A 57,671-nucleotide genomic window follows, 5' to 3' on the forward strand; every position below is an offset into this window, starting at 1 on the left:
GTGTGGCACGGTTTGACAAAGTTGCGTCAGTCAATATCCGTGTGGGCGGTTTGCCGCAGTCTCCGCGTCCGCCTCTGAACTACCAGATGCTTTTTTCGGCTGAGGGGCTTATCAACGAATATTGGGAGCCTTGCGTGATTCTTGAGGACGGCGTCAAGAAAACAGTCAATCCCATGACCGCTGTGGAACTACTCGAGTTTGACGGGTTGGGGAAATTCGAGGCGTTCTATACTTCTGGCGGAACATCGACTCTTCCGGATACTTACGGGGGCAAAATCGATTTCCTTGATTACAAGACGATCCGCTATCCGGGCCACTGTGCTTTGTTCAAACCGATGCTGGCGATTGGATTGGCTTCGCACAAGAAAGTGAACGTAGACGGTATTGAGGTCGAACCGCGTTCGGTTCTTAAAGCGGTACTTGACCGTAACCTCAATTTCGGCGAGCCGGATATGAGTCTTGTCCGTCTGGTGTTTGAAGGTGAGAAGGATGGTACTACCAGCACAATAGTCTATGAAGTCATTGATCGCCAGGACAACAAGACCGGACTGACATCAATGATGCGGATGACTTCGTTCCCGGCGGCGATCGTTGCCTGGATGGCGGCGGCGGGGGAGATTACTGCTCGCGGTTGCAAACCCCAGGAGATTGTGGTCAACCCGACGACCTTTATCCAGCAACTGAAGAAACGTGGCATTAAGCTGGATATCAGGGAGTAGGGGGTATCGCCCCCTGTTGACCAAGTCTACCAGTTCCTGTAGTCCCTGTAAAGGTCGGGTTCCCAGAGAGTTTCTGGCGACCGCGAAACCCGACAACAACCTGAGAAGACCTTACTTCACCTCTGGAAAAAAGCAGGTGATGCCTGTGTTCTCTCTGAATATCCTGCCCACCCACGGAGTATATTGAGTGAAGCAAGGAGGAATACTATGACTATGAGCAAATGTGTGAAATGTCAGAGTGAGGACATTGACAGGGGCTGGATTCTGAGTGCCGGTAAAGTGTACTACAAGTCAGATGTGCATAAGTCTCTGTTTATGTCCGCCAAATGCAGGACATTCGTGTGTGTCAATTGTGGGTATTCTGAGACCTATGTTGATCCCGAGTATTTCGCCAAAGTCAGGGCAAAGAAGAATCAGCAGTAGGTTGCTTGCCAACCTGACCATATACACAACTGTCCATACTCCTCATCCCCGGTTGACCCGAGCGACCGTTTTGGCTACCTTATCTCCAATTGGTGAAGAACACTCTGGATGGAGACATTTAGTATGTCATATCTCAAAGAAACCGATCCGCAGATATACGAAGCCATCGTCGGCGAAACCAATCGTCAGTTTGACAAGCTCGAACTGATTGCCTCGGAGAATTTCACTTCGCGGGCGGTGATGGAAGCCTGTGGTGGAGTTATGACAAACAAATACGCCGAAGGTTATCCAGGTAAACGCTACTATGGCGGTTGTGAGTTTGTCGATGTTGCCGAGGACCTGGCGCGTGATCGCCTTAAAGAACTCTTTGGAGCCGAACACGCCAATGTCCAGCCGCACTCCGGTTCGCAAGCCAACATGGCGGTCTATTTTACTATGCTCAATCCGGGTGACAAAGTAATGGGATTGGACCTCTCCTGTGGTGGGCATTTGACGCACGGACACCCGATCAATTTCTCAGGGAAACTCTATGAATTCCACGGCTACCAGGTTGATCGCGATACGGAAGTTATCGACTACGACGAACTTATCAAGACAGCCGAAAAAGTACAGCCAAAGATGATCGTGGCGGGTGCTTCTGCGTACCCCCGCGCTCTTGATTTTGAGAAGATCCGCGAAGCCTGTGATGCCTGTGGGGCAATCATGATGGTTGACATCGCCCACATTGCCGGTCTGATCGCCGCCGGGTATCATCCTTCGCCGATTGGTCTGGCCGATTTTGTTACCTCCACCACGCACAAGACCTTGCGTGGTCCGCGCGGTGGAGTAGTGATGTGCAAGGAACAATATGCCGCCGATCTTGATCGAACCGTCATGCCCGGTATTCAGGGTGGTCCATTGATGCACATCATTGCTGGTAAAGCAGTGGCATTCAAGGAAGCCATGACCAACGAGTTCAAGGCATATCAGAAACGTGTCATTGATAACGCATCGACCCTGGCATACGCGCTGGCCGAAAATGGACACAAACTTGTGGCTGGCGGGACCGATACGCATTTGATGTTGTTGTCGTTTGTCGATGTACCCAAGGTGACCGGCAAGAAAGTGGAGAAGGCACTCGACAAAGCCGGCATCACGGTCAATAAGAACACTGTCCCGTTTGACCCGGAGAAGCCGTTTGTGACTTCCGGTATCCGCATTGGCACCCCGGCTGTTACTACCCGCGGAATGGGTCCGGAAGAGATGAAAATTATTGCCGAGTATATTGATCGCGGAATCAGAAGACGGCTCAAAGATGAAATCTTGGCTGAGATTGCCTTGGATGTTGCAGCTTTATGTGCGAAGTTTCCGTTGAATTATGATGTCGATTGAAAGGAGGAGTTGTGCTCTTTCAAGTAACCATGTTTCCGACCAGTAAGGGGAAAGCGTCGGTTTCGGAGGACGTCTCCAAAGTGATAGACATCATCGACCGCAGTGGACTGTCATACAAACTGACAGCTATGTCTACGATTATCGAAGGGGAATGGACACGCGTGATGGAAGTGCTCAACAAGGCGCGGAAGGTGCTGCGCCGTCGCGGACACGAACGTATCTATATCAGCATTACTATCGACGACCGTAAAAATGCTCGTGGCCGACTAACGGGTAAAATAGCCGCAGTTGAAAAAAGGCTCGGACGGGAGGTGAGGAAATGATTGAGGATATTCGCGTTGTGTTTATCTCTTTACCTCGTGACGAGGTGAAGCGGATTGCGCGGGGGCTTGTCGAGAACCGCCTCGCCGCCTGTGTCAATATCATTCCCCGGATCGAATCTTATTACCGATGGGACGATAAGGTCGAGTATGACGAAGAGGCATTACTTTTTGTCAAGACGACTAGCGATAAATTTGAGGCACTTCGTGCCTGGGTGGTGGATAATCATCCTTATGATCTGCCGGAGATAATTGCGGTGCCACTATCCGAAGGCCACTCCGACTACCTCGCCTGGATCAAGATGGAGATGGCGCCATAGGCGCTTTTCCTTTAGTATGAATTTAACACCAGTCTAACAATATGAAATGCCCGCAGTGTGGACATGAGGAAGATAAGGTCGTCGATAGTCGGCCTTCACAAGACGGCAGCGCCGTTCGACGGCGGCGTGAATGTCTTGAATGCAAACATCGATTTACCACCTACGAATATGTCGAACACCGCCAGGTGACACTGCTAAAATCCGATGGTCGGCGTGAACCGTTCGATCGCAGTAAGATCGAACAGGGTATCAAACTGGCCTGCAACAAACTCCCTGTCTCGCGCGAAGAGATCAAGTCGATGGTGGACGAAATCGAGGCGGAGGTCAGCAAGCTTGGCCGCAACGAGGTCAGCAGCCAGGATGTCGGTGAGATGGTCATGGCTCGCCTGCGACAGGTGGATGACATTGCCTATGTACGGTTTGCATCGGTCTATCGCAAGTTCCAGGATACCGCTGAGTTTCTCGAAGAAGTCAAGAAGCTGTTGGATAAATAGCTTTCGCCGGGTGTCCCACCTGAAGTCACCGGCGAATGAATATTCCGAAGTATACGTCTAAACGACAACCGCCGATTGAGCCGGGTGGGGAATTTCCGAAGTCATGTGCCAGTACATACTCAGTTCTGTGAGCTTTATAAGAAAATCGTCCCGGTCGGCTGGTTTAACAACATAGCTGTTGGCGCCATAACGATAGGCGGCCGTGATTTCATGCTCATTGGCGGATTTGGTCAGGACGACAATCGGGATTCCCTTTGTTCTCTCATGGGCACGGACATGACGGAGAAAAGTCAGACCACTCATGCCTGGTAAATCAAGCTCCAACAGAATCAAGTTCGGATATGGATGCTGATCACGGTGGAAGGACTGAAGGTCCCCTTGCAGGTAGTCAAGTCCGGATTCGGCATCAACAAAACGTATCACCCGGCAGGGCATGGTTGCTTGGGTGGCCACATCCGATACTAATTGAGCGTGGCTGTCATTGTCTTCAATATGTACAATCAGCAACGGTTGCGTCAACATAGAGTCCTCCCAACAATCAAAATCTTGACTCTCTTATCGGCGTTGACGAGATGAATCTTCTGTTGACCTGAAATGCTCGGCGTCTGCCATAACATGATATTACAACGAGTTACAACATTTATATGCTTATGCGCAATAACAACACAGGTTTGAGATTGTAGATTTACTGTACACGATTAGAGGTTGTTCCCTTCTATCGAAAGAGAGGGAGGTTTGAACTGGGTCGTCAATGTTACGTTCCAACCAAACTGCTTGCTACGTAGATGTTTGTTTTATATCGTTCCAAACGAACAATAATCAGTGGTTGCATAAGGAGAGTATCTCAATGAGTAATCCCTCAAATCTTCCAATTGGCCGTTTGCTGACAGTCGTATCGATATTGTTGTTAGTGATGGCCCTAAGCGGCGTTGCCCAGGAACCGGAGCAGAAGTACATGATGCCTCCGCAGTCGATAGCGAACGTTATTGATGCACCGTTTACGCCTCGGTCTTCGTTTAGTCCTAATAGTGACTGGATGTTACTGCTAAAATACCCGGGGTTGCCAACGATCGAAACCGTCTCGCAACCGGAGCTGCGTCTGGCCGGGCTGCGGATCAACCCCCGCACTAATGGCCCGAGTCGCGGTTGGTACTACAATGAAATCATCATCAAGGACATGTCAGATGGTTCTGAGCGCAGCCTCTCCGGCCTGCCAGAGAATGCGCACCTGACCAACGTTGACTGGTCCCCCAATGGGCGACTCATTGCTTTTTCGCAAACCACTTCTGACGGAATTGAGCTTTGGGTGGCTGATATTGAAGTAGGCACGGCGTCGAGGCTTGGTGATTTTTATCTCAATGATGCCTATGGCAGTCCGTTTGAGTGGCTTTCGGACAACATGACGATAGTAGCCCGCACAATTCCTTCCGACCGAGGTGAAGCCCTTAACGAACCGATGGTTCCTGTCGGTCCGGTAATCCAGGAGAATCTGGGTCGCAAAGCCCCGGCTCGTACATATCAGGATTTGCTCACTAATGCCTATGACGAGGCAGTGTTTGATTACTATGCCACCAGTCAGGTGGTGAAGGTGACGCTCGAAGAAGAGATCACCTCTCTGGGAAATCCTGGTGTCATAGGCGATGTTGTGCCGTCGCCGGATGCTAAGTATCTGTTGGTAGAGACTCTTCATCGTCCATATTCATATACTGTGCCGTTCTATCGTTTTCCCGTCCGAACGGAAGTCTGGAATCTTAACGGTGAAGTTATTTACGAAGTTGCCGATCTGCCTCTGGCAGATAATATCCCCGTACCGTTTGGATCGACCCGTACCGGACGCCGGTCAATCGGATGGCGCGCCGATGTCGATGCCTCACTCTATTGGACGGAAGCTCTTGATGGCGGCGATGCCGGCGTTGAGGCCGAGGAACGTGATCGGGTGTCGATGCTGAAGGCTCCGTTTGATGGCGAGCCAATAGAGTTGATTACGCTTAGTATCAGATTTGAAGACGTGTCATGGTGCAATAAGAACCTGGCTATTGTCTCCGGGTGGTGGTGGAAGACACGACAGATTCAAGCCTGGCACGTATACCCCGGCTCCTCGAAAAAGGAACCGCGGCTATTGGTCGACAGGTCCTGGGAAGATCGCTATGGCGATCCAGGTACGCCGCTAATGCGTCGCACCGACAGAGGTACTTATGTCCTGCTTACGCCTGACAAAGGCAAAACACTGTTCATGAGAGGTGACGGGGCTTCTCCCGAAGGAGATCGTCCATTCCTCGATGAATTTGATCTGAAATCACTTGAGCACAAACGGCTGTTCCATTCCCAGGAACCCTACTATGAACGCCCCGTGCGGTTGATTGACCCCAAGAAGCGTCTCCTTCTGACTCGTCGGGAGTCGGTGACCGAGCCGCCGAACTACTTCATGCGTGACCTCAAAAAGGACGGTCTGCGACAGATTACGTCTTTCCCGCACCCCACGCCGCAGTTGAAAGATGTACAGAAGGAAATGATTCGCTACGAACGTACCGACGGAGTACAATTGACAGCGACGCTGTATTTGCCGGACGGGTACAAGGTCGAGGATGGTCCACTTCCGATGTTGATGTGGGCTTATCCGCAGGAATACAAGAGCGCTGATGCCGCCGGGCAAGTGACGGACTCGCCGTATCGGTTCATACGTATGGGCTGGTACTCGCCGCTTCTATTCCTGGCACACGGCTATGCTGTTCTTGATGATCCCACAATGCCCATCGTCGGTGAAGGGGACGAAGAACCCAACGATACTTATATCGATCAACTGGTGGCCAGCGCTCAAGCGGCTGTCGACGAAGTTGTTCGGCGCGGTGTAGGTGATCCCGAACGGTTGGCTATTGGTGGGCATTCATACGGAGCGTTTATGGCAGCCAATCTATTGGCGCATTCAGACCTGTTCAAACTTGGTATCGCCCGTAGCGGAGCTTACAACCGAAGCCTGACACCGTTTGGATTTCAGTCCGAAGAACGGACATTCTGGGAATCACCCGAAGTATACTTTGCCATGTCGCCATTCATGCATGCCGATAAAGTGAACGAACCAATTCTGCTCATACACGGTGAGGCCGACAATAACAGCGGAACGTACCCGCTTCAGAGCAAACGATTCTATGCCGCTCTCAAGGGTCAAGGTGCGACCGCACGGTTGGTGATGCTGCCGCACGAAAGTCACGGCTACCGGGCGCGGGAATCGGTCATGCATGTCCTGTATGAGATGGCTGACTGGCTTGACACATATGTGAAGAATGCATCCACTGGAGAATAAAACTCACTAGGTCTTATTATGAAAAAGGCGCGGTAGCAATGCCGCGCCTTTTTCTATTCGCAGAACTGTTGTTAAGAGCACGGAGGAGGAGAGGTTGCTGTGATTAGGGATAGCAGGTGCCTACTTGTCCTCTTCGCGATCCCGAACAAGCAGATACCCGTCAGCCCGGGTTACACCCACTCCATCGTCGCGTACATCGCCGGACAAAGCAGTGAAAACGATCCGAACAGCCCATTCGCCTTCCGAGAAATCAAAAGCCAACTCATCAATAGGGACACTTCCGTGACCAAGGGAATCGATCAGCTTTGTGATTGGCTCGTGCAGGTCCAGTTGGACGTATGAATAGTAGTCAGGCTGACTTCCAAAACGAACCTTGACAACCGATGTGCTATCCTCAATCAGCCAAAAACAAGAGTCACCGGCAACTACACCCAGCTCGGCCCAATCATCAAGTCCGCGTCGAAGAAGTTGAAGCAGGTGGTCGTAACCGGTAATATCTATCACGCTTCTGTTCTGGCTATAGAAACGGAATCTGCCCGAGTCCGGCACATGCCGGTATGGCGAAACGTACTCGAAACCGAGCTCAAGAGTGATAGCCTTGGTGCCGCCAGTGACGTTAGCGGAATCCAGATCGGCCACGACGCTATCTGAAAGCCAAGCGGAGAATGATCGCACGCCATGCCAGTCATTCAAGTACTTCACAATACTACTCATCTCTCGCGCATCTTCGGTGCTTATTTCATCCGGAGCCGCCTGTAACGTTCCGTTAATCAGCATTCCATTCTGTGTCAGGTAGGTTTCGAGCCGTCCTTGCTGGCTGGCCTTCGAGACCGAAAAAGCGCTCCATGGCCCGTACGTCGACAGCAACGACATGAGACAGAGAACGATCGGGACTATCCTGATATCCCCGGCTTTTCTGAACACGAAATAGAGCACCACTACAGTTAAGCCGATCGCCATGCCCAGGACAAAATACCGGTTTTCCGTGATGCCGTAGTCCTGTATTCTCACGGTAATGGCCAGGAAGAGCATCACCACCAGAGGAATCAAGCCCCGGAAGAACCACTTTGAGAAGGACCGCATCCACTTGTTGCCAACCTTTTCCTTTAGGGGGTGCAGCAGCAATAGCGAGAGCATTCCCACGACCGAGTACCATAGCACCAACTGCGACACCCAGCCCCGAGGCCAGTTCCAGGTGATGATGATTTTCGCTTCGTAGGATATCAAAATCAGAAAATATAGAGCCACCAGTGGTAGCAGAATAAACTGTGTGAAGACCTTGATGCCTTTCGGGTAGTCCTCTCTATGATTCAGAGCGTCCAGGTCCTCCGGAATTCCGGTCAGGAAGAACCAGGTGTTGAAGATGGCCGCAATGATTATCATGAGTTCCCCGTAGCGGTCCGGCTTGACGTCAGCACCAAACAGGTGATCGGCTGCGGCCAGGGCTATTGCAAGGCCCACGTACAAAACACCGGAGTACAGGGCTGAGGTGAGGACTCGCAAGAACAATGTCTTGTTGTATTGCCAGAATCCCTGAACCTGTTGCCTGCCCAAAAACGGCGCGAAGGCCACCAGGAAATGAAAGCCTATATTCAACAACACGGCGCGAATCAGATGCACCTCATCGTCGCGCATAAATTCGGGCATAGAGAAGTAGTAAACAGTGAGCAGCACAACTGCCAGCCCCTCGATCAGGAATCTGGATGCGAGGCGTAGGCGTTGTTTTTCCGCAAAGGTGGTCAGGGCGGTAAACAGGGGTAAGCCCATGCTGGCAACGATCATCAGCTTGACGAATGTATCGCCCGTCGCATTGTTGCCCTGTTCGATGAGGACGATGGTCGCCACACATCCAACAAAGGCACTAACCAATGTCATGGGGAAACGGGCAGCCGCTCGGATGGCACTTTTGGCAACAAGATCGTATGAAGGGAATCTTTCTAGAAAATCCATTGACTCACTCCCCTTGGCCGGCAAACAACGAATCAGTGGTGGATGTCACAGGACTACCGGACGATTATTTCCGTCTCAATTATCTACCCAAACGTTAGCCGCGTTTCACGCAGACGTCAAGTTTTAAGGTGCGGATGCCAAACTGGTCATAAACCCGGGCGGTCGGAATTGTGTATCCCCGGACGGGAGGTAGATCACACTAGTTCGGACACGGTGGCGGTGGTGGACCACTGGTGAATAAATAGGCAACCAGATAGGTCAGGTCCGCAATATTAATCGGTCCTCCAGAGCCAGCCACTGCATCAACGTTGCCCTCGTCCTGACAGGGTGGCGGCGATCCTCCATTGAATAAATAAGCTACGAGGTAGGTCAGATCGGCTATGTCGACCGGTCCGCCGTCACCGATGATACCATCAACATTACCTCGATTGAGACATACGTCGGATGATACGAAGAACACGACCGGGCAGCAGACGGTGTCGGTGTTATCAGTGGCACAACCCTCAACAACGAACATGCCGCGATCGTCAGGGGCTGAGCTGAATGTGATGAGGCCCGACGAATAATTCATGTCAAGGCTACCATTCGGAGTTGGGTTGATGTCGGCAATATAGAAGTTTGCCACCGCACAGGCGGTGAGCCGGTGTGTGACAAGTTCTCCGGCATCAATCTGTACCGTGTCATTACAGCCGGAAACCAGGTCTAAGGGTTCGGCGTAGAAGTTCACCGTAATCAACGTGCTCGTGCAAGAACCTTCACTGTAACCCTCGACCTTCACAGTCTGCGGATTGCCAATGTCGGCGGCAGTCGGCTGATAAGTCCAGATCGCACTTGTATCGTCAAGCTGGATCATTATGCCGGGGCCGTAGATGACGCTGAAGTGTACCGGGTATTCCGGTATGTCAATATTCCCGCCGCTGATGAAGAACTCGGCTGTAGAACAACTGCCGAAAGACATGCTCGAAGGAGTATAAGACAGGTTTACTCTACCGCATGGACAAAGGAATACATCATAGCAGTAAGGACCGGACCACTCGGGTATGACAAGGCCCCCAGGAGTCGTGGACCAACTCCAGGCACCACCGGGGGGATACCATGAAGAGTCGATGCATAGCACATCCCCATGATTGAGCGGGGTTGTCTCTATCCAGTACATCCAGTTATCAAAACCATCTGGAATGCCAGTCCCAAACAGCTTGAAGCCACCGAAGCCAATCGTATCCGCTCCGATGCCATTCACACTGAAATGGTTAATGAAGAATCCACCATCAAGCATAGTCTCTATGCCGACATTCAACAGGTCGCTTTTTACAGGCGTAAAGCCATTAGTGTAGGAACCATAATCATGAGTATATATCCGGAAACCGTTCGTGAGGGCGGTGATTGTATTGCCGCCAGTGTTTGTCAGCCGGGCCAGGAACTTGACAGAGCAGCCTGCCAGCACTGTTGAATCGTTATACATCCCAGTTACGGGTTCAATGACAATTCGGCTGGCCCCATACGAAGTCACTCCTATTAAGAGCATCAAGATAATTGTGTACAATCTGAGAGTTTGTGATTTCATGAATTCATCCTCCCTGTCCATCGAGTGCCGAACAAGTTAAACTAGCTAAGCTGAGTAGAGCGTAATCGATAGTACTCATAAAATATAGCCTGTAAGTTGTATTCTGTCAAGGAGTGGGCAGACGCGAACTGCTCGTAAGTGTGAATTTGCATGAATGAAACGGCCACCCGATCATAAGATCGAGTGGCCGAAATATAGTTTATTCTCAAAGGATATAAAACAGGATTAATAGGGACAGTCCGGAGGGGTTTGGCCACCAGTAAAGAGGAATGCAACAAGATATGTCAAGTCCGCAATATCAATCGGGCCTCCCGGAGGAATTTGTATTCCGTCGACATTGCCCTCCTCCAGGCAGGGTGGAAGCAATCCGCCACTGAATAGATAGGCCACAAGGTAGGTCAGATCGGCTATGTCGACCGGTTCGCCGTCACCGTTGATGCCATCAACATTGCCTCGATTAAGGCAGCAACATGCGTCGCCCACACCGTCACTGTTGGCATCTTCCTGGTCGGGATTCGATATGGTGGGACAATTGTCTAAGTTACCGCAGATGCCATCGGAATCGACATCATTGTCGGGATCGGTTGGGCAGACGTCGCAAACATCGCCAATGCCGTCCGTATCACCATCGGCCTGATCGGTATTAGGAGTGGTCGGGCAGTTGTCGCAAACATCGCCTATGCCGTCACTGTCGCCATCGGCTTGATCAGCATTAGGTGTGGTCGGGCAATTGTCGCAAACATTGCCTATGCCGTCACTGTCGCCATCGGCTTGATCAGCATTAGGTGTGGTCGGGCAATTGTCGCAAACATCACCTATGCTGTCACTGTCACTATCGGCTTGATCGGCATTAGGTGTGGTTAGGCAGTTGTCGCAAACATCGCCTACGCCGTCACTGTCACCATCGGCTTGATCGGCAATTGGAGTAGTCGGGCAGTTGTCGCAGACGTCGCCAATGCCGTCACTGTCACCATCGGCTTGATCGGCATTAGGTGTGGTCGGGCAGTTATCACATGCATCACCTACGCCGTCACTGTCGCCATCGGCTTGATCCGGATTATAAGTATAGGGACAATTGTCTAAGCCATTTTCGATACCATCACTGTCAGCATCCGACCCTTCGTCACATTGGAAGCTATAGATAATCAGATCGTCGATGTTCCATCCGCAATAACGCCAGCCACCGTCGGTAGTGCCCATCGTGAAACGGATATATACTGTGGATTCACCATCGGCAATGGCAGAGATGTCAAAACTTTGTTCCGACCAGGAAGCGTCTGATACATCGCCGGTGTTCTCCCATAGAGTAGTCCAATTTGAGCCATTGGTGCTGATACGGACATAGGCGTGGTCATAGATCGGTTGCTCGACGCCAAGCCAGCGCCAGAACTCAAGAATCGTACCGTTCATACCGGAGCAGTCGATGGCTGGACTGGTAAGATGTCTTTCCGACATATTGTTCTCGTAATCACCGCTGAGGTTGTAGCCGAAGACATTGGCGCTACCGTCATGACCGCTAGACGGATCCGGACCACCGTATTCGCCGCCGCCACCGGTCGGTGTGCCTCGTGCCCACGAGCCGCCTGAAATTGTCCAACCCTGGTCACTCTCAAAGTCATCGATGAAGGCCGTGTCTACGCTGGTGACGATCAACACGTCATAAGAAAAGCCGGGTGCACCACCAGGATCGGTGAAAGTACCAAATCCATCGGCCATAGCACTGACATACCAATCTAAAGACTGGTCGCAGTTAACTGCCGGCAAGGTGCAGTCGTATTCGTTGGGAGCAGTCTCGGTCATTGCCCCGGTAGTGAATCCGCTACCATCAATCGAGTAGAAGAACTGACCACTTCCTGGGACAGGGTCGTTGCTGCTGGCATTAACGATAACCGTGAAGTCGGTCGGCATGCCCGGTACTACTGATTCGGGCTTCCCGTCCGGGTATTCGAACCAGATCGGAGACAACTCCGGGCAGCCCATATTATGAGCACTGAATCCAGCGCAGATTTCCCAGAAGTGGGGAGTACCATTGTCAAGGTTGGCATCGTCATCATCGAGAGTCAGGAAATCAATCGTGATCTGCGGCGTAATCTGATCTCCTGTATGCAGTAAAATACTGTTAACGACCAAGTAGGATAGAATATCAATGTATGTATCCGGATTTGTGATTGCCAGCTCATTGCGGGTGTCCCAAACACAGCCTGAGAGTAGCTGCCCACAGTCATGGCCTGACCCCGTGCATGGATACTGGTAGTCGTTGTCGGCGTTGCGCAACGACTGGGAGCAATTACCAAAGAATCCTAAGCCGAGCAAAGGTGAGTCCAACAGAATCACCGACATACAGTCACTCATGCCCTCTCCATACTGATCCTGGCCGCTACCGGCCGCGTTGACCAGACGATGACCGTACTCGTGGTGAATTACCGATGACCACGCCGTATTGGGGTATCCATCTCCAGAGGAGCAGAAATTGATCGACTGCTCGCTGGGGGAATACCAGGCGTTGCCGGGGCAGTAGCCGTCGGTACGGTTGGTACGAACCGGGAACTCAGTTGCATCCATGTATGGATAAGAGGGGTTGTGCTGAATAACACGATCGCGCACCTTATTGGCTTCGACATAAGCGTTGACTTGGGCGCGAACGGATTCGCTGGTATTGGCTGAATTATGTACAAAATGAGCACCCGCTTGGGTAGCCACAATTGTATCAGCCAGGTCGGTGCCGGTGTAGTTGGTCACGTGGAACCACTGTCCCTGCATCGTCGAGATTAATAACTCGGCGCTGTGAGTCGAGGCCGAAATAGTGAAGTCACCGTTTTCATCAGTGTAGGCGACCGATGCATTCGCAGTCACCCGTGCCCAGGGTAGTACTTGAAGCACCTCATCTTCGCAGTGCTCCGCACCAATACCTTCGGTAGCCATGCCATTGACGCTTCCATCTATGTCTTCGAAGATAATCAAATTCTCGGTATACAAAATCTCCCCATTAACCGGATCCACGACGAAGAGATAATCTTCGGGGAATGACGAATATCCGCGGAATGTGACAGCCGTACGCGGGGCTTCAACCTTGTCGTTGATTCCGGCCCAGATCACCAGCTCCTGCTCGGTGAATTCGTCGAGTCCCGGTTGGGCAACGCGAGCGGCCTGCTCGGCCACATTCGAATATCCACCAAGGAAACTCTTGTCAGGAGAAAAATCGCTGAGATCGCGTAGAGCCGACACAGCCAGAACAAGCGGATAGCTCTCTTCGTTGCGAACCAACAATCTTAACTCAGATCGGAATACTGGGATTCCATCCTGATACTGTGAGTAGTACTGCAATGAAAAACGGTACGATCCGGTCTCGGGATCGTATCCGACAGGTTGGGATGTCATTTTGTTGTCGAAAGGACTTCCAGCCAGAAGGTTCTCAGGAGCTACACCGAAAACACCAGCCCGCTCAAGACGGAACTGTTCGGCTGTAGCAAATGGAGAAGAACCAAACATCATGGGGCTGCCATACAGGCGAGTAACCAGAGACCCCTGGCGATAGGTTTGTACACCGGGGAAATCGACTTTGAGATTATTCAGAGCTGCCGAAGATAGCTTGACCCGTTCTTTTCCGGGGCCAGCATAGTTGTCCGAATCGGCCATAACCAGACCGCATAAGCATAATCCAAGGATGATAGTGAGCAGAATCTGCCTCATGAGTCCTCCTGCGGGTGAAGTAGAAGCAAGTGAGTTCGTGTTTTCAACATCAATCGTATGATATGTATCGTATTAAAGACATTAACTGAGTAGTATAAACCATCTAATTACATAGTATACTGCCTTTTTAGAGCAAGTCAACACAGATTTCGGCGTATCTTGGATTTGCTCAATCTCATCGACCGTAATACGGTCATCAAAGTGTCAGGGCGAGTGCGGGCGCCTCTTTCCTGTCCAGTTTCAATACAAATAGTTGCTTTGGATGTTGGACTTGCACGGCAGATCTTTGCCGGACAGACCTGCTTGCCGATAATTCGATACAGGATCAGGATTGTTGTTATCGGGAGTATACATGGCTGTCAGCAAAGAACTAAAAGATGCTGTGCTTGGTGAGCTTCAAAAAGGCCAGCCCCTGATGAACCTGGAGCTTGTGCGTCAGGAGCTTTTGAAATGGCTGGAGCATTTGCCTATTCCGGACAACTCGGAGAATGAGACATGGGAGCAACGTCTTCGTGAGTTCCCTGCCGAACCGGAAGATGTAGGGTTGGAGTCAGGTTTGCGGATCCGTTTGAGTCTGTCCCTTCGAACGAAAGAGAATCGATATCAACTGTCGATTCTGGAATCATTGATGCCTACAAGCCGAGAAGTCCACATTGTTTGTGTACATGTGAATTGGAAAGATACCGAGTGGCAACTACAGAAGAATGTTGAGCAGTGCTACGCAGGTAACTTCGATGATGCGCCCAAGGCCAGTCATACGGTGTGGGCTCAGAATTTCGTTTTGGGACAACTGGGAGACGCTCTGGCCGCTTGTGCCCTGGCTATTTTTGGGAATGAACTAATAAACGATCAGTCGCAGGATGAAGACAAAAACCTTTGTAATCCTCTACCGGTCAGTGTAAATTTCCCCAAGCCCTCCGACGATTAAGTCTCTAGCAACGAAAACCAAACAAGAAACCCGAAACAATACTATCATATTGAGTGAGTAGTGTTGATGCCAATCTGTGAGGTTTTGTGAATATCCCCTCACATCGTTATGGTCAATGAACCGGCCACGACAAGGCCGGGGCGACCGATTGTCGCCCGAGCCCATAGCGGCTGTTAGCCGATGAGGCTTCTACACATCGCCGGACTGATCGCGTTTGTGAAGCCCTTCCATGTACATTTTCAGATAACGGTTTTCCCGTTCGTGGCGGCTTGACCTGGTCTTGATGATGTCGCGCTGGGAGACCAGTCCAATCATATCATCGCCTTCAACAATCGGTATATGCCGTATCCAGTTCTTGTCCATCATACTGGCAATATAGGCCAGATCATCGTCCGGTACACCAACTATCAAGTCAGTTGACATGATATCGCCAATCTTGACATTATGATAGTCACCCTTTGAACTGTGTACCATTCTGAAGATGTCCTTGTCACTAATCATGCCCGCCAGTTTGCCGTTATGACCCATGACCGGTAGACATCCGATGTTGTTGCTGATGAGCATATCCATTGCTTCATCAACCGTTGTCGAAGGTAACGCTGTGACGATATCCCTCTGGTTTCTTTTCAGTAACGTTTTTACACGCATTGCATATCCCTCCTGATTGGAAACTGGAGCTTCTTGCTCAGTAGTAGCTTGTAAACCATAATATACGGAATTAAAACCATGTACGCAAGTAGTCGTGGTCGTTTACCGGAAATTGAAACCCGAAAACTAATCAACCGCCGTTAGTGGATATCGATCTCCGACGCCGTTGTGCAGGAACACAGCTGACTTGACAGCGATTCTATAACATCAAATTGAATGGTTAGTAAGCGTGCGTACCCAGTACAACCCGGATACCGAATTTATTCTCCAGGATTACCTTGAGATTGTCAAAGTCAATCGGGCAATCAGCAGTTTCCATGGCCAGTTTCATGCAAGTGCCAAAGTGTATTGTTTTGATTGACCGATCGAGACTATTTGCGAGTTCGCTCAGAAGCTTGACTTTTGGAACAGTGAGTCCCGGACAATCGCCACAGTCGGTCATGGCCACCAGATCGATCTCGTCATATTCGGCGAAGGCGCCGTTCCTTTCTGCCATTCCCTTGTAGCATTTGGCACAGGCAATGCACGATTGGTCTTTGATCCGTTTGCAATAGAGGATTGCTATCTTTGACATCTGACACTCCTTCAAACAATGCGATGCGATCGCTTAATATGGATACATGTATCTTGTAGGCTACGATACAGTGGGGGAAATAGCAAGCGCTTAGACCGTTGTTTGTCTTCGGTCACAAACAAGACAGCACACGGTCGCTTTCTGTGTGATGGGTTTTCAACAACGGGCTAAGTGTTTGGGGGCGAATCCCAGAGTTCTACCCGGCGTATATCTTCGCGCGAAAAATAGTAAGGAATCCCCTTACCCGCTCCGCGACTATCCGTACAGACAAAGAAAACAGTTGATTCGAAAATGCCTACTACCTTCTCAATAGGAGCATCAGCCTCGAGGTTTCCATAAGAATGGCCCACCTCAATGAACATCTTTGGCTGCCAGTGGCTGGCAGGGTTGACCAGAATAGCCCGTATTCTCCTGTCCCGGATCGGTGGCTTCGTGATTGATCGTAAATAGGCCAGGATCTCCTGCCATTTCTGTTCATCGAAAGTCGAAGTGTTCATCTCTTCACACTGTCTGGTCTTTAGTCTCAAGTATGCTTGCGGTGCCTGATCATATTTTCGGGGGCCAGGTGCCGATCAAGTTCTTCTTTCGATAGAAGACCTTTCTCCAGCACTAACTCGTATGGACCGCGATTCGTTTCCAGAGCCTCGCGCGCCAATTGTGAACAGACCTCGTAACCCAGGACCGGGTTGAGAGCTGTCACCAGGCCGATGCTTCGCGCTACCTGTTCGCGACATACTTCCTCGTTGGCCGTAATGCTGTCGATGCAGCGATGTCGGAGTGTTTTCATGGCGTTCTTGAGCATCTCCACCGATTCAAAGATCGATTGAGCGATGACTGGTTCAAAGACGTTAAGTTCCAACTGGCCAGCCTCGGCTGCCAGAGTGACCGTAAGATCGTTGCCGATTACCTTGAAACAAACCTGGTTGACCACCTCGGGAATAACCGGGTTTACTTTGCCAGGCATAATCGACGATCCGGGCTGCATCTCAGGCAAGTTGATCTCATTGAGTCCGGTCCGTGGGCCGCTGGATAGCAGTCGCAGATCGTTGCAGATCTTCGACAGTTTGACGGCCAGCCGTTTGACGGCCGAGGAATACATGACAAACGCGCCTGTATCGGAGGTGGCTTCCACCAGGTCCGGAGCCAGTTTCAATTCCAGTGAGGATATTTCACTCAGATGTCTCACAACCTTCGGACCATACTCAGGGTGGGCGTTGATGCCGGTGCCAATAGCTGTGCCGCCCATATTGACCTCCAGGAACAGCGCGGCGTTTTCCTCCAAACGCCGGGTCTCTTCGGCCAAGGTGGAAGCATAGGCTTCGAATGTTTGACCAAGGGTCATGGGTACCGCGTCCTGAAGCTGCGTGCGGCCCATCTTCAGGATGTGAGTGAACTCTTTCGCCTTGCCTTGAAAAGCCTTGATAAGGTCGTCGAGAACGCCCGCCAATTTGTCGTTGCTCCGGATGAGGGCGATATGCAAAGCAGTCGGGTAGGCATCGTTAGTAGATTGCGAGAGGTTAACATGGTTGTTGGGATGGCAGTGTTCGTACTGCCCCTTCTCGTGACCCAGAATGCCAAGGGCACGGTTGGCGATAACCTCGTTGGCATTCATGTTGGTCGAAGTCCCTGCGCCTCCCTGGACCATATCGACTACGAAGTGGGTATGCAATCGTCCCCCCAGAATATCCTGACAGGCCTGGACAATAGCGTTGGCAACGTCCTTCTTCAGCAAGCCCAGATCATGGTTAGCTCGGGCAGCTGCCATCTTGACCATAGCCAGGGCCTCGATCAGGGCAGAGAAGTGGTTGAGCGCGACATGACTGATCGGGAAGTTTTCAAGAGCGCGTAAGGTTTGGACGCCGTAATAGAACTCATCCGGTACATCACGCTCCCCCAGCAGGTCATGTTCACGACGAGTACGACCGGAAACATACTGCGCAGCAGCACTGACTACCTGAGAACTCGTCTGCCGGAGTCGCCGGGAGATTACGCGGGCCACTCGCGAAAGGATCTTCATGGCGATCTGAGGATGATCTTCAGACAGATGGCCGAAGGCGTCACGGCTGATCACCAGCAGGGTTGACCGGATAAGAGCGCGGGCAGACGTTGAATGGGGATAGTCATCCATAAGGGCGCCTTCGCCAAGGAAACTACCCTGATCGAAACAGAGCAGCCGTTTTTCTTCGCCGAGAGGGGAGGTCTTGAAAAGCTCAATGCAACCGGTTTTAACAATATAGACCTGTTGGCGGGCACTGTTCTCCTCAAATAGAAGAGCGTTGGGTTCAAATTCGTTGGTTACAACCGCCTCTGTGAGCAGGCTTAGCTCTTCTCCGGTGAGGTCCGCAAACAGCTCAATCCGGCCAATGAAATCCTGATTATTGATCGAGTTCATACATATTCTCCCAATGGTTTTTCAGGGGAGAACATAGCAGATATGAGTGTGCTTGGCAATAGGAGGAAGCAACTGGTTACTGCTTCCAAATTGTTGTGTAGTTTGCCACCGTATTTGTTGGAGTGACAAACCTGTCAGGACTGCAAGGGCCTAACACACTGACACCGGGCCACCGGTGAACAGGTACGCCACCAGATAAGTCAGATCAGCAATATTGACCGGGCTGCCGGACTCTATAATTCCATCGATATTAGCTGTCTCCATTACTGGTGGAGGTGGACCTCCTGTGAAGAGAAAGGCTACAAGGTAGGTTAGGTCCGCAATATTGGGTCCCTCCCAGTTGTAGTCGACATCACCGCATATATACACAGTCGGTCCCACATATAGATTAAGCTCGACTTCGTCCTCGGGGCCGGATTCCTCTACATATACGGTGAAAGTAAACCAACCTGTATCACTGGTTGTACCGCTGATAATCCCGTCTTCATCGAGAGTGTAGCCCTCAGGCAAGGTTCCTCCGGTAACAGTGAAATTAGCCAGGCCATACCCACCCTTGGCTTCAACGGTGTCGATGTAAGGCAGGAACTGCTGTCCGTTATGCAACTCTTCGTCGAACGTGACAATGCGAATTCCCCAAACCATCCCGGAGTGCGTATCCAGCACCCAGTTATCCGGGTCGAACATCACAATCATAATATCATCGAGCGGCACGTTGAATTTGAGGATCTGGTGCCGGCGATCAACCCAGCCTGTCTCAATTACGTACTCAGTTGCCGTTTCTTTGATCTGGAAATCAAGCGGGGTTATGAACAACTGCGGATCGGAGGTCTGAACCTGGTCCACAGCAATGTAAACGTCATATCCTCCGGAATCGGACGGTTCGTCCCAGTATGCCCACTCGAAAATAGGGTACTTCCATCCGTAGACCCATTGGTCGAAGAACCACTCAAGGTTTTGTCCCGATGCCGACTCCATTATGCCACGGAAATCCTCTGTTGTCGCTGTGCCGTGTTGAAAGGGAGAGTTATAGTAGTCCCTGACGCCTTCATCGAAAGCAGAATCGCCTATCACTCGGCGAAGTTGGTGCAGGACCCAGGCGCCTTTATCGTATTGAGCCAGCGAGAATAGGTTGGAGGTTGTGTCATATGAGTAGACGGAATTGCTGCCGTAGTATTCCATACCGGTCATATAGTCAATATACGCCTCGGTGCCCCATTGTTCCTCAACGTAGATTGCCTCTGCGTATGAGGCCCAGCCTTCGTTGAGCCACAGATGTCCCCATGACCGGCAAGTGATCATATCACCCCACCACTGATGGGCCAGCTCGTGGATCACTACCCGAAACTCAAATACCCAGTCACTGTTGCCCATGGTGCTCATGGTTTGATGCTCCATCGCTCCGCCGCCGATCCAGTTGGTGTGGCCGTATTTTTCGTCGGCGAACGGGTACGGACCCCAAAGTTCAGAGAAGAACGTAATGGCATCAGGGACAATTTCCCAGCTTGTTAATGACAGCAAATACTGTTCCGGCCATGGAGCGTTAACAATCGGCATGGTGTCGGCGCCATTATTATATACCCATTCATCATACCAAACGGTGTAGTCAGCGATAGCCAGCGAAAAGAGGTAAGTAACCATGGGATAGTGCTCGGTATAGTACCAGGTTTGCCACCGATCAGACCCGGCGACCACAGAGTCGAGGGTTCCATTGCTGCCTACGTAATAGGATGTGTCGACAGTGATTGCGATATGGAAGGAGTCGGCTTTGTCATCGGGGCGATCCTTACAGGGCCACCAGTCACGAGAGGACCAGGGTTCCGAGGCCGTCGCCAGGATCAGTTCGCCGTCCACTTCCCGCCAGTATTTGTAGCTGCGGGTGAACAACTCCACATCTATGGTGTCATCGACATTGTAAGTCTGGTCGAGTGTAATCGTTATTACGTCTCCATCCCTGCCGTAGACCACCGGACCGGACGGCATTGTTATTGAGTCAACGATATTACTACTGCGGTAATCAATCTGAATTTCAGTCACATTATCTTCGGTCGCCCGAGCCAGGATACGTACAGCGCTGAACAGACTATCAAGCAGGTCGTCAGGATTCATGTCAATGTCATAGACCAGTACATCGTAATTGGTTTGAGTACACTCAGACCTTTCTTCGAGTGTTTCCTGCTGATATTGCCACCACCTCTCAACCGCCTGCCTTTTCTGTTCTCCGAGATCAAGGTGGGCTTGGCTGATTTCAGCAGGATCCCACGGACGTTCCTGGTCTTCCGCTCCAACCGTAAGGGCTATCAGATGGATGAGTAGGCTGATCAATACCAGCAAAGGCAGATGAGCGATTTTTCTAAATTTCAAAGCGACCTCCTCCGGGTTTCAATCCAGCTGGCCGGGCACTCAAAGCCGCAACGAATGTAGGCAAAACCGAATGGCATATACATGGCGGTACAAACACAATATAGCCACGAACTGGCCTACTGCAAGCGAAAAGGGGTCATCGCCGGTTGTTACCTACAAGTCGGTTCTTAGAATTTCGCCCATCTGGGAACACGTGGAAAGGCCTGTACGTCGCGGATGTTGGCCATGCCGGTGATGTACATTACTGCCCGATCAAATCCGAGTCCAAATCCGGCGTGTGGCATCGTGCCGTACTTGCGAATATCGAAGTACCAGTCAAACGGCTTAAAATCGGTGATGCCCTTGCGCTTCAAATGCTCCTGCAAAACGTCGAGCCGCTCCTCACGCTGTGAACCGCCGATGATCTCGCCCACGCGCGGTACCAGGACATCCATAGCCGCCACCGTTTTCCAATCGTCGTTGACCCGCATATAGAAGGCCTTGATTTCAAGAGGGTAATCGTAAACAATGACCGGTTTTTTGAAAACTTTTTCGGTCAGAAAGCGTTCATGCTCGGTTTGTAAATCGATTCCCCACTTGACGGGAAACTCGAACTTCTCGGTTGATTTTTCCAGTAGCTTGATGGCATCGGTATAAGACAAACGTTCGAACTCGTTTTTAATGCAACCTTCTAGCGTTGATATGAGTTCCTTGTCCACCCACTTGTTGAAGAAGTCGAGGTCGTCGGCACAGTCTTCAAGCGCGAATCGGAACAAGTATTTCAGGAAATCTTCAGCCAGATCCATGTTGTCGTCAAGTTCGGCCCAAGCCATCTCCGGTTCGATCATCCAGAATTCGGAGGCGTGACGCGCAGTGTTGGAGTTCTCGGCGCGAAATGTCGGACCAAAAGTGTAAATGTCACCCAATGCCGTAGCCATGAGTTCGCCTTCGAGCTGGCCTGACACAGTCAGGTAAGCCTCAGTGGCGAAAAAGTCGGATTCCCAGTCGATCTTGCCTTCTTTCTTAGGGACGGCATCCATATCCAAGGTAGTTACGCGGAAAAGATCACCAGCCCCTTCGCAGTCAGAGGCGGTGATGATTGGTGTCTGAATATAATAAAAACCGCGATCCTGGTAATACTTATGAATGGCATAGGCCAACCGCGAGCGTACCCGCTGGACTGCTCCAAAAGTATTGGTACGCGGTCGCAGATGGGCAATCTCTCGCAGGAATTCAAAGCTATGGCGCTTTTTCTGCAACGGGTAGTCAGAGTCCGCTTCACCGATCAGGTCCAGAGATTCGACCACGATTTCGAATTTTTGACCCTTGCCCTGAGATGCCACCAATTTGCCTTTTACCCGCACAGCGGCCCCGGTCAGAATCCGATCCAGAACAGGGAATTTGTCCGGTTCTCCAATCACAGTCTGAATGCTGGACATGCAAGATCCATCGTTGATCTCTACAAAGGCGACATTCTTGCTCTTGCGGACCGTGCGGGCCAGTCCAAGAACTATGATCTCTGAGTCAATTGCGATTTTGTCCTCGACAATAATCTGCCGAACCCTGGTCCGTGTCTTGTAATCCATTCGTAAACGCTCCGGACATAGTGTGTTATCTTCTTGCCACGCTTATCGACGGCAACGGTCTCCAATTAACGGTGTGGGGTCGACTTTGGCAAGAAGAAGAGAAAAAATGAAAGCCTACTCCATAAAACGAAACTTGAGTGAGAAATCGGAGTATAAAGAATTGAGAGTTTGACAACAGTATTTTCTTGGGTTTGAGTTCCCATCTAGTGAAGTTGACCCCGATTGTGACAGGACAGTCGGGGTTTTCTTCTGTTTATCTTTATGGTTGAAGACAAGTTCAAAAACACGTCCATCTATTATGCGAAACAATCACAGGTACTGACCGTACTGTTGGTTAGAAACGAACAAAACAGCCTACTGCCAGGAATAAGGATACTATGGTGAAAAAAATAGTTCTCTTCACGTTTATCGCAGCTGTCATCGGGGGGGTGTTATTCTTTGCTATCGACGGCTCTGCCAGCAAGGACGAAGGAGTCAGAACATTTGTGGTAGAGCGTGGTTCAATTATCGACAAAGCGCTCGCGGTTGGTCGTATTGAACCCAAAAGGGAAATCTCAATCAAGTCGAAGGTCTCCGGGCTGGTCCGGACGAGATATGTTGAGATTGGTGACGAGGTGAAAGTGGGCGATCCGCTTCTTGATATCGCCCCTGATCCTACACCGCTCGAGTTTGCCGAGGCCAAACGGCAGGTGGAACTTAACCAGGTGGTCAGCGACAACGCCAAGCGAGAGTTCGACCGTACCAAAGGTCTCAAAGACAAGCAACTAATCTCCAACCAGGAATATGATCGAGCGCTGGCTATCTATGATGAAGCCAAACTGCGACTTGAGCTGGCACGGGAAAAGCTCTCCCTGATCGAATCGGGCCATACCAAAATCGCCGATCGAATAGTGGATAATATTATCAGGTCCCCTATTGCTGGGATGGTGCTTTCGGTTCTGGTCGAGGAGGGCGATCCGGTAGTTCCGCTGACCTCCTACCAGGCCGGCACCGATCTGATGTCCCTGGCCCAGATGGATGACCTGATCTTCAAGGGGAATGTGGACGAGATCGATGTTGGCAAGCTCTACAATGGAATGGAGGCCGAGATTGAAATCGGTGCCGTCCCTAACGAGAAACTGGCAGGAACGCTGAGAAAGATTTCTCCCAAGGCTCACCGTGAAGAAGGATCGACGTTGTTTGAGGTCGAGATCCTGATTGCTGATATCGGCTCCAGCATACTGCGGGCCGGGTACAGTGCCAATGCCGATGTCATCATTACTCAGAAAAAAGACATCCTGTTGGTACCCGAGCGGTTGGTTTATATTGAAGATTCAGCCGCCTCGGTTGAGGTGCAGGATACTCTGGGTGTTATCACAACGCGTGATGTTATGACGGGACTTTCAGACGGTATCAATATTGAGATCACCGAGGGACTGGATGAGGGTGAGCTGCTTGTTGAGCGCCCACCGCGCGAGATAACGGCTGACTGATAGCACTTTGAGGAATTACCGACGATGATGCCCTTTCAGGTAGTTAAGCAGTTCTTTAATGATATGCGTCGCCAGAAGCTACGCAGTATGCTGACTATGTTCGGTATTTTCTGGGGGACATGTTCTATTGTGTTGCTCTTCGCCTTCGGGGTCGGGATAACCGAAGCCCAGCTGAAATCACAAAAAGGCATGGGTGAGAATATTGCCATCGTCTGGCCGGGCATTACGTCGGAAGAGTTCGAAGGCCTGCCGAAAGGTCGTCGCGTTCGCCCTACGGTTGATGATGTTCGCATGATAAAAATGAAAGCCCAGACACTAATGCACATCTCTCCCGAATATTCGAAGTGGAATGTTATGATGAAGGCTGGGCGTAATGAGACCATTCGTAATGTCATCGGTGTCTGGCCAGAATTTGGTATTATGCGGAATCTCATACCAGACTACGGTTCCCGTTTTCTCAACGATCGTGACCTGGCGGAGAAACGACGCGTCGTCTTCCTGGGTAATCTGCTAAAAGAAGATCTGTTCGGTGAGGAGGAAGCGGTCGGAAAAACTGTTCTTCTGAACAACACTCCTTTCACTATCATTGGAATAATGAAAGAGAAGGACCAGGATAGCTCCTACAATGGGCGTGACTCACGGAAGGCATTTATTCCTGCCTCGACATTCCGGACGATGTATTCCCGCCGATATGTCAACAATTTCGTGGTGCAATGTCCACCGACAGCTTCAATGGAAGCCACCAAGAGAGAAATCTATGAAATTATGGGTGCCAAGTATCGGTTTGACCCGGATGATACTGAGGCGCTTTCAATCTGGGATACGACCGAAGGGTTTGCTTTCCTGAAGAATTTCTTCATGGCTTTCAGCACGTTTCTGGTTGGTATCGGCGTCGCTACGCTGATCACTGGCGGCATCGGCGTTACTAACATTATGAATGTGGTTCTTGAAGAACGGACCAAAGAGATCGGTATCAAGATGGCGCTCGGTGCCCGAAAGAGTGCTATCCTCAGTCAGTTTCTATTCGAGACAATGCTTATCACCGGCGTTGGTGGTATTCTGGGGTTTCTCTTTGCCTGGGGGGTCGTCTACGGTGTCGGATTGATGGGGCTTGAGGAGTATATAGGTGTACCCCGGGTCAGTCTTTTCAGCGGTGCTCTGGCCACGGTTCTACTTGGGCTGGTGGGGACGCTGGCTGGACTATTCCCGGCTCGCCGTGCAGCAAACCTGCAACCGGTCCAGGCTTTGAAACTGTTTTAAAACGATGATTAACTTTGCCACTGTATACAACGTATTCATCCGTGATTTCCGGAAGCAGAAGAAACGGATCGCCCTAACCCTGTTGGCCCTGGGCTGGGGAACGATCTCTATTATGCTGCTGCTCGGATTCGGAGAAGGATTGCACTCTCAACTTACTATCAACCGTCGCGGTATGGGCGACGAGATATCAATCCTGTGGGGTGGTCAAACGACGATCCCGTACAAAGGTTACGGCAAGGGGCGAAGGATTCATCTGTTCAAAGAAGACCCGGCATATCTGAAAGATCGCATTCCCGAAATACGCTACATTGCCGGAGAGTACCATCGCTGGGGAGTAGCGGTCAAGTATGGCGATAAAGTTCTCTCCGAACATATCAACGGGATTGGTCCTGAGTTCGAAATGATGCGTGCCCATATACCCATGATGGGGGGGCGTATGATTAACGAGCTGGACATTGAGTTGAAGCGACGCGTAGCCTTCCTCGGCGATGCTTTCAAGGAACGCCTGTTTGGAGATGAAGACCCGATAGGTAAACAGATGCTCATCAATGGTATGCCGTTTACGGTTATCGGGGTAATGCAGGAGAAAATGCAGATGAACTCGTACTCCGGTTCGGACGAAGACAAAGTGTCTATTCCGGCGACGACGTTCAAAACTGTGTTTGGGGATCCCTGGCTGGATAACATTGTCTACCAACCGTGGGATGTGGATAACATGAAGGCGGTTGAACGGCAAGTCTATGAGGCAATGGGTGCGCGCTACAAATTTGATCCAAACGATGAACGCGCTTTGTCGATCTGGGACACGGCCGAGAGTGCCCGCGAGTTCAACAATATTCTGATGGGAATAAACATTTTTCTCGGTATTATCGGTGGCTTAACCCTGCTCATCGCTGGTGTGGGCGTGGCCAACATCATGTACGTATCTATCAAGGAGCGCACGCGAGAGATCGGCGTCAAAATGGCCGTTGGTGCGCGACGATCATATATCCTGGCCCAGTTCCTGATCGAAGCATTGCTGATTACATTTTTCGGTGGTTTCGGAGGAATGGCTATCAGCTATATTCTCACTGAGGGTTTTAAAAGAATTCCGATAGAATCCGATGTGCTTGATTTTATGGGACGACCGACTATTTCGATGGAGACGGGTTTGATTGTAGTCTCGATTTTGGGAATTATGGGTATTATCAGCGGTTTGTTCCCGGCCATGAGAGCTGCCTCGGTCAATCCGGTAGAGTCGTTGCGACACGAGTAACCCGAAGCCATGCGGAGCTAATGACAATGATTGAGTTGAGCAAAGTAACCAAGACATACATGACCGGTACGGTTGAGTTTCAGGCCCTCAAAGATATTGATATGGTTATCAACCAGGGGGAGTTTGTGGCGGTAGTGGGGCCTTCGGGTTCGGGCAAATCGACGCTTATGAATCTGGTCGGGTGTCTCGATGTTCCGACTTCAGGCGAATATTTACTTGAAGGTCGGCAGGTCGGCAGCCTTACGTCCAATCAACTTGCCGATATCCGCAACACCAAGATTGGTTTCGTTTTTCAAGCCTTCAATCTCCTGCCATACGCTACAACCTACGAAAATGTTGAAGTACCACTACTGTTCGCCAAAGTATCGGCACGGAAACGTAAGGATCGCATCCTTGAACTTTTATCTCGTGTTGGTTTGGCGGACAAACTCAACAATAAGCCAACCGAGTTGTCCGGTGGAGAGATGCAACGCGTGGCTATTGCCCGTGCCCTGGCCAACGATCCGGATGTGATCCTGGCCGATGAGCCGACCGGCAATCTGGATAGTAAATCAGGCGAAGCGATCATCGAGATGTTTCACCAGATGTGGAAAGCGGGCAAGACAATTGTTATGATCACTCACGATATGAGCCTGGCCAATCAAGCTCAACGTATCATTCGCCTCAGGGATGGTCGCATAGAGGGCAACGGAAACCTGGCCTGAGGGCGACGGCCGACCCCTACGGGCTATAGTCCATGAACGGCAACAACTTCAGTCCGTGCAATAGAACGATAAGCATTGCGACGGGCGTTATGTATCGGAGTACAAATCTCAGACCCTGATACAACGACCCCGACGAGCCAAATTCCTCGGATCGATCCTTGTCTTTCATCGCCCATGCGATAAACAGGCAGGTTAATAGGCCACCCAGAGGTAGCATGTAGTTGGTTGTCAAGAGATCGAAGAAGTCAAAGAAACCCTGGTCTTCACCGAGGATATTCACCGGTACTTTCCAGACGGCTACTGCCGACAGCATCCCGAAGACCCAGATAGTACCACCCAGCATAAGAGTCGCCGTGCTTCGTTTCCACCCTCGCTGGTCAATAAAGTATGACACGACGACTTCCAGTAGACTGATGCCTGAAGTGAGAGCGGCGAACGATAGCAGAACAAAAAACGGCACCGAAATCCATGGCCCGGTCTCTGCAAACAACACCGGCAAAGTGGCGAATATCAACCCCGGTCCGACATCAGGTTGCGTGCCGTATTCGAACACGAGGGAAAAAATTACGATCCCCGCCATCAGGGCGATCAGAGTATCGAGGAATGATACCGTGATGGCGTCCTTGAGGATACTGCGATCCTTACGCATGTAGCTGCCATACGTGAGCATGGCGCCCATACCAAGCGAGAGTGTAAAAAAGGCGTGCCCAAGAGCCGACAAAACCCCCTCTGCGCTCAGTTTGCTGAAATCTGGTTCAAACAGGAACTTCAGAGCGGCGGTTCCTCCGTCCGTACCAAAAAGACCGTAGAACATCAAAGCCAACAAAAGGAAAAACAGTGTCGGCATCAGAATCCGTGACCACCGTTCAATGCCCTTTTGTATGCCGCCGATGACAATCCCGATACAGAGGACCATAAATATACTGTGCCACATGAACGATGTTCCGGCACTGTTTGCCAGTATTTCATACTGACCTACGATCTGATCGGCCGAGCCGGTGAATCCTTCGATAGCTTTGAAGATGTATGCCAGCGCCCACCCGGCTACCACGCTATAATAGGAGAGAATCAAAAACCCGGAGGCTACACCCAGCCATCCGACCAGTTGCCACGTGCTGCCTTTTCGATGTAGCTTCTGAAAAGCACCCACCGGGTTGCATTGTGCACGGCGACCAATCATTAACTCGGCCAGCATCAATGGCAGTCCAACTATTACAACACACGCAAGATAGACCAGTACAAACGCCCCCCCGCCGTAGACGCCGGTGATATATGGAAATTTCCAGATATTCCCCAGGCCTATCGCCGATCCGGTGGCGGCCATAATGAATCCCAGATGTCCGGCCCATTGTCCTCGGAACTTACCTGTCTTGCCGCAATCGTCTGCCATATTTTCGTGCTCCTGTAGTGCCGGAGTGTGAACAGTTATATTACGCTATGCGCTTCATGAATCAAGTCGTCGCCTGTCTTCCCGGCGATGGTCGTTGACAGTCGTGTTCGCACTTGAAAAAGAAAACAATTACCAGTCCGCTACGTAGTCAACAAATAAAGCCAGTCGGGTCGTTTTTGGTTGACCCAATCCAAGGACGGTCATTAGGTGTATAAGTGATTTGAACTCTGTATTTTGAAACAATAGAGGATTGTATTATGAAGAAAACCATCTGTGCCGTACTGATACTTCTGACCTCAACGTCGTCGGCTATGGCATTCGATGCTGCCGGCTCGACCTTCGGCAATCTCACCACTGCACAGGCGGCGGGAGGAGGACAGGCCAGGTTTGCAGGAGGAGTTGGGGTTGCTGATGCTACTAGTTTCTTTGGGGCGTTTACGTATGGCATGTCGCAATATGTTGATGGCCGGTTCAAGCTGGGATTGATTTCCGACAACGACGAAACCGAACTGGCCCTCGGGGCTGACCTGAAGTATCAACTCTGGTCGATGGGTGACCTCGCCCGTCATCCGTTTGACCTGGCCGTAGGCGGACTGTTTGAATTCGTCGGCTCTGACGGATCCAGCATGCTGCAGGTTGGTATGTTTAGTCTCGGCTCATACCCCATGAGATTGTCAAACGGTCGTACACTGTCCCCGTATGGGCGGATTAACCTGCGTCTTGAACGTTGGGACTCGGACCATTGGGGCACCGACTCTGAGTTGAAGTTTGGCTTTCACGGTGGCGTTTGCTATGAGGCCAGTGAGTTCATTAGTCTCTATGGCGAGTTCCAGATCGACGGCAATGACGGCATTTTCCTGGGGCTTGATTATCGTATCTTGTAAAACCGGCCTGATCCCAATGTATGGAACTGTTCCGGCAAGGCAGTTGGAATGTCATTCTTAGACGCCCTGCTTCTGGGAATTCTGCAGGGACTGACCGAGTTCCTGCCGGTGTCATCATCCGGACATCTGGTCCTGGCGCAGGCGCTTCTTGGTGTCAAGGAACCCGGTGTCTCCTTTGAACTTCTCGTGCATCTTGGTACGTTGCTGGCTGTGTTTGTTTATTTCCGAGAACGTATTGGGCAGTTGATCCTGTCTGTATTTAGAAGCGAGATGAAAGCTGAGCGGAGAATATTTGGCTTTCTTGTTATTGGAACAATTCCGGCTGGATTAGCTGGAGTGTTTCTGAAGGATTTTTTCGAGGATTCCTTTTCAAGTCCGATCCTGACCTCGGTCATGCTGATTGTGACCGGGTTGATTTTGTTATCCACGAAGTTGGTCAAGCCCTCGGACAAACCGATGACACTTCTGTCAACGGTGATTATGGGGATTGGACAGGCGGCTGCAATAATGCCCGGTATATCGCGCTCGGGGAGCACAATCTCGGTCGGATTGTTGTTAGGTGTCAAACCGGAGAAGGCGGCGGAGTTTTCCTTTCTTCTCGCTATCCCGGCTATTTTGGGTGCAGTCGTGCTCAAAGCTGACGAGTTGATGGCGCTCGATTCGTCACTCGCACTGCAGTATCTGGTCGGTGCAGTGGCAGCGTTTGTCTTCGGTTGGCTGGCGGTGGCTATCCTGCTGAGAATCATCCGTCGCGGAAAGTTTGCAGGTTTTGCCTATTATTGTTTTGCCGCCGGTGCGTTTGGACTGTATCTTTTCCAATAGTGATGCGAAAAATCCTTGTCATTCGCTTGGGATCATTGGGTGATGTGTTGCTGACCAGCCCGACCGTGCTCAATCTCAAGATCAGTTTTCCCGAGAGCAAGCTCACTTATCTCACCAAAGAGCGGTTCCGCTCAGTAGTTGAACGCTTCGATGGCGTCGGTAACGTTGTTACATGGCCAGAAAATATGGGTAAACGCAGTGAATTCTTGTTTCTCGCTCTGCTCCGCAAGATGGATTTCGATATTGTCGTCGATTTGCACGGCAACCCACGGTCGTGGCTGACGAGAAAGATACTGCCGGCCACACACACAGTAGTTTATCCGAAACGACGATGGGAGCGACGGCAGGCGGTTGACTCCGACCAGCTTCCCCAATCATGGCCGCATACGATTGATCTTTACAATGACTGCCTGCGACAGCTTGGGGGAAGGATACCAGCGGCAACCCCAATAATAATCCCTGACGATTCTATGTCTTTGAATCCTGATGTGATGATATCGTTAAATAAAAAAGGACCAACAGCCCTGATTGCCCCCGGAGCGGCTCACTCTACCAAAGCATGGCCGGTGAAAAGATTTGCCCAGGTTGCCGAGCAATTGCACCGTGACCAAGGGATTCATATTATCTGGGCGAGATCATCGTTTGATAATGTTGATACAGAGTACTTCGGTTCACTATGTGCCGAGGCACTCACAACTTTGACTGACTGGCCGATTGAGAAGCTTGCCTCAGTTATTGCTCGATGTCGATTGACCATAGCCAATGATTCCGGGCTAGCGCATCTATCATCGTCGGTCGGTACGCCAGTAATTGCCCTTTTTGGTCCGACCCATCCGGTTCTGGGATTTGCCCCGGCTGGGTTGTTTGACCGGGTTCTTGATGTCGATGAATCCTGCCGTCCTTGCTCGCTACATGGAAGCAAGTCTTGTCATCGAGAGAAGAGAGTTTGCTTTGACCGGCTGGCAGTCGAGCGGGTTGTCGAGGCCGCTTGCGGGATTCTCACGAGTGACATAAGAAAACAGGCTGGCCTGTTTGTTGATCGTGACGGTACGTTGATTGTTGATAAGAACTATTTGAAAGACCCCGATGGAGTAGAGTTTGAAGAGGGTGCGATTGAGGCATTGAAAAGAGCGCATGCGTCTGGTCTGAAGATAGTCGTCGTGTCAAATCAATCAGGGGTGGCTCGCGGATATTTCAGCATTGATGACGTTGAAAGAGTCAATCGCAGGTTGTTGGAGATGCTTGCACAGGAGGGTATTGAGCTGGGTGGGTTGTATTACTGTCCCCATCATCCGGACGGAAGTAACCCTAAATATACTCGGGAATGCCGTTGCCGCAAACCGGCCCCCGGAATGCTTCATCAGGCCGCGATCGAGTTGGGTATTGACCTGAGAAAATCCTGGGTGGTGGGAGACAAGATTGATGATGTCAATCTTAGCCGGGTTGTGGGTGCCCGTTCAGTTCTTGTCAGGACTGGATATGGACGAGAGGAAGAACGACGTTTCGTCCCGAGTCGATTCGAAGGCAGAACAATTGTTGCGGATAATTTATTGGCCGCAGTCAGAGAGATTGAGCGAGTTGGTAGTTGTGATTAAGAAAGCGGCATATTTAAAGGATCTCGGCGATGGCAAGGTTCAGTGTCTGTTGTGCCCGGCTATGTGCCGTCTGACTCCCGGCAAGAAGGGCATTTGCGTCAGTCGATACAACTACGAGGGACAGCTTGTGACCGACAACTATGGCGAACTGGTCACACTGGCGGTTGATCCCATCGAAAAGAAACCGTTGTATCATTTCCATCCCGGTTCGTCGATTCTTTCCACTGGTCCTAACGGCTGCAATATGGGTTGTGTTCATTGTCAGAACTGGTCTATCTCCCAGGAAAGAACCCCCACTCGATATTTATCTCCCGAAGAGTTGGTTGCGGCGGCTGTGGACAGCAAGTCAATCGGGGTTGCTTTCACCTATACCGAGCCAATCATCTGGTATGAATACATTATGGATACCGCCCCGCTGTTGCATCAAGCCGGACTGAAGAGTGTGATGGTTTCCAATGGTTACATTAGTGCTGATCCGATGGATGAACTACTGAAGCATATTGACGCTTTCAACATTGACCTGAAAAGTATTCGTTCGCGTCATTATCGTAGAATATGCAAAGCAAAACTGAAGCCGGTACAACAGAGCATCGAGAAAATAGTTGCCGCTGGCGTTCACCTTGAGATCACGAACCTGATAATCCCCACGCTCAACGATTCGGATAGTGACCTCATCGCATTATGTGACTACATCGTTTCGGTCTCGCCAATGATACCGTTGCATCTGTCTGCCTATCATCCCAGTTATCGGCTGGACATTCCCGCGACACCGACGGCGACGATGCAACGAGCCTGGGAGATCGCACGGCAACGTTTGAAGTATGTGTTTGTTGGGAATCTGATACTGGAGGGGACGAGTGATTCTCATTGTCCTCATTGCGGTAGTTTGCTTATCCGACGCGAAGGTTACCAGACAGGGCTTGTGGGGGTTGTTGACGGGCTATGTTCAGAATGCGATTTTACGACAAGTATTGTGCAATAACAAGTTGAACCTGGTTTGAGTCGATACTATCATAGGATGTGGTGAGGATTGATAGATAATCCCACACTGTAATAAACTGAAACGACCCTGGTTTCGTCTGTTGGTAATGATACTAATGAAGAACAGACATATTTTGATCCGCCTGGCACTATTATTCCTGGTTCTCGGTCTCATTGGTGCAACGTCGGTGAGAGCGCAGTTCTATTTTGGAAAAAACAAAGTCCAGTATACGCGTTTTAATTGGCAGCTGATGACTACCGAGCATTTCCGGCTGTATTTCTACGAGACAGAGATGGAGGTAGCCCGGATGGCGGCCCGTTCGGCTGAGGATTCCTACCGTCTTCTCGCAGCCCGGTTCAACCACGAGATCGAGGACAAGATTCCCCTTATAATCTATTCCTCACCCAATTACTTTACGCAGACCAACATTGTCCCAGGGCTTCTGCCGGAGTCGGTGGCGGGATTCACGGAGTTCATGAAGGGAAGAGTTGTCCTGCCGTTTCACGGTTCGTACCACGAATTGGACCATGTTATCCGTCACGAACTAGTCCATGTATTCACCTTCGACAAAATCGACCAGACCGTCCAGCGTCGCAGTCGGATCAAGGTTGCCTACCCACCTTTGTGGTTCACTGAGGGAATAGCCGAGTTCTGGTCGGAAGAGTGGGACAGCGATGCCGACATGTTTGTCAAGGACATGGTCATCAACGAAAGATTGTTCGGAATCCCGGAATTGTATCGCATTCGCGGTACCTATTTCATGTACAAGCTAGGCCAGTCAATCTGCGCCTTCATTGATTCCGCCTATGGTCCCGACAAGCTAATGCTGATATTCGATGAATGGTACAAGGGACGCACGTTCAATGAGATTGTAAAGAATGTGCTTGGTGACGACTTGAAGGAACTCTCCCGTAAATGGGAATACAGCCTGCGAAAGAAATACTACCCCCAACTTGCCGATCTCGGCTTGCCGGATATGGAATCGGATCGTATCACCAGCGACGGCTATTCGGTCAAGGGAGTGCCACTCATGTGGGACGATGGTGACGGCCTGAAGGAATGGGTTGTATTCAAGGCCAATCGCCGGGGGTACTCAGGCATATACATGTCCCCAGCTGAAGGTCCGCGCAAACGCACGGTGCGAACGTTGGTCAAGGGGGAACGCTCATCCGACTTGGAATCACTTTATCTTCTGCGTTCGGGGATAGACGCCCATGCCTCAGGTCAGATCGTATTCTCTTCAAAATCAAAAGAAAAAGATGTCATATATATCTACGACCTGGGCGAAAGCAGCATAGTAGCCCGCTACGAATTTGATTCGCTGGCGGCGACTCGTTCACCACAGTTTTCACCGGATGGTTCGAAAATAGTTTTCTCCGGCGTTCGTCTTAGCGGATTCACCGATATTTACGTTCTGGACCTTTCCTCTGGCAACTACGAGTCGCTCACGGACGACATCTATTATGATATTGATCCTGTATTTGCGGCCGACGGTTCCAGTATTATCTTCGTCTCGGATCGTTGTGTCGAAGGACAGCAAGGGGCTACCAATCTGTATGAGTACGAACTGTCAAGCGGGGCTCTGTCGCAATTGACAAATGGCCCCTATAGCGACCAATCGCCCGACGGAACTGAAGATGGAATCTATTTTTCATCCGACCGCGAAGGCTGTTTCAATTTGTTCTTGCTCGACCACGATGGGTCATTGTCACGCCAGTCCACGTTTGTGACCGGGGCTTTTGATCCGAGGTTGACACCAGATGGAGAGCATCTGGTGTACACTGGATATCAGGACATGTCTTTCCAGATTTACCGGATGGCACTACCGACCGAGCCGGAGACAATCGCTCAAACTTCGCCCGCTTCGCAGCGACTCTGGAAACCTCTGGAGATATCTTCGGAATACTCTCGCGCCTCGATCAAGTACGATACCGATTACTCGCTTGATATTGCTCAGTCGAGCATCGGCTACGATCCGGTCTATGGATCGCTTGGTGGTTTCCAATTGGCAATTTCGGATGTTCTGGGCAATCATGCCTATTATTTACTTCTGGCGAATACGGCCAGCACCAAGGATGAATTCCTGGAGTCATTCAATATCGGAATCACCCACGTCAACCGCGAAAAACGGATTAACTACGGGCTGGGCGCATATCATATCTACGACGAGTATTTCAATGACTATGATGGCTTCTTTGAGGAACGCGAGGCTGGCATCTTCACCCTTCTGAGTTATCCTTTTTCCAAATTCCACCGTATCGATCTGACGAACCTGGCCGCCTACAACAAACGATATCGAAGATACGGCCTGCGCGATCGCGAGGCTTTCCTTGGTACACACTATCTGAGCTGGGTGTATGACAACTCTCTCTGGGATATTTCAGGGCCGATTGAAGGCCGTCGCTACAACTTTACGGTCGGGGCAACCAATCGTCTGGAGACAGGCGAACATTTCAACCGCATGGCGTTAATTGACGTGAGACACTACTTCCGTCTGGGCCGCTACTCCGCTGTAGCCTCCCGGTTATTTGGTTATTCATCCACCGGGATCGATCCGCAACGAATCCATTTCGGCGGCAGCTGGTCGTTTCGAGGGTACGACCGTCGTCGATTCTATGTTCGTAATGTTCTATTCTCCTCGACCGAGCTGAGATTTCCCTTGATCGATCATTTACAGATAGGCTTTCCGTTCGGTGGGTTGGGTTTCAGAGCAATTCGTGGAGCGCTTTTCTTTGATGTCGCTTACGCTTCGGATACGGGTTTCCGTACCTGGAGGTACGATGACTTCCTGGGTTCCTTTGGGGCTGGAGTACGTCTTGCACTCGGTCGCGTGATATTATTGCGATTCGACTACATTCATACGACCGACTTCAACACTATCACGCCAAAGGCTGATTTTGACTTTTTCTTTGGATGGAATTTCTGATGGTCTTATCAAGGATGACAATAGGGGCAGTGTGCACTTTCCTGATACTGGGGCTGCAAGCTTGCTCCCACAACTACCGATTGGCTCAAGACGACCTGGAGCGACATTCTTCCTGGCCGTTCCATCGAGGTGATCTGGCGGCGACAGGGGTAGCTGTTTCCGGCGATTTTGCAGACAAACCTTTTGCGGGCAAACTTGATGTTATCTGGGAACGCCGCGAATCGGGCAAGCCTGCCGGTCCGCTGGCTCTTTCCCACGGTATTCTTGTGTACCCCTCGGCCAAACGACGGATCAAGTTCTTTGAGACTCTCACCGGGAGAAATTTAGGTAAGATCAGGTGTAAGGGTATACCTCAGACGGGGATGGTGATTCAGGACAGTCTGGCCTTCTTCTCTCTCTCACCAAGAAAAAACCAACTCAATTGTATAAATCTCCGCAATGGCAAGACCATCTGGCGTGACCGCGTAAAGGATGCTGCCAGTGGGTCGATAATAGTAAACAACCGGCTTCTGGTCGGTTCGAGAACCGGTCTGCTGATCGCTTATGACCTGAATACCGGTGAGGAGGAGTGGACCTTCCAGACTGAAGGAAGGCTGATTGCTCCTGCCGCCGGTGACCAAGGTGTGGTGTATCAGGGTGATGACCAGGGAGTCTTGTATGCCCTGACGCCTGACAGTGGAAACCTTCGGTTTCAGGTGACGCTCGATGGACCATTAGTCAGCGCCCCGGTGCTGTCGGATCTGTTGATCGTCACTGATGTGATCGGAGGCGTCTATGCCCTCGATTCCGAGACCGGCCAGAAGGTTTGGACGACCAACCTCGATGGTTCCATCTGGGCCGCCCCGGCTGTGTCGGAGGCGAAGGTCTTCATCGGCCTGACGAGCGGCTACCTGGTAGCGCTGAATCTCCAGACCGGCACCGAGTTGTGGCGCTACCGGACCGAAGAGGTTGTTCGGGCCGCGCCGGTTGTGATCGGGAAGAACGTGCTGGTAGGGACTCTGGGCGGGAAGCTGTTCTGTCTCGATGTGATCGACGGTAAGCTACTTGATCAACGTCAGTTGATCGGTGCCATCAGGCAGTGCCCGGTAAGCGACGGCGACCGGGTCTATGTGGCTACCGAATCGGGAATGATTGTTTGCTGCGGAGAAATCAATGAAACACTCGAACAAGCTCTTCACTGAATCCACTCTTGATACTAATCTTAACGAACTAGCCCAGGCTCTGGTGCGGGATTTGTCTATGGCCTGTCGTAAAGTGGCGATCTACGGCCCCAGTCATCCGATGTCATCGAAGGCGGTTGAGAAGCCATTTTTCTCTCTGGACAAGCTCTTCGCATTTGAGAAATCCGTGCTTTTTGGCATTGAGCGAGGGCATCTCTTCGTTTCGAATATCCGCCTCAAGGAATCTGTGTTCACGGAAGAGATTGTTCGTTATATGCAGGTCCTTGGTGTGGACGTTATGTTTTTCAGACAACAGATAACAATGACTGAACTGGCGCGGTTTCTGGATCGATTCGTAAAACGCGTTTCCCGAACTGACCAGAGCCAGGTTTTGAGCACCTACCTGAAACGATCTGGTATCGACACGATTGAAATCAACTCCGAACTGGCTTTCAATTTATTCGAGAATGGCGTCCGGCTTCGGGGCGATGTTGAAGGTGATTTTTCTGTTCGCAATATTGCTCTGCGTCAGTTAGGAGATTCTCCACTGCGTCTGGCACAAATTATGGACGGCGGTGAAGACGGGCTGGAGACACAGTCAATTGATTTTTCCTATGATATTGTGCAGTATCTGATGCCTGAGAAAGTGACTACGCTGGACCCGGACAAAATCAAGAAAGAGATCGTAGCTACCCTTGAGAAACTCAGATCAACTACATCCGACAGCGAGCAGGCAGCTGAAGTCAGGAAACGCTACAGGTCATTGAAGAAGCTATTGGATTTCCATCCGCAACGTGATCAGATCACTACTCAAATCGAGGATTCGATAGGCGACAATCGTTTCATGGCGGATGTGTCGCAGGAAGGTGGCGACCCGGTCTCGGCCATCAAGTTCGAATCTCGGGATCAGATTGACAGAGTGTTGAGAGAATGTCTCAGCAACGATTCGGTCCCTCTCACCACGCAGGAATTAGTGGATGCGTTTGCTCGTTTGATGCGTACCGGCCAGAAGGGAAAAGCGGCCGAGACAATCGAGTTCCTCATGGATTTGCTGGGGTCAACTGATATGCGGGAGCGAGGGCGATCTCTTGATCTTCTGATTGCCCTGGTAGATTCTATACCGGTTCAAAGTGACTCGACTGTATTTGAAAATATGATTTTGCGTATGGGAACGGTGCTAAATTCAGGAGCCGAATCATTTGAATACTCAGAGCTGATCTGGCGCGCAATGGACAAGTGTATCATCTCTCGACGATACGATCTTCTGGCCCGGTTGGCGACTATGGTCGGTGCTCGGCGTCGAGTAGAGGGTGGCGTAATCGTTTATGATTCCATCGTGGTCAAGATAATCATCCAGAACATGAATCGCCCGGAAGTAATATCGGCTCTGATTGATGACCTGATAGCCGGCAATTCCGAGACGACTGGTCACATTCGAGATACGCTGATTGCGATTGGGGACGAACAAGCGGCGGTCGGATTATCTCGAATAATTTCGCACCCGGCGCGGCATATAAGGCAACTAACACTGAGAATCCTTGCCGAATTGGGCAGGGCTACGTTGAATGTGTTTTCGGGTATACTGGCCGATGACTCGTTGTTTGAACGTGACAGCAATCGACATGAACTTCCCGATGTCAAGTGGTATGTCATTCGCAACTCCATTTTCATCCTGGGTCTGTTGGAGGACCAGGAAGGAGTGACTCCATTGCGGTTGCGCATAGGTGACCCTGATGTCCGGGTCCGACGGGAGATTGTCTCCACGCTTGAGAAGATAGGTGGCGAGGATGCCTGCGATATGCTGACTCTTATGGCCGAGGATGCTGACAAGCAAATCCGGGAAAGCGCAGTTGTGGCAGTTGGCTTGATCGGCACCGAGGATTTCGCGCCTATGTTGATTGACGCCATGCGGCGACAACCAGCAATTGCCGTTCGAGGTGTTACTTCTCTGGGACGGATAGGTGGTGAAGGCTCGCGGGAGTTCCTATCACGACTGCTCAAAGACGAAGAGTTACTGGCCGAAATGGCCGAAGGTGGAGCTTCCCGGGATGAACTCCGATTGGCTATTGTAGCTGCTCTTGGACGTATCGGCGACTCTGCTTCGATAGATCGACTCCGGGAGTTCGAAAGTTCAATGTCGGTAGCACAGCGGATGCTAAGACAATCGTCTCTCCATAAGGCAGTCACGGAGATCCTGTCCCGCCACTAACAGGACTCGTTTGCCGGGAGCATAACGCCGTACGGCGGACGAGGTCTCTCAACACCCGTGACCTATCCTTTCTTGCATAATCTCCATAGAATCAAACGGTTTGTCCGCAAGCCGCCACAATGGCAGGCATCTGCCATATGTGCATATTGTTGCTGTCTATATGGCGGTGATGGTGGGCCATTATGGCAGTATTGGTTGTGTCGCTCTTGTGTCCGGATAGCTAAGGCATTGCTAATAAACAGGCTACGCCTGTTGGCACGCTTGTTGATTACATTTAAACCAGATGACAACAGATAACCAAATGGTAAGGAGACCTACGATGAGACACTTAGTAGTAACACCAAACAGAATAGCTCGTGACTTTGACCGCATGTTCAACGGCTTCTTCAATGTTTCGAATCAGGAAGGTGATGCCGACGATGCCTTTGTGCCGCGAGTCAACATTGAAGAGACAAAAGACGATGTTTCTCTGACTTTCGAACTGCCGGGAGTGGAGAAAGACAGCATCAAGGTCATGGTCAAAGACGATGTCCTGACTGTTGAAGGCGAGCGGAAATCCAATCGTGAAGTGAATGACGACGATATCGTTGTTCGACGCGAGATTCGCCTGGGTAAGTTCAGTCGTTCTTTCACTCTGCCGGAAACTGTCGAACCGGATTCGGTCGGAGCTGACTACAACAGCGGCCTTCTGGTAGTCAAGCTGGACAAGAAGGAAGAAGTCAAGCCGCGCAAGATTGAGGTCAAGATCAGCTAAACGTTCAGACTATTGTAGGGCCGGTGTCGACCAGCCCAGCCCTTGTCCGCGAGAAGCCGGTCGCAACCGACCGGCTTTCTTTCTGACACGGATCACAAGAGAGGAGATTTTGGATATGAGTAAGATAATTGGAATTGACCTGGGTACTACCAACAGCGTCGTCGCCGTGATTGAGGCGGGAGAACCGGCTGTGATCAATAATTCCGAAGGCGGTCGCACGACTCCCTCGGTGGTGGCTATCGACAAGAATGGTGAACGTCTGGTAGGCACGGTAGCTAAGCGCCAGGCGGTGAGCAACCCGATGAACACGACTTTTTCGGCTAAACGCCTGCTCGGGCGAACGTTTGATGAAGTGCGGGAGGAGATCAAGAACTACCCCTACAAAGTCACTGCCAATGACAAAGGGGAGCCGGTCATCGAGATGAACGGCAAGCAGTACGCACCAACCGAGATTTCCGGTATGGTGTTGACAAAAATGAAAAAGACAGCCGAGGATTATCTGGGTCATTCGATCAAAGAGGCCGTCATTACTGTCCCGGCATATTTCAATGACCGTCAACGTCAGGCTACTAAAGACGCTGGTCGGATTGCCGGTTTGGAAGTTAAACGAATCATCAACGAGCCGACCGCAGCTGCACTGGCTTACGGTTTGGACAAAAAGAAGACCGGGAAGATAGGAGTCTATGACCTTGGCGGCGGAACGTTTGACATCTCGATTCTGGAACTGGATGACGGTGTTTTCGAGGTCCTCTCCACTAACGGCGACACGCACCTTGGCGGCGACGATTTTGACAAGCGCGTCATCGACTGGCTGGTCGACGAGTTCAAGAAATCGGACGGCATTGATTTGTCGAAAGACCCGATGGCTCTGCAACGTCTAAAGGAAGCGGCCGAAAAGGCCAAAATCGAACTCAGTTCGACTGTACAGACACAGATCAATCTGCCGTTTGTGACGGCTGATCAGTCCGGACCGAAACATCTCAACCTGACTCTCTCACGAGCGAAGTTCGAGCAGTTGGTTGACGACCTGCTTCAGCGTTCGATGACTCCGGTCCAGAAGGCACTCGACGATGCCGGACTCAAGATCAACCAGATTGATGACGTCCTGATGGTTGGTGGGATGACCCGTATGCCGCGCGTGCAGGAACTCGTGAAGAAGTTCTTCGGTCGCGAGCCTAACAAGTCGGTCAATCCGGATGAAGTGGTCGCGGTGGGTGCGGCCATTCAGGGTGGAGTGCTTACCGGCGATGTCGAAGACCTCGTTCTCCTGGACATCACCCCCTTGTCGTTGGGCATCGAAACTCTTGGCGGTGTGACAACCCGCCTGATCGACCGCAACACGACCATCCCGACGAAGAAGTCACAGATATTCTCAACGGCTGGCGACAATCAGCCACAGGTTGATATTCATGTCCTGCAGGGCGAGCGGGAGATGGCGATTGACAACAAAACGATTGGTCGTTTCGCGCTCGATGGTATTTCGCCTGCGCCACGAGGCTTACCGCAAATCGAAGTGTCTTTTGATATTGACGCCAACGGCATCCTCAGTGTGTCGGCCAAAGATATGGCTACCGGTAAAGAGCAGAATATCAAGATTGAGGCTTCTTCGGGACTCAGTGAGCAGGAGATCGAGAAGATGGTCAACGACGCTAAAGCGCACGAAACCGAAGACAAAGAAAAGAAACGTACAATTGATGCTCGCAACCAGGCTGATGCGGCTGTGTTCCAGTCGGAACAACAACTCAAAGAGCATGGCGACAAACTGGGTGCTGACACGAAGACAACAATCGAGACGGCTATGGGCAGAGTCAGAGAAGCTCTCAAAGGCGACAACATCGATGAGATAACATCATCAGCCGAAGCCTTGCAGCAGACCTGGCATGCAGCCTCGCAGGAGATGTATCAGTCGGCTTCAGCCCAGACCGCTGCCCCGGGTGGTAATGGCTGTGGCGAGAACGGCGGAACCTGCGACAATGCCGAGACGACAGTCGACGCCGAGTTTGAGGAAGTGAAGTAGGAAACATGTTTGGATGGTGGGCAGACTTTCCAGTATACCCACCTTCGCTATTCTGTGCCCGGCAGACGCCCTCGTCTGCCGGGAGCAAACCGGCCCAAACAAGTTTGAGCCGGCCACCCGGTCGTCATACTGAGCAAAGTCGAAGCATGACGTGATTCATAACTTGAGGATAAAATGGGACAATGTTCCTGCGTTCAACTAAGACGATGATGGACAGGCCCCCATAAAGTGGGTATAATAGGTGAATTGATATGGGACAAACATACTACGATACCCTGGGTGTGAACGAGAGTGCTTCGGAAGATGAAGTCAAAAGCGCATTCCGCAAGCTGGCCAAAGAACACCACCCCGACCGCAACAAAGGGAACAAAGCGTCTGAGGAGAAATTCAAATCAATCTCCGAAGCGTACGACACCCTCTCTGACAAAAGAAAACGCGAAGAATACGACACCATGCGCAAGTACGGCGCCTTCTCCGGACGCGGTGCTGGTGGTGGCGGATTTCCTGGCGGTGGTCCGGGAGGTTTTGATTTCTCTGATATGTTTCGTCAGGGCAATAGCAGACGTGGCGGTTTTCAGACCTTCCGATCTGGCGGCGGTATGGGAGGTATGAATGGTTTCGAAGACATCCTCTCGCAGTTCTTTGGCGGTGGCGCTGGACAGCAGGGAGATCCGTTTGCGCGACAACGACAGCGCAGGCCACGTCGTGGCCAGAGCTTGACAGCAACGCTCAATATTTCTTTTCTGGAGATGGTCAACGGAACGACCAGAACGCTGCAAATCAATCAGACTAATAAGAAACTAGCGGTGAAGATTCCCCCCGGGATCGTAAGTGGCGGGAAGATTCGTCTGGCCGGACAGGGATTGGTGGGACCGACAGGACAAAACAATGGTGACCTCATAATAACGGTGCATGTAATGCCGGATCAAAATTTCGAGCGCAAAGGGAACGACGTTCACACGAGTGTGTCTATTTCATTCAAAGACGCGATCCTTGGGTCGCAGATTGAGGTGGCGACTCTCACCAAGAAAGTCAACCTTCGCATCCCAGCCGGAACCCAACCGGGCACGAAGATGCGCCTGAAGGGTCAGGGATTGGCAGTCGGGTCAACGGGTGACTTGTATGTGACGATCAATATCGACATCCCCACGACGATTACAGATGAGCAGAGGAAGATTTTGGAGGAGTGGGGGTAGTGGGGGGGATGCGGATAAACCAATGCATATATTGCTTGAGACCGGAAGAGGAGAGCTTCGGAAAGGCTCATATCTTTCCGCGCTCAATGGGAGGGAAGCTATGGCTGGACAATGTCTGCAAGTCTTGCAACAACGCAATAGGCCGTACTATTGAGTCCCATGTCAAGAAGTCTCTGCTGCTTGCAACAGCCATCGCAAACCTTGAGATACAGACTCCTGAGAAGGCCTTCAAACACCTGACTATTAGAGTTCCCAAAACGGAAATACGGCTTGAATTCGACAAGGACAGGCTCAAACCCAAGAGGAAGGTTGACGGGAATCGACACATCGTCGGGGACAAGAAGTTCACGATTGAGAGATTTCTAGCGTGGGTAGACAAAGAGAGGCCGCACTGGCTTGAGTATGTCAGAGAGAAGTTGGCTGAAGGCGAGAAACGAATCAGGATAGCTGGCGACGTATTCGAATTCGTGGATAGCGAGGGCAATCGCGCAGAGTTCGAGGGTGCCCGGTTCCCTGTGGACCTAGTTGCAAAGGTGGCCTTTGAGTCAATGCACTGCCTTGGCTTCCCCACTTCACGGCTTGTTGGATTATTTGGTGCCAGGACTTTTGACGTAGCTATTCAGAGTGATGGCCAGAAGACGATTCAAGTTCGTCAGGACTTTCTTAAGCGAGTTAGCTGTCTGCAGCCCCAGTTGCTTGATGGCAGGAAAGACATCGGGACTGTCAAGTTCAGACCGTTTCATCGTATCGACTGCTATGTCTCAAAAAATGCTATCGCCTATCTGAGGGTTGGGTTTTTCGGCGCGTTGTCTTTCATCGTTGCGATAGGCGACTTGGAAGGATGTGAATTGCACGACCCCTCCGTGACTGGGAAGCCTTATATCTTTCCCACTACGGAACATGACTTGCATCCCCAGGAATCCTACGCACGTCCCGAGGACGTCAAGGATCGCGAAGATCATTTGGCGGACATTCTGTGGAACAAGTTCTCAGACTAGTAACCAAAAACTATCTTCAGTGTCGACAACCCCCTCCCCTAATCCCAAGAACAGGCAATGCCTGCCAAACGAGTTTGTGCCGGGCACCCGGATGCTCAGAAAGTTAGCGGGGATTCTCGAATCTGTCACCCCTGTGAAAACAGGGGTCCAGGCTACGTTTTCTGGCAGGAGCACGGGGCTCCTGCCCTACAATTTATGACTGGATTCCTGCGTCCGCAGGAATGACAGAAACGTAGTTTCTGACCGCTACTTCTTAAACCCGAACTTGATCGCGTCGAACTCGCACGATTTGATACACTCGCCGCAGGATGTACAATCCGGGTGAGCCTTGGTATCCTCATCGAGTAGCTTCTTGATTGTTGGACATGGAGAAGCCTCGATGCATTCGTCGCAATCGGTGCAGAGATCAAAATCGATCCGGATTCTCCCCGGTGCGATTTTCTCAAGGAACCATGTCAACGCTCCAATAGGACAAATGAGATAACAAAACGGTCGGTAGAGCATCAAACTGGCCAGCACCAGAATGGCCATCATGACAATCCAGGCGGCGTCGATGCTCCAATGAAGCAGCTCGAAGAAATTGATCGGTTCGTAGATACTGTAGGCCGAGAATGCTGTCCACATCTGTTCGGTGGCGTCATTCTCCGTATACTCAGCCAGCATCGCGATATGGTCCTTGATCCAGAAGAAGGACAGGATAAACATCGCCAACAGCGTCATACGAATCGTATTGAAAACTGTGAAGTTGAACTGCTTGAAGCGCGGCTTAAATGGAATCTTGTTAACCAAATCCTGTAGTGCCCCCAGCGGGCAGACCCAGCCACAGAACAGTTTGCGCCCGACAAGGCAGGGGATCATAATTGCCAGGAACAAGGCCAGGAACATCGGGTAGAACTCGCCATGGGTGAACTTGAACATAAACAGCTTGGTGACGCCACACATTGGACTGGGATGCAAAGGATAGAAATAGTCCAGCCCGAACAGCACAAACACAACCAGCATACCAACGATCCTGACCCAGACGTTGATCCACTTGCCCATCAGGAGAATCAGGCCGATCATGGCGAAGACTACAAACAACAGATAGTGTGTCGCCTTCAGATGGTCCAGCACACCCGGAATGGTGTCTGCCGGGGGTTGGATCTGCTCCGTCTCTTGAGCGGTTGCCTGTTCGGCGGCTTCCTGGGCGGCTATGGCCTGAGCAATAGAAGCGGAATCATGGGCGTGGTCATGCACAATTTCGGTTGTGTCGATGCTGGCCTCAGCCGCAGTCGGCTCGGCGGTGGACTGAGCCATGACGGGTGAAGCCGCAAACAGCAAAGCCATCAGGCTCAATAGCATAATTGGGATCTTTTGTGTTTTCATCCGTAGAGTATATGTTTTCTTGCACCTTCTGTCAAGAACGTCAGTCACCATGTAGTACAAATTGCCCTTTCTCTTGCGACGTGTTCTGCGTACATTCTGTGTCAAACAGGAAGGAATCAGAGGTTCGTTTCAATATGAAGAAAGTCAAAACAGCTGTTGTTGGTGTGGGATCATTGGGAAAACATCATCTCAAGTGGCTCAGCCGCATTGAGGAGTCCGAGTTGGTTGGATTCTATGAAACCGATCCGGAGTGTAAGGCACAGTTTGCCAAAGAATATGACGATGTTATCGCGTTTGAATCTCTTGAGCAGGTAGCGGAAGCAGCCGAGGCAGTCTCGGTGGTGGTGCCGACCAGCAAGCACTGCGAAGTTGCCTCCGTTCTGATTGACCGGGGGATTCATTGTCTGATTGAGAAGCCGGTTACTGCCACGTTGGACGAAGCGCTGACGCTGAAGAAAAAGGCAGAGACCGCCGGTGTCACAGTGGCTGTCGGACACATTGAACGTTTCAATCCGGCGGTACAGGCGGTCATGGATGCTGGAATCACACCAGCTTTTATCGAAGCTCATCGACTGGCGGCGTTTGATCCGCGCGGGACTGATGTAGCTGTGGTGCGCGATTTGATGATCCACGATATTGATTTGGTGCTGGGTTTTATTGATTCGAAGATTGTCGACATTCAGGCTTCGGCGGTGGCCGTTGTTTCCGACCGGGCCGATATTGCCAACGCCCGCCTTACTTTTGAGTGTGGAGCAGTAGCGAACCTGACTGCCTCGCGGATATCACTGCACCAGATGCGTAAGCTGAGGATTTTCCAGCAGTCGGGCTATTTCTCGCTGGATCTGGCTAAGAAACAAGCCGATCTATACCGCTTGGTCGGTAATGATTATTCCGGTGATGGGTTCCGTGTCCCGATCGGAAAGTCGGACCGGGAACTTGTCTACACCAAAAAGCAGGACTCAGGTGAAGATATGCTTCAAATGGAGTTGACGTCATTCCTCCGGGCTGTTGGGGAAAACAAGCCCCCGGCTGTGTCGCTTGAGGAGGGGACCGAAGCTCTTCGGGTGGCACTTGAAGTGGAGCGTATCGGTCAGGAATCACTGGAGCGGATGCTGGCTCGTAACTAAGCGACAGGAGCGAGATGGAACTCTTCCTATCAGCCGGTGACCCATCGGGCGACAATGCCGCAGCCCGACTTATTCAATCGATAAAGGCTCAAGATTCGGGATTTCGTTTCTTCGGTCTCGGACATAGCCGCTTAGCCGCACTGGGGCAGGAACAACTCGCCGAAAGCAACCGGTTGGCGGTGCTTGGTTTCTGGGAAGTCGCTCGTCAGTGGCGGTTCTTCCGACGTCTGATGTATCGCTGTGTCGAAGAGATCGAACGCCGTCGTCCTGAGGCAATCATACTTGTTGATTATCCCGGTTTCAATCTGAGGCTGGCGCAACGGGTAAAGAAGCTTGGCATTCCAATCATCTATTACATTTCACCTCAGGTCTGGGCGTGGGGGAAACGACGTGTGTCACAGATTCGAGAGCTGGTTGATCTCATGCTGGTCATTCTTCCTTTCGAAGAGGATTTCTTCCGAGGCCATGACATTCCAGTAAAATTCGTTGGACACTATTTGCTTGAGGATATTCCCCCCGAGTACATTTCATCGTCTCCACCAGAAGCCAACAGGCTATGTTTGTTGCCAGGGTCGCGTCCGCAGGAAGTGCACCGGATGTTGCCCACAATGTTGGAGACAGCACGAATACTGAATCATCGCTACGATACCAAGGCTGTTGTCGCTGGTCTGTCTGGTGTTGTTGACTACGAGAAGATGGCTTCGCCCTATGCCGCTGACGGAATCACAGTCGAGTACGATGATCCTCGTCGATGTATTTTCGAAAGCGATCTGGCTCTGACAGCATCCGGCACCGTCACGCTTGAGACCGGGATCATTGGTCGTCCGATGGTGGTCATTTACCGGACGGGATTCATAACGTATCAGATAGCTCGACGACTGATCGCGCTTGACAAGATCGCTCTGGTCAATTTGGTTGCCGGAGAGAAACTGGTTCCGGAGTTGATCCAACAGGAGGCATCGCCGGTCCGGATTAGTGAGGAACTTACGAAGTTCATGGATGACAGGCAACGCTACGAATCAGTACGGGAGCATTTGTGCCGGGTACCGGAGATGCTGGGCGGAGTGGGTGCCTCGGATCGGGCAGCGCGTCTCATTCTGGATCATCTGAGGGAAGGGTAAGCTTTGCTTATTCTATATCGTCTGCTAACCACACTCATCTATCTGGTGGCTTTCCCTATACTCCGGCTCAGAGCAGCAAGCGGCGATTTGAAATGGCGCCACCGCCTCGGACTGATTCCAGCCGATGAATCTTCTGATATTTGGTTGCATGCCTCATCGGTTGGAGAAGTGAAGGTCATATCCTACTTACTGCAATACCTTCGTGATAAAAAACCCGCATTGCGAATGCGCCTCACGGTAATGACCGACGCTGGATTCAAAGTAGCCCAACAACTCGATATCCCCGGCCTGGCCGTTGGCTTCCTTCCGCTTGACAGTCTCCCGACCGTTCGAAGAAGCATGCAGGCGATCAATCCAGCAGTGCTGGTTATTGCTGAGACGGAGATATGGCCTAATCTAATAATGGAGGCTGACCGCCGATCCGTCCCGCAGATTCTAGTTAATGGTCGTATGACAGAACGGGCCTTCCGGCGATACAATCGGGCTACGGGATTCATGCGACACCTGCTGAGCCGATATGACCACTTCTTCTTCAAAACAGACGAGGATGCCAGTCGTTATCGGCAATTGGGAGTCGCGGATGAGAAGTCGATTGTTGCAGGTGATATGAAATTTGACGCTCCTCTGCTTCCTCGTTCGGAAGGCCGACGAGCAGAGATTAGATATCGCCTCGGAGTTAGCCCACAGGATTTTCTGATAGTAGCCGGTTCTACAAGGAAAGGAGAAGAGGCACTTCTCCTTGAAGCATTCGCAACCCGATTATCCGCTGATGGTTCGGCTGGGCTGCGACTGGTAATGGCGCCTCGACATTTGGAGCGTATCGACGACGTCAAACAAATGTGTATTGATGCCGGAGTTCGATATGCCATCTACGGCGATTCCGACGTGCAGGCTCAAGTCATATTGATCAATCAGATGGGAGTACTCAGCGATCTATATATGGCTTCTGATATTTGTTTTGTAGGTGGGACGCTGGTGGATATCGGCGGCCATAATGTGCTCGAACCGGTCTGGGCTGGTTCGCCGGTTCTCTTCGGTCCGCATGTGAGTAACGTTCTGGAGGCAGCCACTTATATTCTCAGCAACAACTATGGTGCTCAGGTCTCTACTGGTTCCGAGTTAGCTGAAGTCGTTGCTCATGTTCAAGCGGGGGAGACCAGGTTTACGATTAAAAGCGACGACGCACGACCCGACTCGGCAACAGCACGAGCGGGTGACTACATTCTTGGCAGGTTGAGCGATGTTTGAACGATGGTGGAAAGCATACCTTAGACGCCCGGATTTGTCTGGATGGTCGCTACTGGTTCCATTATTCTGGTTGGCTTCGGCTATCTATCGAGTGGCTTCACGACTGCACAGGGTGTGGCCGCGCACTGTCATGAGGGTGAGTATCCCAATCATCTCCGTCGGTAACATCACTGTTGGCGGGACGGGCAAGACTCCGGTGGTGGCGATGCTGGCACGCTCATTTATCGAAGAAGGTTTCCAGGTCGGTATCATATCCTCCGGTTGGGGGCGCCATTCTGATGACGCCGTTCTTGAGCCGGGTTACAAGATGTCGAAGTTATCGGTCGAGCTGACCGGGGATGAAGTCAAGCTACTCGCTATGCTTCTTCCAGAGGCGATTTTCTCCGTGGATAGTTCCAAGACTATTGCCGCAGAGCGATTGGCCGAGCATGGTGGGATTGATTTGATGATTGTCGATGACGGTTTCCAGCATTTTGGGCTGGCCCGTGATGTTGACATCGTTACCTACGATGCCGCCGTTGAATCTCGCCGCCTTAAGACTTTTCCGATCGGTGTTCTCCGGGAGCCATTGACAGGCTTGAAACGGGCTGACATCATCCTGATAACACGTGCCAATTTCGCTGAGGATATCACACAATTGCGGCAGAAGCTTACCCGGATCAACCCCGGGGCGGATATGTATCATGCCCAGTTTTTCGCACCGGAACTGGTAGGGAGTGAACGACGGTATCCCATCAAGTACCTTGATGACAAATCAGTATTTCTGTTTGCTGGAATCGGGAATTTTATACCGTTGCGCAGACAACTTGATGCTCTGGCCGGTGATCTTGATGAAGCGATGGAGCTGTCAGATCACCAGGTTTATACGCCTGAGTTGCTCTCAGAGATCAAGCGGCGGGCCGACAGTTGTGGCTCGGATGTAATTGTCACTACCGGCAAAGACTGGGTCAAATTGGGAAGCTTTGATTTCGGACGGGAAATATACTATCTTGGGCAGTCAATAGACCTTGATCCGGGTGAGGAAAAATTGACAACTTTGTTACGTGACAAGTTGAATCTTCAGAAGCGAGGCCGTTGATGGAACGCCAGTATGATTTTCTTGTGGCCGGTACCGGAATCGCAGGATTGTTCTATGCGCTTGAGGTTGCCCGGCTAAACCCGGGGGTGCGAATAGCGATCGTGACCAAGAAGGCGGCTGAAGACACCAATACGAATCGGGCGCAAGGCGGTATCGCGGCCGTTCTGGGTGGCACTGACTCGTTTGATTCACATGTCAGGGACACGCTCACAGCCGGGTGTGGATTGTGCCACGAGGATGTGGTCCGAGAGATCATTCATGCCGCGCCAGCCGCGATCGCTGATCTTGTGGCCTATGGAGTTAAGTTCACAAGACGGGGTGGTCACTACAGCCTCGGTCGTGAAGGAGGCCACTCAGTGTCCCGCGTTGTGCGAGCAGGAGATCTGACCGGCGGTGAGATTGAGCGAGCTCTGTTGGCGGCATGTGATGCGAGTTCAGCCCAGATCGATTTTTTCCGAGATCACATTGTACTCGACTTGATTGTGGGCCAAACCGAAGATGGACGGGTATGCTCGGGGGCATATGTCTTCGCCGAGGAAGATAGAGAGTTTATCGCTTTTTGTGCACCAGTAACGCTTCTGGCAACCGGTGGACTGGGCCAAGTGTACTACCATACCAGTAATCCTATGATTGCAACCGGCGACGGAATCGCTATCGCCCACCGGGCCGGGGTGTCGGTCGGCAATCTGGAGTTCATTCAGTTTCATCCGACTACTCTTTTCAGTCCCGAACGATGGCCGTTTCTAATATCCGAGGCGGTACGTGGCGAGGGCGGACGACTGCTCTCGGTTGACGGACGTCTCATCATGGAGAATGCTCACGAACTGAAGGACCTTGCGCCGCGAGATGTTGTCGCTCGAACGATTCACAAGGAACTTAAAGAGAGCGGCCGGGAGTTCGTACTGCTTGACATAAGTCATCGCGACGAAGAATTTATCAAGGAAAGATTCCCGAATATCTATCGCACCTGTCGGCAGCGCGGTTTTGATATTACCAAGCGACCGGTTCCCGTTGTTCCTGCCGCTCACTACTCGTGTGGTGGAGTCATGGCGGGTCTCGACGGTGAGACAGAGTTGGCCGGGTTGTATGTGGCCGGTGAGATAGCTATGACAGGGATGCACGGAGCCAATCGCCTGGCTTCGAATTCGCTTCTGGAAGCGGTCGTGATGGCCAAACGGTCAGCCCAGGTTTCGTGCGATTACGGCAGGACAGCGAGTGCGACGGTGACTATGCCGACCGATCATGCCCTGGCTTCGTCGCTTCACACCTCGGGTGAAAAAGTACTATTGGCTCATGATCGTCATCAACTCGGACGGATAATGTCGGACTTCGTTGGCATTGTTCGCAACGAAACCCTCCTGAAATTAGCCCTGGACAAGGTTCAGAAGATGAGATCGGTTGTCGAGCAGCACTACCTGGCAACCCCGGCTACCTACGACGTAATCGAACTGCGCAACATGACTACCGTCTCGGAGTTGATTATCCGGTCTGCGCTCATGCGTAAGGAATCACGCGGCTTGCAGTGGATCGAAGACTATCCTGACACCGATGACACCTTACTCAATGACACTATCATCCCCGGAGCACCTGATACGAAAGAGTAATATGGCTACCCATCATGAAATGATACTGATCCTTGATTTCGGTTCACAGTATACTCAATTAATTGCCCGTCGCGTGCGCGAGGCCAGCGTGTATTGTGAAATCGTGCCCTGCACTGCTGATCTCAGTCGCTTCAGCGAGGCACATGTGCGGGGGTACATTCTGTCCGGTGGACCGTCTTCTCTGAGTGATTCCGAAGCGCCCCGAATGCCGGCTTCGTTTTTCGATACCGACAAACCAATACTTGGCATCTGCTACGGGATGCAGTTGCTGGCCGATCGTTTTGGCGGTCGACTCGAAGCTTCTCAAACCCGGGAGTATGGGCGGGCTCATTTCAGCGCTGCAAATGATAGCTCTCTTCTGGCTGGGATATCCAGTCGCTCTGAGGTGTGGATGTCGCACGGTGATTCGATTGTCGAGATGCCGGAAGGATTTCATCAAATCGGCACCACCGACACCCTGGCAATGGCTGCTATTGAGAACCCGGATCGGAAATTCTATGGCATACAGTTTCACCCTGAGGTGCACCATACTACTGAGGGAAAACGTATTGTTGAGAATTTCCTGTCTGGCATTTGCGGTCTCAAGGGGGATTGGACTACCGAGACTTTCATCGAATCATCGGTAACCGGTATCAAAGCGCAGGTGGGCGATAATGGTGTGGCGCTCGGTATTTCTGGAGGTATCGATTCCACAGTGGCTGCTATGCTTCTGTCACGAGCAGTTGGTAAGAACCTCCATGCCATATTTGTTGATAACGGTTTATTGCGTAAGAACGAGTTCACTGAGGTTGTTGCGATGCTTCGAACTTTGGATATCGATCTTCATCCGGTAGATGCGTCGGTCACGTTTCTGGCTCGTCTGGAGGGAGTGAGTGACCCGGAGAAAAAACGAAAGATTATCGGCAACACATTCATAGATGTCTTTGAGGCTGAGGCGGCCAGGATCGGCGATATTAAGTTCCTGGCCCAGGGAACGCTCTATCCCGATGTGATTGAATCGGTTTCATTCAAGGGGCCCTCGGCCACCATTAAGTCCCACCATAATGTTGGTGGACTCAAAGACCGTATGAAATTGCGGTTGGTAGAACCGCTAAGGGAGCTGTTCAAGGATGAAGTTCGAGCCACGGGAAGACTACTCGGCTTGCCGGATAGTTTCATTGGGCGACATCCATTCCCCGGTCCGGGATTGGCTGTGCGGATACTGGGCGAGATTACCAAAGAGCGGTGCGACCTTCTACGGGAAGTGGATGCGATTTTCATTGAGGAACTGCACGCCAACAATATATATAACGATATCTGGCAGGCATTTGCTGTCCTCCTGCCAATCAGGGCAGTGGGTGTTATGGGCGACGAACGAACCTATGAGAATGTTGTCGCTTTGCGGGCTGTCACTTCGGTGGATGGTATGACAGCCGATTGGGCACATATTGATCATGACATCCTGGCCCATATCTCCAACCGGATTATTCGTGAAGTCGTGGGAGTCAACCGCGTGGTGTACGACGTTTCGTCCAAACCACCAGCTACTATTGAATGGGAGTGACAACGCTTATCGTGTGGCTCTCCTGTGAGCATGGATATAGATTCAAGTGAGATTACTTAGCATGATACTCTGGCCGATTCTAACTATCGTTGTTATCTTCATTGCCTTTGGTGCATATTTATACCTAATGCAGGACAAGATGGTTTTCTTTCCGACCAGCGAACTGGTTGTGACACCGGACGAGATTGGCTTGCAATATGAAGATGTATTCATCGAAGTAGACGCCGGGGAGAAAATCCATGCCTGGTGGTTGAAGACTACTGCGACCGATCAAGCCGAACCAAGGCCGGTGGTGCTTTTCTGTCATGGCAATGGCGGGAATATCTCGCACCGGTTGGAAACGATTGAGTATGTGCTCAGGTTGGGGGCGGATATCTTTATCTTCGACTTTCGCGGCTACGGACAGTCTGATGGTAAACCTAACGAGAAGAATATCTATGCCGATGCCAGAGCCTCCTACGAATGGCTGACGAATGAAGGCAAGTATGCTCCGGAGCAGGTTGTCGTATTTGGTCGGTCACTGGGAGGAGTGGTGGCGGTTGATCTGGCGTATCAAGTGCAGTGCCGTGGCCTGGTAGTGGAATCGTCATTGACCTCGGCGGCAGCTATGGCTGCTAAGATGTTTCCGTTTTTCCCGGTGGGGGTGTTGCTTCGGTATAAGCTCAATTCGCTGGAGAAGATCACTGGTATTTCCTGTCCGGTGTTGGTGACCCATTCGCCCGATGATGACATTATTCCGTTTGAAATGGGTGAACAGTTGTATGCGGCGGCCAATAAGCCCAAACGCTTTGTTAAACTTCGCGGCACTCACAACGAACTGGCGTATTTTAAGGACGGGGAATATCGCACAGCGTTGGTAGAACTCATCTTTGGTCGAGCTTCGTTCTGGCAGTAGCCGAGTAGGTTGAAACTGTCTTCAGTTTCGACATCTGCCGCATGATCTTTGGCAATTCGTTCTCCGAGATCATTGACAGTCGAGCCACGATTGAATATAATAACCCAAAGGGTTGGCCCGAGGAAGTGATGCGGACACTAATTGTCACTGACCGACCTGCCATGCTTAGATGGCTCCGGTCGAGACACAACCGAGGATTGATTGATGGCCGATCAGGGATTGCTTTGCTGGAATTGTGGTAAACCAACGGGGATAATGGGGCGAGTAACTCGTATGGACAGTTGTGTGGAGTGTATGGCCGATCTTCGATGTTGTCATGGTTGTCGGCATTATAATCCTGCCAGTCATATGCAGTGCCGCGAGAATATCAGAACGCCGGTCAAAGACAAAGAAAAGAACAATTTCTGCGATTTCTTTCAGAAACGTGACGCTACAAAGAAACCGGGCGGAATGGGCGCTGCGGGCGGTGGCAAAGACGACCTCAAAAAACGCTTCGATAATCTGTTCGACGACTGAAAGGGAGTAATGGGGGCAGCGACATCTTCATTGGGGAGAGACGAGGCCAAACATGAGACAAGTTTCTTCTGATCACAAATCGTGGCTCCGCAACGTTGCAATAACTGTCGGCTTGCTGATACTCGTATCGATCTTGATCCTTGCCTGGCAGTACGGAGGATTTCGCCTGGCTGACTTCACTTTCGAAGTTATCATTTTCATCGGGATGCTGTATTATCTGTATCGTTTCTATACCAGAAAGAAAAGATCGAATAATGGCTCTTCGGGGAAAGTGGACGAGAGTGATGAGCGAGCCTCAGCCAAGGTGGCTGGTTTGATTCGGCTCTGTGTGGAGACAACGATTCTTTTCTGGATAACAGCCATCCTCGTCGCCCTTAGCGTGGTCGGGGCAATGTCATTATCGGCATCACTTCTTTCGGTTGGTTGCATCATAGCACTCTATGTGGCATGGAAGATTCGGACACGGCGGAGTAAACGCCGCAGAAAGAAACTCGATGAAGAAGCAACCAGTGACGATGCTGAGTGATTCTGTTGGTGTTCCCGTGGGCGGCAGACGTCCCCGTCTGCCCCATTGGGAACCAACTTGGAGGTGATTCTGTGAAGACCAGATATGTCGGGTTCATCCTACTTGTGGTACTGTGTCTGCTGTGTTGGGGTGTCTTGTCTAGTTGCAGTGCAGGCGACGACCCACGGTTGCGGATTGAGTACGTCGATTACAGGAATAATCAGCTTTTCTTCGAGAAAGATCACATTGATGTTTACGAAACCTTGAGTGACTCATCATATACCGCTAGAAGGGATTATTGGGACGAACGGAGAAGCATTCATTGTGGGTGCACTACCGTGGCGGTTGGCGGTTCCCCACGTGATCGGGAACGCTGGTTCAACAACACCAGCAATTCTATCGTGAATGATCTCTTTAAGACCTACTGGATCGACAAGGACTTGGTGGACAAATTCGGCTACGATCCCAACTCGATCAGACCAGATATGTATACATGCTATCCACCAAAAGGACTGACCGGACTAAGCTATCATCTGAGTCATAATAGCCGTGGGGAGAGCATAGACTTCTTTTGCATATTCGACGAAGTGCGCGATTCCCTCATCTTCGTCGATTCGATCACGAGCTGCGGCCGAGACGATTTCAGCCAGTTCCTCTTCTTCGTCTACACAGGGGAGAACGCATACTACCGGAAAAGAGAGTCAACTTTGAGATTCAACATCTTGTCGGAAGTGATTGATACAATCCCCCATGGAACGCACCCAATCATTCCTCAAAACAGTTCAGAGCTATTGGTGTACGACAAGCCTGAACGAAAGCTGAAGCTCCTAGATGATCAACTTCACGTTCGTGCTTGGATTGAAGTTAAGTTGGTAGCAGTGCAAACCATCTACTCCTTGGGAGATGATGTATTTGTCATCGGTAACCTGGCGGCTCGCCCAGGAAGAGAGAGTTCAGTCATGCAGCTCGTTTATTATGACTTCAAAGATGGTGATGTGCACTTGCTCTACGACGCCAGAATCGGTCAGATCCTCAACGTGGAACGGGTGCCGTAGGATTGGCGGTAACCCAAATCACCCAACCTTCCGCCCTTTCATGTGTATCATAAACATGGATAAACCATGATACACGAACGGGAGGTTGTGATGATTGGTAAACTGACGATTCTTGTGGGCGCAGTCGCTCTGCTGGCCCTGGCCGGATGTATCCCCAGTTCCCTAAACGGTATCTACACCGACGACAATTTGGTTTTTGAGCCCGCCTTAGTAGGTGTGTGGGGTGATCCCGAAAATCCGACATCCAAAGAGTTCAATGAATTCATCAAGACCGGCGAGAAAGAATATCAACTGGTTTCGGTTAACGCGGAAGGGGAGAAATGTCGGTTCGATATTCACATGGCGAAGATCGGTGAGGCGCTGTTCCTTGATTTCTATCCCGAGGGTGATGATATCAATATCCCCGACTGCTATGAACTCAATGTCATTGGGACGCATACGTTTTTTAAGGTAGATCAATTCGAACCGATGCTGAAATTATCTGCTATCAACTACGATTGGTTAAAGGAATATCTCAAGAAGAATCCTGATGTGCTTTCTCACCAGATTATCAAAAACAACTATGTTCTAACCGGATCTACCGAGGAAATCATAGCATTTCTGGCTAAGCACCTGTCAACCGAGGGAGCTTTTGAAGAAGCAGGAGAGATGGTTCGGATTGAATAGGGTAGTTGGCTCCTGATTAGGCACCTATGTCCGGACAGATTTCTTTTGTCTTCGGAGGGACATTCGTCTATCTTATCCACATGATTGAGAAGATAGCCAAAATCGCTCGCAACTGCCGTCGCTGTGTAGTGTTGACCGGGGCTGGTATTTCAGCGGAATCCGGTGTACCGACTTTTCGCGGCAAAGATGGCTTGTGGGGAAAGTTCCGAGCTGAAGAACTGGCAACGATGGATGCTTTTCTGGGTAATCCGAAGGTAGTCTGGGAATGGTACAACTGGCGACGCCAGATAGTTGGTGAGACAAAGCCTAATCCCGGTCACTATGCGTTGCGTGATATGGAATCGATGTTTGACCGGTTTGTTCTGGTGACCCAGAATGTTGACGGTTTGCACCGCATTGCTGGTTCTGAAGATGTTTTGGAACTGCATGGCAACATCAACCTCAACAAGTGTGTTGATTGCTCGCAGACGTATCCCGACGAGGCCGATATCGACCCCGATAGTGTTCCATCCTGCCCTGCTTGTGGTGGACAGATCAGACCTGATGTGGTCTGGTTTGGAGAGATGCTTGACGCCCAGATAATCAATCGGGCTTTTGAGGAGTCGTCGAAGGCGGATCTCTTTTTCTCGATAGGGACTTCTGCTCTGGTACATCCGGCGGCATCATTGCCGACGGAGGCCAAGCGATCAGGGGCGACACTGGTA

48 protein-coding genes (1 of these 48 running past the window's edge) are annotated in these 57,671 nt (G+C 51.1%); 36 read left to right on the forward strand and 12 right to left on the reverse strand.

Going from position 1 to position 57,671, the window contains the following annotated elements:
- From KOO62_10750 to nrdR, 6 genes are all read left to right on the forward strand, one after another.
- On the forward strand, positions 1 to 719 hold a 719-nt coding region (locus KOO62_10750), incomplete at its 5' end, for a saccharopine dehydrogenase (GenBank protein MBU8934470.1).
- Between the two features lie 207 nt (positions 720 to 926).
- Positions 927 to 1,142, forward strand: a complete 216-nt coding sequence (locus tag KOO62_10755; protein MBU8934471.1) for a hypothetical protein — start codon at positions 927 to 929, stop codon at positions 1,140 to 1,142.
- A 123-nt stretch (positions 1,143 to 1,265) separates the two neighbouring features.
- The gene (locus KOO62_10760) at positions 1,266 to 2,513 is read left to right on the forward strand and encodes a serine hydroxymethyltransferase (GenBank protein MBU8934472.1); all 1,248 of its coding nucleotides are present in this window, start codon (positions 1,266 to 1,268) and stop codon (positions 2,511 to 2,513) included.
- Positions 2,514 to 2,542: 29 nt separating this feature from the next.
- On the forward strand, positions 2,543 to 2,836 hold the full coding sequence (locus KOO62_10765) for an MTH1187 family thiamine-binding protein (GenBank protein ID MBU8934473.1): 294 nt from the start codon (positions 2,543 to 2,545) through the stop codon (positions 2,834 to 2,836).
- The gene (locus KOO62_10770) at positions 2,836 to 3,153 is read left to right on the forward strand and encodes a divalent-cation tolerance protein CutA (protein ID MBU8934474.1); all 318 of its coding nucleotides are present in this window, start codon (positions 2,836 to 2,838) and stop codon (positions 3,151 to 3,153) included. The genes KOO62_10765 and KOO62_10770 overlap by 1 nt, the downstream gene beginning before the upstream one ends.
- Before the next feature lie 41 nt (positions 3,154 to 3,194).
- A complete protein-coding gene (gene nrdR / locus KOO62_10775) occupies positions 3,195 to 3,647 on the forward strand; it encodes a transcriptional regulator NrdR (GenBank protein ID MBU8934475.1) in 453 nt (150 codons plus the stop codon).
- 57 nt (positions 3,648 to 3,704) lie between these two features.
- Here nrdR and KOO62_10780 read toward each other — a convergent pair whose 3' ends face one another.
- Positions 3,705 to 4,169, reverse strand: a complete 465-nt coding sequence (locus KOO62_10780; protein MBU8934476.1) for a response regulator — start codon at positions 4,167 to 4,169, stop codon at positions 3,705 to 3,707.
- A 325-nt stretch (positions 4,170 to 4,494) separates the two neighbouring features.
- Here KOO62_10780 and KOO62_10785 point away from each other — a divergent pair, with 325 nt between their 5' ends.
- Complete coding sequence (locus tag KOO62_10785; GenBank protein MBU8934477.1) at positions 4,495 to 6,948, forward strand: prolyl oligopeptidase family serine peptidase; 2,454 nt, start codon at positions 4,495 to 4,497, stop codon at positions 6,946 to 6,948.
- Between the two features lie 120 nt (positions 6,949 to 7,068).
- On the opposite strand, the gene KOO62_10790 is transcribed toward KOO62_10785, so the two are convergent.
- From KOO62_10790 to KOO62_10800, 3 genes are all read right to left on the reverse strand, one after another.
- Positions 7,069 to 8,898, reverse strand: coding sequence for a DUF4153 domain-containing protein (locus KOO62_10790; protein ID MBU8934478.1), 1,830 nt, complete (start codon positions 8,896 to 8,898; stop codon positions 7,069 to 7,071).
- Between the two features lie 199 nt (positions 8,899 to 9,097).
- Positions 9,098 to 10,462, reverse strand: a complete 1,365-nt coding sequence (locus KOO62_10795; GenBank protein MBU8934479.1) for a hypothetical protein — start codon at positions 10,460 to 10,462, stop codon at positions 9,098 to 9,100.
- A 225-nt stretch (positions 10,463 to 10,687) separates the two neighbouring features.
- Positions 10,688 to 11,662: a thrombospondin type 3 repeat-containing protein gene (locus KOO62_10800; GenBank protein MBU8934480.1), complete on the reverse strand. Its 975-nt coding sequence runs from the start codon at positions 11,660 to 11,662 to the stop codon at positions 10,688 to 10,690.
- A gap of 2,842 nt (positions 11,663 to 14,504) precedes the next feature.
- On the opposite strand from KOO62_10800, the gene KOO62_10805 reads away from it, so the two are divergent.
- Positions 14,505 to 15,080, forward strand: coding sequence for a hypothetical protein (locus KOO62_10805; GenBank protein ID MBU8934481.1), 576 nt, complete (start codon positions 14,505 to 14,507; stop codon positions 15,078 to 15,080).
- Positions 15,081 to 15,269: 189 nt separating this feature from the next.
- On the opposite strand, the gene KOO62_10810 is transcribed toward KOO62_10805, so the two are convergent.
- The 6 genes from KOO62_10810 to asnS all read right to left on the reverse strand — a co-directional run bounded on the left by KOO62_10810 (position 15,270) and on the right by asnS (position 22,620).
- Complete coding sequence (locus KOO62_10810; protein MBU8934482.1) at positions 15,270 to 15,728, reverse strand: CBS domain-containing protein; 459 nt, start codon at positions 15,726 to 15,728, stop codon at positions 15,270 to 15,272.
- A gap of 220 nt (positions 15,729 to 15,948) precedes the next feature.
- Positions 15,949 to 16,302 (reverse strand): CGGC domain-containing protein, encoded by a 354-nt coding sequence (locus KOO62_10815; GenBank protein MBU8934483.1) that lies wholly within the window; start codon positions 16,300 to 16,302, stop codon positions 15,949 to 15,951.
- Between the two features lie 167 nt (positions 16,303 to 16,469).
- Positions 16,470 to 16,799 carry a hypothetical protein gene (locus tag KOO62_10820; protein ID MBU8934484.1) on the reverse strand — a complete coding sequence of 110 codons (330 nt, stop codon included), beginning with the start codon at positions 16,797 to 16,799 and terminating at the stop codon, positions 16,470 to 16,472.
- Between the two features lie 26 nt (positions 16,800 to 16,825).
- A complete protein-coding gene (aspA, locus tag KOO62_10825; GenBank protein ID MBU8934485.1) occupies positions 16,826 to 18,694 on the reverse strand; it encodes an aspartate ammonia-lyase in 1,869 nt (622 codons plus the stop codon).
- Between the two features lie 150 nt (positions 18,695 to 18,844).
- Positions 18,845 to 21,055 carry a hypothetical protein gene (locus KOO62_10830; GenBank protein MBU8934486.1) on the reverse strand — a complete coding sequence of 737 codons (2,211 nt, stop codon included), beginning with the start codon at positions 21,053 to 21,055 and terminating at the stop codon, positions 18,845 to 18,847.
- Between the two features lie 167 nt (positions 21,056 to 21,222).
- Positions 21,223 to 22,620 (reverse strand): asparagine--tRNA ligase, encoded by a 1,398-nt coding sequence (asnS, locus tag KOO62_10835; protein MBU8934487.1) that lies wholly within the window; start codon positions 22,618 to 22,620, stop codon positions 21,223 to 21,225.
- A 377-nt stretch (positions 22,621 to 22,997) separates the two neighbouring features.
- On the opposite strand from asnS, the gene KOO62_10840 reads away from it, so the two are divergent.
- The 4 genes from KOO62_10840 to KOO62_10855 are packed head-to-tail and all read left to right on the forward strand — an operon-like array spanning position 22,998 to position 27,311.
- On the forward strand, positions 22,998 to 24,092 hold the full coding sequence (locus tag KOO62_10840) for an efflux RND transporter periplasmic adaptor subunit (GenBank protein MBU8934488.1): 1,095 nt from the start codon (positions 22,998 to 23,000) through the stop codon (positions 24,090 to 24,092).
- 24 nt (positions 24,093 to 24,116) lie between these two features.
- Positions 24,117 to 25,352: an ABC transporter permease gene (locus KOO62_10845; protein MBU8934489.1), complete on the forward strand. Its 1,236-nt coding sequence runs from the start codon at positions 24,117 to 24,119 to the stop codon at positions 25,350 to 25,352.
- 4 nt (positions 25,353 to 25,356) lie between these two features.
- Entirely contained in the window at positions 25,357 to 26,607 is a 1,251-nt protein-coding gene (locus KOO62_10850; protein ID MBU8934490.1) for an ABC transporter permease, read from the forward strand.
- A 26-nt stretch (positions 26,608 to 26,633) separates the two neighbouring features.
- Positions 26,634 to 27,311 (forward strand): ABC transporter ATP-binding protein, encoded by a 678-nt coding sequence (locus KOO62_10855; protein MBU8934491.1) that lies wholly within the window; start codon positions 26,634 to 26,636, stop codon positions 27,309 to 27,311.
- 16 nt (positions 27,312 to 27,327) lie between these two features.
- Here the strand turns inward: KOO62_10855 and KOO62_10860 are convergent, their stop codons facing one another.
- A complete protein-coding gene (locus KOO62_10860) occupies positions 27,328 to 28,701 on the reverse strand; it encodes a sodium-dependent transporter (GenBank protein ID MBU8934492.1) in 1,374 nt (457 codons plus the stop codon).
- A 257-nt stretch (positions 28,702 to 28,958) separates the two neighbouring features.
- On the opposite strand from KOO62_10860, the gene KOO62_10865 reads away from it, so the two are divergent.
- The 11 genes from KOO62_10865 (at position 28,959) to KOO62_10915 (ending at position 44,244) form a co-directional block, all read left to right on the forward strand.
- A complete protein-coding gene (locus KOO62_10865) occupies positions 28,959 to 29,585 on the forward strand; it encodes a hypothetical protein (protein ID MBU8934493.1) in 627 nt (208 codons plus the stop codon).
- Positions 29,586 to 29,633: 48 nt separating this feature from the next.
- Entirely contained in the window at positions 29,634 to 30,407 is a 774-nt protein-coding gene (locus KOO62_10870; protein ID MBU8934494.1) for an undecaprenyl-diphosphate phosphatase, read from the forward strand.
- The gene (locus KOO62_10875) at positions 30,407 to 32,002 is read left to right on the forward strand and encodes an HAD-IIIA family hydrolase (protein MBU8934495.1); all 1,596 of its coding nucleotides are present in this window, start codon (positions 30,407 to 30,409) and stop codon (positions 32,000 to 32,002) included. The genes KOO62_10870 and KOO62_10875 overlap by 1 nt, the downstream gene beginning before the upstream one ends.
- On the forward strand, positions 31,887 to 32,984 hold the full coding sequence (gene amrS, locus KOO62_10880) for an AmmeMemoRadiSam system radical SAM enzyme (GenBank protein ID MBU8934496.1): 1,098 nt from the start codon (positions 31,887 to 31,889) through the stop codon (positions 32,982 to 32,984). The genes KOO62_10875 and amrS overlap by 116 nt, the downstream gene beginning before the upstream one ends.
- Positions 32,985 to 33,099: 115 nt before the next feature.
- On the forward strand, positions 33,100 to 35,910 hold the full coding sequence (locus KOO62_10885; protein MBU8934497.1) for a hypothetical protein: 2,811 nt from the start codon (positions 33,100 to 33,102) through the stop codon (positions 35,908 to 35,910).
- Positions 35,910 to 37,091 carry a PQQ-binding-like beta-propeller repeat protein gene (locus tag KOO62_10890; GenBank protein MBU8934498.1) on the forward strand — a complete coding sequence of 394 codons (1,182 nt, stop codon included), beginning with the start codon at positions 35,910 to 35,912 and terminating at the stop codon, positions 37,089 to 37,091. The genes KOO62_10885 and KOO62_10890 overlap by 1 nt, the downstream gene beginning before the upstream one ends.
- Entirely contained in the window at positions 37,063 to 39,279 is a 2,217-nt protein-coding gene (locus KOO62_10895) for a HEAT repeat domain-containing protein (GenBank protein ID MBU8934499.1), read from the forward strand. The genes KOO62_10890 and KOO62_10895 overlap by 29 nt, the downstream gene beginning before the upstream one ends.
- A 319-nt stretch (positions 39,280 to 39,598) precedes the next feature.
- A complete protein-coding gene (locus KOO62_10900; GenBank protein MBU8934500.1) occupies positions 39,599 to 40,033 on the forward strand; it encodes an Hsp20/alpha crystallin family protein in 435 nt (144 codons plus the stop codon).
- A 115-nt stretch (positions 40,034 to 40,148) separates the two neighbouring features.
- On the forward strand, positions 40,149 to 42,050 hold the full coding sequence (gene dnaK, locus KOO62_10905; GenBank protein ID MBU8934501.1) for a molecular chaperone DnaK: 1,902 nt from the start codon (positions 40,149 to 40,151) through the stop codon (positions 42,048 to 42,050).
- 251 nt (positions 42,051 to 42,301) lie between these two features.
- Positions 42,302 to 43,246: a J domain-containing protein gene (locus tag KOO62_10910; GenBank protein ID MBU8934502.1), complete on the forward strand. Its 945-nt coding sequence runs from the start codon at positions 42,302 to 42,304 to the stop codon at positions 43,244 to 43,246.
- Between the two features lie 35 nt (positions 43,247 to 43,281).
- Complete coding sequence (locus KOO62_10915; GenBank protein ID MBU8934503.1) at positions 43,282 to 44,244, forward strand: HNH endonuclease; 963 nt, start codon at positions 43,282 to 43,284, stop codon at positions 44,242 to 44,244.
- A 246-nt stretch (positions 44,245 to 44,490) separates the two neighbouring features.
- On the opposite strand, the gene KOO62_10920 is transcribed toward KOO62_10915, so the two are convergent.
- Complete coding sequence (locus tag KOO62_10920; GenBank protein ID MBU8934504.1) at positions 44,491 to 45,609, reverse strand: 4Fe-4S binding protein; 1,119 nt, start codon at positions 45,607 to 45,609, stop codon at positions 44,491 to 44,493.
- Positions 45,610 to 45,707: 98 nt separating this feature from the next.
- On the opposite strand from KOO62_10920, the gene KOO62_10925 reads away from it, so the two are divergent.
- The 13 genes from KOO62_10925 to KOO62_10985 form a co-directional block, all read left to right on the forward strand.
- A complete protein-coding gene (locus tag KOO62_10925) occupies positions 45,708 to 46,736 on the forward strand; it encodes a Gfo/Idh/MocA family oxidoreductase (GenBank protein ID MBU8934505.1) in 1,029 nt (342 codons plus the stop codon).
- A 14-nt stretch (positions 46,737 to 46,750) separates the two neighbouring features.
- The gene (gene lpxB, locus KOO62_10930) at positions 46,751 to 47,857 is read left to right on the forward strand and encodes a lipid-A-disaccharide synthase (GenBank protein ID MBU8934506.1); all 1,107 of its coding nucleotides are present in this window, start codon (positions 46,751 to 46,753) and stop codon (positions 47,855 to 47,857) included.
- A 3-nt stretch (positions 47,858 to 47,860) separates the two neighbouring features.
- A complete protein-coding gene (locus KOO62_10935) occupies positions 47,861 to 49,105 on the forward strand; it encodes a hypothetical protein (protein ID MBU8934507.1) in 1,245 nt (414 codons plus the stop codon).
- Positions 49,098 to 50,183 (forward strand): tetraacyldisaccharide 4'-kinase, encoded by a 1,086-nt coding sequence (lpxK, locus tag KOO62_10940; GenBank protein MBU8934508.1) that lies wholly within the window; start codon positions 49,098 to 49,100, stop codon positions 50,181 to 50,183. The genes KOO62_10935 and lpxK overlap by 8 nt, the downstream gene beginning before the upstream one ends.
- Positions 50,183 to 51,787: an L-aspartate oxidase gene (gene nadB, locus KOO62_10945; GenBank protein ID MBU8934509.1), complete on the forward strand. Its 1,605-nt coding sequence runs from the start codon at positions 50,183 to 50,185 to the stop codon at positions 51,785 to 51,787. The genes lpxK and nadB overlap by 1 nt, the downstream gene beginning before the upstream one ends.
- Before the next feature lies 1 nt (position 51,788).
- The gene (gene guaA, locus KOO62_10950) at positions 51,789 to 53,330 is read left to right on the forward strand and encodes a glutamine-hydrolyzing GMP synthase (GenBank protein MBU8934510.1); all 1,542 of its coding nucleotides are present in this window, start codon (positions 51,789 to 51,791) and stop codon (positions 53,328 to 53,330) included.
- Positions 53,331 to 53,376: 46 nt separating this feature from the next.
- On the forward strand, positions 53,377 to 54,225 hold the full coding sequence (locus KOO62_10955) for an alpha/beta hydrolase (protein MBU8934511.1): 849 nt from the start codon (positions 53,377 to 53,379) through the stop codon (positions 54,223 to 54,225).
- Between the two features lie 41 nt (positions 54,226 to 54,266).
- The gene (locus KOO62_10960) at positions 54,267 to 54,467 is read left to right on the forward strand and encodes a hypothetical protein (protein ID MBU8934512.1); all 201 of its coding nucleotides are present in this window, start codon (positions 54,267 to 54,269) and stop codon (positions 54,465 to 54,467) included.
- Between the two features lie 52 nt (positions 54,468 to 54,519).
- A complete protein-coding gene (locus tag KOO62_10965) occupies positions 54,520 to 54,741 on the forward strand; it encodes a hypothetical protein (GenBank protein ID MBU8934513.1) in 222 nt (73 codons plus the stop codon).
- Positions 54,742 to 54,793: 52 nt separating this feature from the next.
- Positions 54,794 to 55,267 carry a hypothetical protein gene (locus tag KOO62_10970; GenBank protein MBU8934514.1) on the forward strand — a complete coding sequence of 158 codons (474 nt, stop codon included), beginning with the start codon at positions 54,794 to 54,796 and terminating at the stop codon, positions 55,265 to 55,267.
- Positions 55,268 to 55,338: 71 nt separating this feature from the next.
- A complete protein-coding gene (locus tag KOO62_10975; protein ID MBU8934515.1) occupies positions 55,339 to 56,301 on the forward strand; it encodes a hypothetical protein in 963 nt (320 codons plus the stop codon).
- Between the two features lie 90 nt (positions 56,302 to 56,391).
- A complete protein-coding gene (locus KOO62_10980) occupies positions 56,392 to 56,967 on the forward strand; it encodes a hypothetical protein (GenBank protein MBU8934516.1) in 576 nt (191 codons plus the stop codon).
- Between the two features lie 80 nt (positions 56,968 to 57,047).
- On the forward strand, positions 57,048 to 57,671 hold the 5' portion of the coding sequence (locus tag KOO62_10985) for an NAD-dependent deacylase (GenBank protein MBU8934517.1). Its footprint extends 114 nt past the window's final position; 624 of the gene's 738 nt are visible here — the first part of the coding sequence; the start codon lies at positions 57,048 to 57,050; its stop codon lies off the right edge, out of view.

The organism is Candidatus Zixiibacteriota bacterium, assembly GCA_019038695.1.
Lineage (GTDB): Bacteria > Zixibacteria > MSB-5A5 > GN15 > FEB-12 > B120-G9.

What these genes read in the sequence shown, in the direction of transcription:
- KOO62_10755 (MBU8934471.1), top strand. Translation starts at nt 927, where the DNA reads ATGACTATGAGCAAATGTGTGAAATGTCAGAGTGAGGACATTGACAGG.
- KOO62_10760 (MBU8934472.1), top strand. Translation starts at nt 1,266, where the DNA reads ATGTCATATCTCAAAGAAACCGATCCGCAGATATACGAAGCCATCGTC.
- KOO62_10765 (MBU8934473.1), top strand. Translation starts at nt 2,543, where the DNA reads ATGTTTCCGACCAGTAAGGGGAAAGCGTCGGTTTCGGAGGACGTCTCC.
- nrdR (MBU8934475.1), top strand. Translation starts at nt 3,195, where the DNA reads ATGAAATGCCCGCAGTGTGGACATGAGGAAGATAAGGTCGTCGATAGT.
- KOO62_10780 (MBU8934476.1), bottom strand. Translation starts at nt 4,169, where the DNA reads ATGTTGACGCAACCGTTGCTGATTGTACATATTGAAGACAATGACAGC.
- KOO62_10785 (MBU8934477.1), top strand. Translation starts at nt 4,495, where the DNA reads ATGAGTAATCCCTCAAATCTTCCAATTGGCCGTTTGCTGACAGTCGTA.
- KOO62_10790 (MBU8934478.1), bottom strand. Translation starts at nt 8,898, where the DNA reads ATGGATTTTCTAGAAAGATTCCCTTCATACGATCTTGTTGCCAAAAGT.
- KOO62_10795 (MBU8934479.1), bottom strand. Translation starts at nt 10,462, where the DNA reads ATGAAATCACAAACTCTCAGATTGTACACAATTATCTTGATGCTCTTA.
- KOO62_10800 (MBU8934480.1), bottom strand. Translation starts at nt 11,662, where the DNA reads ATGGGCACTACCGACGGTGGCTGGCGTTATTGCGGATGGAACATCGAC.
- KOO62_10805 (MBU8934481.1), top strand. Translation starts at nt 14,505, where the DNA reads ATGGCTGTCAGCAAAGAACTAAAAGATGCTGTGCTTGGTGAGCTTCAA.
- KOO62_10810 (MBU8934482.1), bottom strand. Translation starts at nt 15,728, where the DNA reads ATGCGTGTAAAAACGTTACTGAAAAGAAACCAGAGGGATATCGTCACA.
- KOO62_10815 (MBU8934483.1), bottom strand. Translation starts at nt 16,302, where the DNA reads ATGTCAAAGATAGCAATCCTCTATTGCAAACGGATCAAAGACCAATCG.
- KOO62_10820 (MBU8934484.1), bottom strand. Translation starts at nt 16,799, where the DNA reads ATGAACACTTCGACTTTCGATGAACAGAAATGGCAGGAGATCCTGGCC.
- aspA (MBU8934485.1), bottom strand. Translation starts at nt 18,694, where the DNA reads ATGAACTCGATCAATAATCAGGATTTCATTGGCCGGATTGAGCTGTTT.
- asnS (MBU8934487.1), bottom strand. Translation starts at nt 22,620, where the DNA reads ATGGATTACAAGACACGGACCAGGGTTCGGCAGATTATTGTCGAGGAC.
- KOO62_10840 (MBU8934488.1), top strand. Translation starts at nt 22,998, where the DNA reads ATGGTGAAAAAAATAGTTCTCTTCACGTTTATCGCAGCTGTCATCGGG.
- KOO62_10845 (MBU8934489.1), top strand. Translation starts at nt 24,117, where the DNA reads ATGATGCCCTTTCAGGTAGTTAAGCAGTTCTTTAATGATATGCGTCGC.
- KOO62_10850 (MBU8934490.1), top strand. Translation starts at nt 25,357, where the DNA reads ATGATTAACTTTGCCACTGTATACAACGTATTCATCCGTGATTTCCGG.
- KOO62_10855 (MBU8934491.1), top strand. Translation starts at nt 26,634, where the DNA reads ATGATTGAGTTGAGCAAAGTAACCAAGACATACATGACCGGTACGGTT.
- KOO62_10860 (MBU8934492.1), bottom strand. Translation starts at nt 28,701, where the DNA reads ATGGCAGACGATTGCGGCAAGACAGGTAAGTTCCGAGGACAATGGGCC.
- KOO62_10865 (MBU8934493.1), top strand. Translation starts at nt 28,959, where the DNA reads ATGAAGAAAACCATCTGTGCCGTACTGATACTTCTGACCTCAACGTCG.
- KOO62_10870 (MBU8934494.1), top strand. Translation starts at nt 29,634, where the DNA reads ATGTCATTCTTAGACGCCCTGCTTCTGGGAATTCTGCAGGGACTGACC.
- amrS (MBU8934496.1), top strand. Translation starts at nt 31,887, where the DNA reads ATGGACGAGAGGAAGAACGACGTTTCGTCCCGAGTCGATTCGAAGGCA.
- KOO62_10885 (MBU8934497.1), top strand. Translation starts at nt 33,100, where the DNA reads ATGAAGAACAGACATATTTTGATCCGCCTGGCACTATTATTCCTGGTT.
- KOO62_10890 (MBU8934498.1), top strand. Translation starts at nt 35,910, where the DNA reads ATGGTCTTATCAAGGATGACAATAGGGGCAGTGTGCACTTTCCTGATA.
- KOO62_10895 (MBU8934499.1), top strand. Translation starts at nt 37,063, where the DNA reads ATGAAACACTCGAACAAGCTCTTCACTGAATCCACTCTTGATACTAAT.
- KOO62_10900 (MBU8934500.1), top strand. Translation starts at nt 39,599, where the DNA reads ATGAGACACTTAGTAGTAACACCAAACAGAATAGCTCGTGACTTTGAC.
- dnaK (MBU8934501.1), top strand. Translation starts at nt 40,149, where the DNA reads ATGAGTAAGATAATTGGAATTGACCTGGGTACTACCAACAGCGTCGTC.
- KOO62_10910 (MBU8934502.1), top strand. Translation starts at nt 42,302, where the DNA reads ATGGGACAAACATACTACGATACCCTGGGTGTGAACGAGAGTGCTTCG.
- KOO62_10920 (MBU8934504.1), bottom strand. Translation starts at nt 45,609, where the DNA reads ATGAAAACACAAAAGATCCCAATTATGCTATTGAGCCTGATGGCTTTG.
- lpxB (MBU8934506.1), top strand. Translation starts at nt 46,751, where the DNA reads ATGGAACTCTTCCTATCAGCCGGTGACCCATCGGGCGACAATGCCGCA.
- lpxK (MBU8934508.1), top strand. Translation starts at nt 49,098, where the DNA reads ATGTTTGAACGATGGTGGAAAGCATACCTTAGACGCCCGGATTTGTCT.
- nadB (MBU8934509.1), top strand. Translation starts at nt 50,183, where the DNA reads ATGGAACGCCAGTATGATTTTCTTGTGGCCGGTACCGGAATCGCAGGA.
- guaA (MBU8934510.1), top strand. Translation starts at nt 51,789, where the DNA reads ATGGCTACCCATCATGAAATGATACTGATCCTTGATTTCGGTTCACAG.
- KOO62_10960 (MBU8934512.1), top strand. Translation starts at nt 54,267, where the DNA reads ATGATCTTTGGCAATTCGTTCTCCGAGATCATTGACAGTCGAGCCACG.
- KOO62_10965 (MBU8934513.1), top strand. Translation starts at nt 54,520, where the DNA reads ATGGCCGATCTTCGATGTTGTCATGGTTGTCGGCATTATAATCCTGCC.
- KOO62_10970 (MBU8934514.1), top strand. Translation starts at nt 54,794, where the DNA reads ATGAGACAAGTTTCTTCTGATCACAAATCGTGGCTCCGCAACGTTGCA.
- KOO62_10980 (MBU8934516.1), top strand. Translation starts at nt 56,392, where the DNA reads ATGATTGGTAAACTGACGATTCTTGTGGGCGCAGTCGCTCTGCTGGCC.